Annotated in this window: 49 protein-coding genes and 7 tRNA genes (2 of these 56 running past the window's edge); 26 read left to right on the top strand and 30 right to left on the bottom strand. The window is 54.1% G+C overall.

The features are described 5' to 3' along the window. Positions 1 to 594, bottom strand: the 5' portion of a protein-coding gene (locus YERSI8AC_RS07385) for a hypothetical protein (RefSeq protein ID WP_009288062.1). Its footprint begins 273 nt before the window's first position; 594 of the gene's 867 nt are visible here — the first part of the coding sequence; it begins with the start codon at positions 592 to 594; its stop codon lies off the left edge, out of view. A 304-nt stretch (positions 595 to 898) separates the two neighbouring features. Here YERSI8AC_RS07385 and YERSI8AC_RS07380 point away from each other — a divergent pair. Continuing rightward, on the top strand, positions 899 to 1,774 hold an 876-nt coding region (locus tag YERSI8AC_RS07380; protein WP_236579232.1), incomplete at its 5' end, for an ISL3 family transposase. Positions 1,775 to 2,289: 515 nt separating this feature from the next. On the opposite strand, the gene YERSI8AC_RS07375 is transcribed toward YERSI8AC_RS07380, so the two are convergent. From YERSI8AC_RS07375 to YERSI8AC_RS07310, 14 genes are all read right to left on the bottom strand, one after another. Next, positions 2,290 to 4,020 (bottom strand): hypothetical protein, encoded by a 1,731-nt coding sequence (locus tag YERSI8AC_RS07375; protein WP_009288061.1) that lies wholly within the window; start codon positions 4,018 to 4,020, stop codon positions 2,290 to 2,292. Positions 4,021 to 4,023: 3 nt separating this feature from the next. After that, positions 4,024 to 5,145: a hypothetical protein gene (locus tag YERSI8AC_RS07370; RefSeq protein ID WP_138799992.1), complete on the bottom strand. Its 1,122-nt coding sequence runs from the start codon at positions 5,143 to 5,145 to the stop codon at positions 4,024 to 4,026. Between the two features lie 1,044 nt (positions 5,146 to 6,189). Beyond that, positions 6,190 to 6,277 (bottom strand) — tRNA-Ser (locus tag YERSI8AC_RS07365). 123 nt (positions 6,278 to 6,400) lie between these two features. Then, positions 6,401 to 6,910 (bottom strand): YiiD C-terminal domain-containing protein, encoded by a 510-nt coding sequence (locus YERSI8AC_RS07360; RefSeq protein WP_041157889.1) that lies wholly within the window; start codon positions 6,908 to 6,910, stop codon positions 6,401 to 6,403. Positions 6,911 to 6,912: 2 nt separating this feature from the next. Next, positions 6,913 to 7,473: a nitroreductase family protein gene (locus YERSI8AC_RS07355; RefSeq protein WP_022520401.1), complete on the bottom strand. Its 561-nt coding sequence runs from the start codon at positions 7,471 to 7,473 to the stop codon at positions 6,913 to 6,915. 76 nt (positions 7,474 to 7,549) lie between these two features. After that, a complete protein-coding gene (queF, locus tag YERSI8AC_RS07350; RefSeq protein WP_159176444.1) occupies positions 7,550 to 8,383 on the bottom strand; it encodes an NADPH-dependent 7-cyano-7-deazaguanine reductase QueF in 834 nt (277 codons plus the stop codon). Positions 8,384 to 8,420: 37 nt separating this feature from the next. Then, positions 8,421 to 9,194 carry an ABC transporter permease gene (locus tag YERSI8AC_RS07345; RefSeq protein WP_133733386.1) on the bottom strand — a complete coding sequence of 258 codons (774 nt, stop codon included), beginning with the start codon at positions 9,192 to 9,194 and terminating at the stop codon, positions 8,421 to 8,423. After that, entirely contained in the window at positions 9,191 to 10,159 is a 969-nt protein-coding gene (locus YERSI8AC_RS07340) for an ABC transporter ATP-binding protein (RefSeq protein WP_022520404.1), read from the bottom strand. Before YERSI8AC_RS07340 ends, YERSI8AC_RS07345 begins: the two co-directional genes overlap by 4 nt. A 196-nt stretch (positions 10,160 to 10,355) precedes the next feature. Continuing rightward, positions 10,356 to 10,430 (bottom strand) — tRNA-Gly (locus YERSI8AC_RS07335). 25 nt (positions 10,431 to 10,455) lie between these two features. After that, positions 10,456 to 10,531, bottom strand: a tRNA-Glu gene (locus YERSI8AC_RS07330). 35 nt (positions 10,532 to 10,566) lie between these two features. Continuing rightward, positions 10,567 to 10,641, bottom strand: a tRNA-Gly gene (locus YERSI8AC_RS07325). Positions 10,642 to 10,683: 42 nt separating this feature from the next. Continuing rightward, positions 10,684 to 10,759, bottom strand: a tRNA-Glu gene (locus YERSI8AC_RS07320). 20 nt (positions 10,760 to 10,779) lie between these two features. Continuing rightward, positions 10,780 to 10,854: transfer RNA gene (locus YERSI8AC_RS07315), tRNA-Gly, on the bottom strand. A gap of 54 nt (positions 10,855 to 10,908) precedes the next feature. After that, positions 10,909 to 10,984 (bottom strand) — tRNA-Glu (locus YERSI8AC_RS07310). A 334-nt stretch (positions 10,985 to 11,318) separates the two neighbouring features. Here YERSI8AC_RS07310 and YERSI8AC_RS07305 point away from each other — a divergent pair. The 8 genes from YERSI8AC_RS07305 to htpX all read left to right on the top strand — a co-directional run bounded on the left by YERSI8AC_RS07305 (position 11,319) and on the right by htpX (position 19,869). Next, positions 11,319 to 12,422, top strand: a complete 1,104-nt coding sequence (locus YERSI8AC_RS07305) for a TRAP transporter substrate-binding protein (protein ID WP_022520405.1) — start codon at positions 11,319 to 11,321, stop codon at positions 12,420 to 12,422. 1 nt (position 12,423) lies between these two features. Further along, positions 12,424 to 12,933 carry a TRAP transporter small permease subunit gene (locus YERSI8AC_RS07300; protein WP_141439634.1) on the top strand — a complete coding sequence of 170 codons (510 nt, stop codon included), beginning with the start codon at positions 12,424 to 12,426 and terminating at the stop codon, positions 12,931 to 12,933. Positions 12,934 to 12,936: 3 nt separating this feature from the next. Next, a complete protein-coding gene (locus YERSI8AC_RS07295; RefSeq protein WP_159176443.1) occupies positions 12,937 to 14,262 on the top strand; it encodes a TRAP transporter large permease in 1,326 nt (441 codons plus the stop codon). A gap of 70 nt (positions 14,263 to 14,332) precedes the next feature. After that, the gene (locus YERSI8AC_RS07290; RefSeq protein WP_159176442.1) at positions 14,333 to 15,919 is read left to right on the top strand and encodes a gamma-glutamyltransferase family protein; all 1,587 of its coding nucleotides are present in this window, start codon (positions 14,333 to 14,335) and stop codon (positions 15,917 to 15,919) included. Positions 15,920 to 16,056: 137 nt separating this feature from the next. Continuing rightward, complete coding sequence (msrB, locus tag YERSI8AC_RS07285; RefSeq protein WP_022520408.1) at positions 16,057 to 16,455, top strand: peptide-methionine (R)-S-oxide reductase MsrB; 399 nt, start codon at positions 16,057 to 16,059, stop codon at positions 16,453 to 16,455. Positions 16,456 to 16,558: 103 nt separating this feature from the next. Continuing rightward, complete coding sequence (gene ylqF / locus YERSI8AC_RS07280) at positions 16,559 to 17,515, top strand: ribosome biogenesis GTPase YlqF (protein ID WP_022520409.1); 957 nt, start codon at positions 16,559 to 16,561, stop codon at positions 17,513 to 17,515. 105 nt (positions 17,516 to 17,620) lie between these two features. After that, positions 17,621 to 18,868 (top strand): pyridoxal phosphate-dependent aminotransferase, encoded by a 1,248-nt coding sequence (locus YERSI8AC_RS07275; protein ID WP_022520410.1) that lies wholly within the window; start codon positions 17,621 to 17,623, stop codon positions 18,866 to 18,868. Between the two features lie 95 nt (positions 18,869 to 18,963). Beyond that, the gene (gene htpX / locus YERSI8AC_RS07270; RefSeq protein ID WP_159176441.1) at positions 18,964 to 19,869 is read left to right on the top strand and encodes a protease HtpX; all 906 of its coding nucleotides are present in this window, start codon (positions 18,964 to 18,966) and stop codon (positions 19,867 to 19,869) included. Positions 19,870 to 19,938: 69 nt separating this feature from the next. Here the strand turns inward: htpX and pdxB are convergent, their stop codons facing one another. Further along, positions 19,939 to 21,102 (bottom strand): 4-phosphoerythronate dehydrogenase PdxB, encoded by a 1,164-nt coding sequence (gene pdxB / locus YERSI8AC_RS07265; protein WP_159176440.1) that lies wholly within the window; start codon positions 21,100 to 21,102, stop codon positions 19,939 to 19,941. A gap of 98 nt (positions 21,103 to 21,200) precedes the next feature. Here pdxB and YERSI8AC_RS07260 point away from each other — a divergent pair, with 98 nt between their 5' ends. Beyond that, positions 21,201 to 21,482, top strand: a complete 282-nt coding sequence (locus YERSI8AC_RS07260; RefSeq protein ID WP_035577715.1) for a hypothetical protein — start codon at positions 21,201 to 21,203, stop codon at positions 21,480 to 21,482. A gap of 22 nt (positions 21,483 to 21,504) precedes the next feature. On the opposite strand, the gene YERSI8AC_RS07255 is transcribed toward YERSI8AC_RS07260, so the two are convergent. Together YERSI8AC_RS07255 and rlmKL are read right to left on the bottom strand one after the other, a co-directional pair. Further along, positions 21,505 to 21,840 (bottom strand): glutaredoxin family protein, encoded by a 336-nt coding sequence (locus YERSI8AC_RS07255; protein WP_159176439.1) that lies wholly within the window; start codon positions 21,838 to 21,840, stop codon positions 21,505 to 21,507. Positions 21,841 to 21,852: 12 nt separating this feature from the next. Further along, positions 21,853 to 24,090, bottom strand: coding sequence for a bifunctional 23S rRNA (guanine(2069)-N(7))-methyltransferase RlmK/23S rRNA (guanine(2445)-N(2))-methyltransferase RlmL (gene rlmKL / locus YERSI8AC_RS07250; RefSeq protein ID WP_159176438.1), 2,238 nt, complete (start codon positions 24,088 to 24,090; stop codon positions 21,853 to 21,855). A 351-nt stretch (positions 24,091 to 24,441) separates the two neighbouring features. On the opposite strand from rlmKL, the gene rmf reads away from it, so the two are divergent. Then, positions 24,442 to 24,651, top strand: a complete 210-nt coding sequence (rmf, locus tag YERSI8AC_RS07245; protein WP_007111057.1) for a ribosome modulation factor — start codon at positions 24,442 to 24,444, stop codon at positions 24,649 to 24,651. A gap of 124 nt (positions 24,652 to 24,775) precedes the next feature. Here the strand turns inward: rmf and YERSI8AC_RS07240 are convergent, their stop codons facing one another. The 5 genes from YERSI8AC_RS07240 to YERSI8AC_RS07220 form a co-directional block, all read right to left on the bottom strand. Further along, complete coding sequence (locus tag YERSI8AC_RS07240; RefSeq protein ID WP_022520416.1) at positions 24,776 to 25,792, bottom strand: quinone-dependent dihydroorotate dehydrogenase; 1,017 nt, start codon at positions 25,790 to 25,792, stop codon at positions 24,776 to 24,778. Positions 25,793 to 25,898: 106 nt separating this feature from the next. Beyond that, a complete protein-coding gene (locus YERSI8AC_RS07235) occupies positions 25,899 to 30,722 on the bottom strand; it encodes an NAD-glutamate dehydrogenase (RefSeq protein ID WP_159176437.1) in 4,824 nt (1,607 codons plus the stop codon). Positions 30,723 to 30,880: 158 nt separating this feature from the next. After that, complete coding sequence (gene trmA, locus YERSI8AC_RS07230) at positions 30,881 to 32,005, bottom strand: tRNA (uridine(54)-C5)-methyltransferase TrmA (protein ID WP_041158130.1); 1,125 nt, start codon at positions 32,003 to 32,005, stop codon at positions 30,881 to 30,883. 46 nt (positions 32,006 to 32,051) lie between these two features. Then, positions 32,052 to 32,888, bottom strand: a complete 837-nt coding sequence (locus YERSI8AC_RS07225; protein WP_159176436.1) for a glutamate racemase — start codon at positions 32,886 to 32,888, stop codon at positions 32,052 to 32,054. A gap of 102 nt (positions 32,889 to 32,990) precedes the next feature. Then, positions 32,991 to 33,536 carry a hemerythrin domain-containing protein gene (locus YERSI8AC_RS07220; protein ID WP_159176435.1) on the bottom strand — a complete coding sequence of 182 codons (546 nt, stop codon included), beginning with the start codon at positions 33,534 to 33,536 and terminating at the stop codon, positions 32,991 to 32,993. 226 nt (positions 33,537 to 33,762) lie between these two features. Between YERSI8AC_RS07220 and YERSI8AC_RS07215 the strand changes: the two genes are divergently transcribed. Beyond that, positions 33,763 to 35,097 (top strand): replication-associated recombination protein A, encoded by a 1,335-nt coding sequence (locus YERSI8AC_RS07215; protein WP_159176434.1) that lies wholly within the window; start codon positions 33,763 to 33,765, stop codon positions 35,095 to 35,097. 96 nt (positions 35,098 to 35,193) lie between these two features. Here YERSI8AC_RS07215 and lolA read toward each other — a convergent pair whose 3' ends face one another. Beyond that, on the bottom strand, positions 35,194 to 35,859 hold the full coding sequence (lolA, locus tag YERSI8AC_RS07210; protein ID WP_159176433.1) for an outer membrane lipoprotein chaperone LolA: 666 nt from the start codon (positions 35,857 to 35,859) through the stop codon (positions 35,194 to 35,196). Between the two features lie 191 nt (positions 35,860 to 36,050). Next, complete coding sequence (locus YERSI8AC_RS07205; protein ID WP_159176432.1) at positions 36,051 to 39,311, bottom strand: DNA translocase FtsK; 3,261 nt, start codon at positions 39,309 to 39,311, stop codon at positions 36,051 to 36,053. Positions 39,312 to 39,442: 131 nt separating this feature from the next. Between YERSI8AC_RS07205 and aat the strand changes: the two genes are divergently transcribed. The 3 genes from aat to infA all read left to right on the top strand — a co-directional run bounded on the left by aat (position 39,443) and on the right by infA (position 41,337). After that, positions 39,443 to 40,189: a leucyl/phenylalanyl-tRNA--protein transferase gene (gene aat, locus YERSI8AC_RS07200; RefSeq protein ID WP_009288042.1), complete on the top strand. Its 747-nt coding sequence runs from the start codon at positions 39,443 to 39,445 to the stop codon at positions 40,187 to 40,189. A 63-nt stretch (positions 40,190 to 40,252) separates the two neighbouring features. Then, positions 40,253 to 40,987 (top strand): arginyltransferase, encoded by a 735-nt coding sequence (locus YERSI8AC_RS07195; protein ID WP_171051131.1) that lies wholly within the window; start codon positions 40,253 to 40,255, stop codon positions 40,985 to 40,987. A 131-nt stretch (positions 40,988 to 41,118) separates the two neighbouring features. Next, a complete protein-coding gene (gene infA, locus YERSI8AC_RS07190; RefSeq protein ID WP_007111068.1) occupies positions 41,119 to 41,337 on the top strand; it encodes a translation initiation factor IF-1 in 219 nt (72 codons plus the stop codon). Positions 41,338 to 41,528: 191 nt separating this feature from the next. Here the strand turns inward: infA and clpA are convergent, their stop codons facing one another. The 3 genes from clpA to YERSI8AC_RS07175 all read right to left on the bottom strand — a co-directional run bounded on the left by clpA (position 41,529) and on the right by YERSI8AC_RS07175 (position 46,826). Beyond that, on the bottom strand, positions 41,529 to 43,805 hold the full coding sequence (gene clpA, locus YERSI8AC_RS07185; protein ID WP_022520422.1) for an ATP-dependent Clp protease ATP-binding subunit ClpA: 2,277 nt from the start codon (positions 43,803 to 43,805) through the stop codon (positions 41,529 to 41,531). A 139-nt stretch (positions 43,806 to 43,944) separates the two neighbouring features. Beyond that, positions 43,945 to 44,253: an ATP-dependent Clp protease adapter ClpS gene (gene clpS, locus YERSI8AC_RS07180; RefSeq protein WP_035538640.1), complete on the bottom strand. Its 309-nt coding sequence runs from the start codon at positions 44,251 to 44,253 to the stop codon at positions 43,945 to 43,947. Between the two features lie 338 nt (positions 44,254 to 44,591). Beyond that, entirely contained in the window at positions 44,592 to 46,826 is a 2,235-nt protein-coding gene (locus YERSI8AC_RS07175) for an NADP-dependent isocitrate dehydrogenase (RefSeq protein WP_159176431.1), read from the bottom strand. A 175-nt stretch (positions 46,827 to 47,001) separates the two neighbouring features. Here YERSI8AC_RS07175 and YERSI8AC_RS07170 point away from each other — a divergent pair, with 175 nt between their 5' ends. The 9 genes from YERSI8AC_RS07170 (at position 47,002) to YERSI8AC_RS07130 (ending at position 56,060) form a co-directional block, all read left to right on the top strand. Continuing rightward, positions 47,002 to 47,637 carry a pseudouridine synthase gene (locus tag YERSI8AC_RS07170; protein WP_159176430.1) on the top strand — a complete coding sequence of 212 codons (636 nt, stop codon included), beginning with the start codon at positions 47,002 to 47,004 and terminating at the stop codon, positions 47,635 to 47,637. Then, positions 47,637 to 48,077 carry an NUDIX hydrolase gene (locus tag YERSI8AC_RS07165; protein ID WP_159176429.1) on the top strand — a complete coding sequence of 147 codons (441 nt, stop codon included), beginning with the start codon at positions 47,637 to 47,639 and terminating at the stop codon, positions 48,075 to 48,077. The genes YERSI8AC_RS07170 and YERSI8AC_RS07165 overlap by 1 nt, the downstream gene beginning before the upstream one ends. Before the next feature lie 82 nt (positions 48,078 to 48,159). Beyond that, positions 48,160 to 49,347: a tRNA 2-thiouridine(34) synthase MnmA gene (gene mnmA / locus YERSI8AC_RS07160; protein WP_141439641.1), complete on the top strand. Its 1,188-nt coding sequence runs from the start codon at positions 48,160 to 48,162 to the stop codon at positions 49,345 to 49,347. Further along, positions 49,344 to 49,982 (top strand): high frequency lysogenization protein HflD, encoded by a 639-nt coding sequence (gene hflD / locus YERSI8AC_RS07155; RefSeq protein ID WP_027959684.1) that lies wholly within the window; start codon positions 49,344 to 49,346, stop codon positions 49,980 to 49,982. Before mnmA ends, hflD begins: the two co-directional genes overlap by 4 nt. Before the next feature lie 83 nt (positions 49,983 to 50,065). Continuing rightward, complete coding sequence (gene purB / locus YERSI8AC_RS07150) at positions 50,066 to 51,451, top strand: adenylosuccinate lyase (protein WP_009288038.1); 1,386 nt, start codon at positions 50,066 to 50,068, stop codon at positions 51,449 to 51,451. Between the two features lie 63 nt (positions 51,452 to 51,514). After that, positions 51,515 to 52,705, top strand: a complete 1,191-nt coding sequence (locus YERSI8AC_RS07145) for a cupin domain-containing protein (RefSeq protein ID WP_022520430.1) — start codon at positions 51,515 to 51,517, stop codon at positions 52,703 to 52,705. Between the two features lie 143 nt (positions 52,706 to 52,848). Further along, the gene (locus tag YERSI8AC_RS07140; RefSeq protein ID WP_138799971.1) at positions 52,849 to 53,274 is read left to right on the top strand and encodes a GNAT family N-acetyltransferase; all 426 of its coding nucleotides are present in this window, start codon (positions 52,849 to 52,851) and stop codon (positions 53,272 to 53,274) included. Between the two features lie 400 nt (positions 53,275 to 53,674). Further along, positions 53,675 to 55,273 carry an isocitrate lyase gene (locus YERSI8AC_RS07135; protein WP_022520433.1) on the top strand — a complete coding sequence of 533 codons (1,599 nt, stop codon included), beginning with the start codon at positions 53,675 to 53,677 and terminating at the stop codon, positions 55,271 to 55,273. 316 nt (positions 55,274 to 55,589) lie between these two features. Next, positions 55,590 to 56,060 (top strand): glycine zipper 2TM domain-containing protein, encoded by a 471-nt coding sequence (locus YERSI8AC_RS07130; protein ID WP_159176428.1) that lies wholly within the window; start codon positions 55,590 to 55,592, stop codon positions 56,058 to 56,060. 86 nt (positions 56,061 to 56,146) lie between these two features. Here the strand turns inward: YERSI8AC_RS07130 and YERSI8AC_RS07125 are convergent, their stop codons facing one another. Continuing rightward, positions 56,147 to 56,428, bottom strand: a complete 282-nt coding sequence (locus YERSI8AC_RS07125; RefSeq protein ID WP_027959688.1) for a hypothetical protein — start codon at positions 56,426 to 56,428, stop codon at positions 56,147 to 56,149. 176 nt (positions 56,429 to 56,604) lie between these two features. Between YERSI8AC_RS07125 and YERSI8AC_RS07120 the strand changes: the two genes are divergently transcribed. Then, entirely contained in the window at positions 56,605 to 57,087 is a 483-nt protein-coding gene (locus YERSI8AC_RS07120; protein ID WP_022520436.1) for an FKBP-type peptidyl-prolyl cis-trans isomerase, read from the top strand. Positions 57,088 to 57,140: 53 nt separating this feature from the next. Here YERSI8AC_RS07120 and nikR read toward each other — a convergent pair whose 3' ends face one another. After that, positions 57,141 to 57,542 (bottom strand): nickel-responsive transcriptional regulator NikR, encoded by a 402-nt coding sequence (gene nikR, locus YERSI8AC_RS07115; protein ID WP_027959689.1) that lies wholly within the window; start codon positions 57,540 to 57,542, stop codon positions 57,141 to 57,143. 107 nt (positions 57,543 to 57,649) lie between these two features. On the opposite strand from nikR, the gene YERSI8AC_RS07110 reads away from it, so the two are divergent. Continuing rightward, positions 57,650 to 57,671, top strand: the beginning of a protein-coding gene (locus YERSI8AC_RS07110) for an ABC transporter substrate-binding protein (protein ID WP_022520438.1). 1,568 nt of this gene lie beyond the right edge of the window; the window shows 22 of its 1,590 coding nt (coding positions 1–22); its start codon is at positions 57,650 to 57,652; the stop codon falls past the right edge of the window.

Raw genomic sequence — 57,671 nt, 5'->3', positions numbered from 1 at the left:
AAAAAGTAGTCTTGAGCCAGAATTTGATGATGACGAAGCTTCAGCACTTACATTACTTTCAGCTTCCCCTAGTGGGACTGAAATACGGCTAGAGAAATCTCTTGACCAACCGTTAACGTGCTCAACGCGAATTGAAGTTGCTCCTAAGCTCATAAGCAAATTAATTGCTTCACAAAACTTATGTTCAAAAGTTACGCGGTGAAAATCAGCCAAAGTGTAATAAACATTAGGCAATGCGGGATGCCCTATGTACAGGACACCATCACGAGGATGGCCCGGTGGAAATGATAGTAATTTTGCCGTCGTACTTCCAACCGGTAACACTAAAAGACCATTATCTCGTGCACGCCCCCATGCCTTTATAGCCTCGCGAGTTACTTCTGCTATAGTTCTACCTAATGGAAGAGGAATAACATCAAAAACGATCGCTTCAGTAATTTTTTTCCAATCAAGACCATCTTGACGAACTTGAACAGCTTTTCGTTCCTCCTGCTTCGCTGCTTCCACAATCACATCGTCAGTAACAACAATCAATTGTCTGCTCGAATAAGGCAGCTCCAAGAAGCAAGAAGAACTGTACTCAATGTGACTCATTTTTATGAGCTCCTATTATGTTTAATGCTCAACTTAGCGGCACCCTTGCAATGGAGGCGAAGCTGCAATGTAAAGGGCGTCTACGGGCCATCGGCCGCGTACTACAGCGACTTGTTACACATTGCTAAGAATAATGAATTTATCTTTTCCAGTAAAAATAGAGCGCCTCATAAATATGGGTATCCGGATTATCTGGTTGGTATGCGAGAGAGAAAGGTGGCCGACAAACTCAACCCACAACGGATTAGCTGGTTGATGGCTCGCTCAGTACGCTCACTTGCTAGAGAGCAGATACTTCACCAANTGGCATCGTTTCGAGACACCCCGCTGCCTGGGGATCGACGAGCTGTACCTGAACCGCCGCTACCGCTGCATCCTGACCAACCTGGAGGAGCGTACCCTACTGGACCTGCTGCCCGGTCGCCAGCAGGACGCGGTGACGAGGCGCCTCATGAGCATGACCGAGCGCCACCAGGTCGAGATCGTCAGCATGGATATGTGGAAACCCTACCGCCGTGCTGTCCAGGCGGTGCTGCCGCAGGCTCGCATTGTGGTCGATAAGTTCCACGTCGTGCGAATGGCCAACGAGGCCTTGGAAAAGGTCCGCAAGGGGCTCAGGAAAAAGCTGACGTCCAACCAGCGCCGAACCCTCAAGGGTGACCGGAAGATCCTGCTGAAGCGCGCTCACGATGTCTCAGATCGCGAACGGCTCATCATGGAGACCTGGACAGGGGCATTCCCCCAGCTCTTGGCGGCCTACGAGCACAAGGAGCGGTTCTTCCACATCTGGGACGCCACAACCCGGCGTGACGCCGAGAAGGCGCTGACTGCCTGGATTGACGACATCCCACAGGGGCAAAAGGAGGTCTGGAAAGATCTCGTCAGTGCTATCAGTGGCTGGCATGAGGAGATGCTGACCTACTTCGAGACCGACATCCCGATCACCAACGCCTTCACGGAGTCAATCAACCGGCTGGCCAAGGATAAGAACCGCGATGGCCGTGGCTACTCATTCGAGGTGATGCGGGCCCGGATGCTCTACACCACCAAGCACAAGAAGAAGGTGCCGCAGACCAAGGAATCCCCCTTCCTGGGCAAGGCCACCATGACCTACAGCATGGGTCTTCCCGAGCCTGAGAAAAACTACGGCGTCGATCTATCAACCTTCTGGAAGAGTTAAGGGTTCGAAGGAGCAAGGGGCTCCATCTACCACTTAATCCGGATACCCATAAATATCTCGTTGACCATCCATAGTTCTACTACGCCTTGAGATATAGCTCGATGTCTTCGAGTTGATCTTTGAATACGAAACACATGAGACCACAATTTTCGAGGCCGATATCTCGCTGATCTTGTTTTCCTTATTCAGATCAATCCCATCTTCTACCACGAAGCATGCCTTATCTGACGTAAGCATCTCCATTTCGGCTGAAATCCAAAGCCAAATGTCACAAGACATGCTGGGCAGGTTGTTGATCCCCACCTTAATGGCTACGATCCAAGCTCCATTCCTGAACAACCTAACTGGTAGAGCGCTTTAAATTTTATTTGCCTAATAGTATATTTTTGCTATAACAAACCACTCATTTACCAATGAGTGGTATTTGACTAATTTTTTATATCAGTAAAGCGTTTAGAGTGTGAAGTTCTTACCTCTGTGAACAAGCAAAATGTTCACACACTAGGTCTAGTGTATTAACCCAAAATTTCCATAGTTTCATCAATGTAATCTTCGAATTCACCGTTGTATTTTTCAAGAAATGATCTTTTTTTAGTATTATTTCCAATGCAAATTAGTTTTGCATTTTTATTGAAGTGCTTTTCGTTATATGTCGCAGCTGAGTTAGCATTGCTTTTAGAATCCGCTATAGAAACTATTAGCTGCTGATCCACTGAAGCATTATTCTTAATAAAACTAAGTATCTCATTCTTACTTTCATCTTCAAAGTCACCTTCGAATATAGCGTCAAGAACAAAAGGAAATACGTGTATGTATTCAGTTTTCTTTATCATCTCAACAAATGAAAAATTGTAAGCAAGGAGAGTTTTAAGAAGCTCCACACCTTGCCTAGGAAAAGCAGGAATGTCATACAACAAATAGAAACATTCATCTTCAAATGGTTTTATTTTTAACTCTGAAACATGCTTTTCAAATATAGACTTAAAGGTGTAACTAGCACTACGCCTTTCTCTTTTAACGATCTCGTCAGTCTTGAATTTGCTGAGCTTACCTTCAACTTCATATATTTTTGATGTGATTTCGCCTAGCCTTCTCTCCAATTGTACAGATAGTTTGACGCTTACTTTGTTATTTAACCATGATTCCAGCGTGACATTATCCACTTTGTATTCTAAAAGCTCATAGTATTCTTTTTCAACGACTTTTTTCTTCTCATTAATTTCATTGATTACAGAGTTTAGCATTCCCTGTGAATCTTTAAGATTTCTAATGTTTCTGCTTAACTCTTCAAGTTGTTGATCTGTGTCATTTAAGTCCTGAAGATAACTATACGTATCTTCTACGGAATGAGATAAATGTTGAGAACATGTTGGGCACTTTGTATCAGCTAAAATATCATTGCTTAAGCTTCGCTTGACTCTACGTAGAACCTTTCTGCTTTCTTCTAACAGTGTTATTTTGTTGCATAAAGAAAGATATTCTTTTTCTAACTCTATTAACTTTGACTTGTTTTCTTTGTAAGGCTTTATATATTCGTTAGTTTTTTCTGCAAACACTTCGTCCTTCATCTTAGCAAGTTTCAGCTTCTTATCATTTTGCTCTATCTTATGAAGAAGTCTAGATTCTGCTTCTAGATCCTTCTTTTCTTTTTCGAGTTGACTTTTCTCTAGGCGATCATAATTATTCCTTATGCCAAGGAAGTAATCAAAGAAATCGTTCTTGAAATTTTTAACGAAATCCAAACCTCTAAATGATTTATGCCGATAAACCCAGCCAACATCTTGCGCTATGTAGTAAGGTAAAAACATTGCTTCAAGTGAAGCTGGTTTGTACTCGTTGTCATATTCTAAATGCAGTGTAAAACCAAACAATTCAGACAAGAACGCTTTTAACTTTATGTGCTCTCTAGATCTGTTGCCGCCGATACCTATAAACTTAATAGGTGGCCTTTTCGCCACTTTTATAGAAACAATTTCATCATCTCTCACAATGGAAACTTTTTTTGAGCTAGAATTGTAGATGGTGAAGTCGAGTCTAAAAATCACACCTTCATTAAGAATCTCTGCAAGCTTTCTCTTTTCATCATTTATGCCAAATGTATAGAGAATCGCCTGTATAAAAGTACTTTTACCAGATGTATTCTTTCCATGAACTATATTGATACCTTCGGCGAATATAGTGTTGAAATATTTCTTTCCCTTGCTGCTATAAGCAAAGAAATTGTTATATTTTACTGAAACGGTCAATTTTTAATCATCCATTTTATTAATTGCTTCAAAGTAAGCAGCATACATCGTTGCTTTTAATGTTTGATCGTCCAAGCTTGATCTAATTTCATTATTAAATTTTTCAACTAGCTCTTCTATGCAGCCGTCTTCGCTAAAACCGTTACATTGAAGATAGTTTAACTTTACAAAATTTAGGATTTTCTGATGTTCAGCTTCATCCTTGCTTTTAAATAGATCAAAAGCCAAAATAAATTTCATTTCAAATGTTTCACGTTCGAATGGTTTAATCCCTAGCTTTTGACCAACTTCTCTTTTATGATCACGCCAGAATTGAAAGGCTTTAGATTTTGTTGTAATTATCTTTATGGCATTATTTATATCTTTGCTTTGTATCTGTTTTGTTTTATCAGAAAGTCTAGCAATGCTTTTTTGATTGTAAGTCAGTTCGATATCCTTAAAAAGCCTGAATATGGATTCTAATGCCGCCTTGGAATCACTAACTTTCCGATCAAAAATATCTTCAATTTTGCTTCTTAATTGATTCTCTTGTTCTTTATTTGTTCTATTAAAGTCTATGTACAAGAACTTCAAATTCTCTAGCTGTTCAAACAATTTGTCGTTATTATACGACTCATGTAATTCAAGCTTGGTAGTTATAGCGTTTTGTATAACTGGGTCTAACTCACCATAAATGACTTCAGAGTTCTCCTCGTTTACAGCATGAGCATAAGTTCTAGTTTGTTTTTTATTGTCAACGAAGCTATTTACTTTCTTTTCGAGTTGTATGTTTGTATTTGATGAGAAGTACAGGTCATGGCTATAGCTGCAACATTTTGGATATTCATCTATAATGAGCGATTTACCGACTTGGAGTATCTTGACTATTATCTCGGCAAGTTCGACACCGATTTTCCAACTACCATTGGATTTCTTTTTTGATTGATAGGTTTCTACTTTGACTGCTTTCCCATGGTCATCAAGATAGCAAAACAGTATGTCCTCCAAATGCTCAAGAGATAGGAAGTACTTCGCTCCATCAAATTTGCTTTGGTAGTTATCAAGTATAATGAAAAGAGCCATGTTTCTCTGCAAAGCAAAGCCTTGTTGTGCTCTAACTCCTGCATTTACGCTTTGATCAACCAACACCATTTCCTTGTTTTTTGCTTTAATTAATTACAATTAGTAGTTTATTCATAACACATATGATAAAAAATTTCAATAATTTCTTCTAGTATATGATGCTTAGTGGATGAGTGCCATTACTTACCGGAGTTAAGCAGTTAACATGCCAAAATTCCCTGCGCTGGTTAAGGCAACAGGGGTGAAGGCTGCTGCTTTTGGATCCTCACCACGCTGCTGTGCCACCACCGCGTATTTAATTTAAAAGCCACACTCTCAGGCTGCCTTTAAGACGAGCACCGAGTCCGCAGGATACTGCAAAAAGCACCTAGCCCCACAGATCGAGAAAGCTAAGCGCCCAGTGTGACGGTTGTTTGTGATGCCTATGGAATCGGCTGAAGCCAACGATTCTGTTAACCTCAGTCAGACTGACTTCAGAGGCTGAAAGTAGATGCACTTTTGCGTTAACAGTTTATTAGTGCGCATGCGTGTTTTTCTGGCAACCAAAACCCTAACAATTTACCTATAATGCTATGAAATTTATAAAAAAAATATCGACTTTGCGATACCCTTGCCGAAAAGGCGCACGCACATTAACATTGTCACTACCCTTTCAAAGTTGCGTATAAGCACAAAATACTTCCCTGTAAATCATTGTTTTAATTAAATTAACAAGATCATTTTTCAGAAATATGAACACTCAACTTACAAACCCAAGTAGAAAATCGCGCATTGTGTGCTTGAGGCTGCCGTAAAAACGTGGCTAATTCTTAAGTCTATTTTGGCTAAAAATCAGATGTATAGAAAACTCACAATTCTTAAGATGACATTAGCGTAGTCGGCAGCCCCTGTCACCCAGCATTTGTAGGTTTAAAGCTTACGTGGAACATATAGTCTTAGGTCTGGACTGGGTAATGAGGTTGCAGAAGCTTAGATAGATGGATGAACTGTCCAAAGGCATCCCGTGCGTTACGAAGGGAGCCGATACACAAGTATGGGCTGAAGTATGGGCTGCTTAAAATAAAGACACAAAAAAGCCGCTGAAATCAGCGGCTTAATCTATATTCTTGGCGGAGGGGGAGGGATTCGAACCCTCGAAGCCTTGCGGCTTACACACTTTCCAGGCGTGCTCCTTCGACCACTCGGACACCCCTCCGCGTTTTGGCGCTGTTGAAAGGCTGAACCTTTCGCGACAGAACGGCACATATACTATTGGCTAAGCCTCGAAATAGCAAGCCTTTTCCGGCTGACGAACCTTTAGGTTAGTGGCATACCCCGGTTATCGTTCAGACAATACAGCGTAGCTGCCGTTGGCTTCCAGGCAGAGCGTCTCGCCACAATAGAGCTGCTGGGTTAGCGCTATGCGGCCTTTTCCTCGCTCAGCGAGCTTGTTGGCAAGCTGAGTAGGGCCTTCTGACACGGCTGGCGTACATACCAAGCGGTAGTCACTTGTTACCGGCGCCAGAAAACGCTGACGGGCCTCAGCAACGACGACATCGCGCGCAATGCCCCGCTCACGTAGCCATAGCGTTACCCAGCACCAGCCTTGTAGCGTCGTCTGCGCCGTCAGTGCACCACCAAAGCCCGTGCCCTTATCGTTAAGGTTGGGCTCCAGCGCTAACTGCCAGGCTAGTGAATCACCCTGACGCGTCATTTCGCTAATACCTAACGCGCCCACCATGGGTATGGCATCGCTCAGCCACTGCTGAAAAACGGCCAGATTTTCCGGCTGGCCTTTTGGCAATGGCAATCGTGGATGAGGGATGCCTGGCTGACGAGGGAGACTCATCGCTAGTCCCAACGCTCCACGAAGTCAGCAACATCATGCTGTGGTACCGGTTTATGGCGCCCCCCCAGGGTGCCCAGGTAGATAAACGCGACGACTTCGTCATCTTCATCCAGATTCAGCCCTTTGCGAACTACGGGGTCGAAAGCGTACTTGCCGCTGCGCCACATTGCCCCCAACCCCAAGGCGTGGGCGGCTAGCAGTATGCCGTGGGCGGCGCACCCGGCGGAGATCACCTGCTCCATTTTGGGTACTTTTTCAAGTTTGGGCGTGACCTTGGCGATCACGGCGATAATCATCGGCGCCCGCAGCGGCTTTTTGCGCGCAGAGTTGAGCGTTTCGTCATCGGCGCTAGGATCCTCCTGAAACTCCGCCTCGGCGAATAGCTCGCCCAAGCGCTCTCGCCCTTCCCCGCTAAACTCGATAAAGCGCCAGGGGCGCAGCTCTTTATGATCCGGGGCACGTAGCGCGGCCTGATAAATGGCACTGAGCTGTTCGCCGCTGGGCGCTGGCTCCATCAGCTTGCCCATTGAGCTACGCTCGTGAAGCAGCGTGAGTGCGTCCATTGATGACTCCAAGTCCAATTGTGTGAGGCTACTTTAGCACCGTCATTTATAGCATTGTTATTTATAACATTGCCGCTTACTGCCTTGCTAGGCGCAGTGGCGTGGGGGGCGTTAACCCTGGGGTTGCGCGCCAGGGACTGATATCCAATCCGCCGCGCCGCACATAGCGCGCCAGTACCAGCAGCTGCGTAGGCTTTGCCTGGGCCATTAAATCGCAGAAGATATGCTCAACGCAGTGCTCGTGAAAATCCTGGTGCTGGCGAAATCCAATCAGGTAACGCAGCAGCCCTTCGCGGTCTATTTTCGGGCCTTTATAACGAATCAGCACGCTGCCCCAGTCTGGCTGACCGGTAACGGGGCAGTTGGATTTCAGCAGATGGGAGTAGAGTGTCTCCTCGACAATCTCCTCCCCTACCGACAGGTGATCACTGCTAGGCGTATAGTCGCTTACTGCGATATCTAAATCGTCCAAGCATTCGCCCGGTAAGTGCTGTGGCGAAAGCTCTGGCGCATCCACATCAAACAGCTCGACACTCACTTCAGCCCCCGCCGCTAAGGAGAGGTCATTGGCCAGCGTTTCCATCACTTCCTGACGACTATAGAAACGGGTTTGGTTGAAGCTATTGAGGTAGAGCTTCCAGGATTTGGACTCAATCAGATTAGGTGAGGCTGCTGGCAAGCGAAAGCGCGCCACGGCCACAATAGGCTTACCGCGGCTGTTCAGCCAGGAGACTTCAAAGGCGTGCCACTCATCTTCCCCCACAAACGGCAGAGCCCCCTCTTCGATCCCCAGCGGCACTCGATTAGCCGCACGGGGAATAGGATATAACAGGCCCGCGTCATACTGCTCAGGGTAAGCGGAATCGCGCCCTAACGGCGCGTGCGCTAAAGTGTCTGGGCGATGTGCCATTGTATAAAGCTCTCTCTTCTCAATCGGATTGATGCGTCTAGCTGCGAATACCTTTGCCGCGTTCCAGCATCGCCAGTGCAATGCCAAACAGCACAATGATAAAGGCAAAAATGGCAGCGAGCGCCCAGCCAACGGGAATATCCGAAACACCTAAGAAGCCATAACGGAAAACGTTGACCATGTACAAAATTGGATTGAGCATGGAAACGCCCTGCCAGAAGTCAGGCAACATTGAGATAGAGTAAAACACTCCGCCCAAATAGGTCAGCGGCGTCAGGATAAACGTCGGCACGATAGAAATATCGTCGAACTTATTGGCCAGTAACGCATTAATAAAGCCGCCAATAGAGAACAGCGCAGACGTCAGCACTACGACCAATACCGTGAGCAGCGGATGCTCCATGGTTAGACGGGTAAAGAACAGCGAAACGATTGTGACAATTAACCCCACGCCCAGGCCTCGCGCCATTCCGCCTAAAATAAAGCCGGCCAGTATCACCCAATTGGGCATGGGCGATACCATCATCTCTTCGATCGAACGCTGAAACTTATTGGAGAAGAAACTCGACGCCACGTTGGAGTAGCTGTTGGTAATCACCGACATCATGATCAGCCCAGGGACAATAAAGTCCATGTAGCTGAAGCCGTCCATGTCACCAATCCGCGAACCAATTAGGTTGCCGAAGATAATAAAGTACATCGCCATGGTGATAGAGGGAGGCAACAGCGTTTGTGGCCAAATGCGGGTGAAACGTTTGATCTCTTTTAGCACCAGCGTCCACAGGGCAATCAATGTTTGCGTAGCATTCATACGCGTTCCTCCGTCTTCTCAACGCGCTGGTCTATCGCCCCTAGCCCACTGCCTTCCACCATCGACACAAACATCTCCTCTAAGCGGTTAGCACGATTACGCATGGAAACCACCTGGATGCCCTGCTCACTCAACGCCTTGAAGACATCGTTTAAACGTTGCCCGCGATGCACCACGAGTGATAGCTGAGTAGACTCCAGCTGTTTTATCTCAAACCCGTCTATCTTGGGTATGTCTGTAATGGCTTCGGAGGTATCAATTAGGAAGGTCTCGGTATTCAGCTCAGCCAGCAGGCCTCGCACGCTAGTGTTCCGCACAATATCGCCATTATTGATAATCGCCACATTACGGCAAAGGCTCTCAGCCTCTTCCAGGTAGTGCGTCGTCAGGATGATGGTGGTGCCTTCGTCTTGGTTAATCCGCCGCATGTACTCCCACATACTGCGCCGCAGTTCGATATCCACCCCGGCGGTTGGCTCATCCAGAATCAGCAGCTTGGGACGATGCATCAGCGCTCGAGCGATCATCAGGCGGCGCTTCATGCCACCTGACAGCATGCGCGCGCTGCCGTTGCGCTTCTCCCATAGGCCCAGATCGGTCAGCAGCTGTTTAGCGCGGGGCAAAGCTTCGCGACTGGTCATGCCGTAGTAGCCTGCCTGAGCCAGCACGATATCGAGCACTTTCTCAAATTGATTGAAGTTGAACTCTTGGGGTACCACGCCCAGTTGATACTTGGCTTTAGCGAAGTCCTTATCCACATCGATACCGAATATGGAGACCTTGCCCGCCGTCTTTTGCACCAGCGAGCAAACCACCCCCAAGGTGGTGGACTTGCCGGCGCCATTGGGGCCCAACAAAGCAAAAAAATCGCCCTGCTGGACGTCTAAATCAATACCCTTGAGCGCCTGAAAGCCATTACCATACACTTTGGTAAGGCCACGGATCGACAATGCCGGTTCGGCCATGAATATGTCCTGTCAGCAAAAAAGAAGCAAAGATAAAACATTAGGGCGCAAACGACTTTTTTCAAGGTGGGCAAGACCACCAATCGTCAGACACGCAAATAGTGATGCCCAGCAATTAGCCGATACATCATGGAAACAAAGGGAAGACTAAACTTTTGAAGCTGGGAAATTGCAGAACTATCTGATCTTGTTTACATGGAGCGGGAAAGGAGATTCGAACTCCCGACCCTCGCCTTGGCAAGGCGATGCTCTACCACTGAGCTATTCCCGCAACGCAAACAACATACAAAGCTAGATGGCGTCCCATAGGGGGTTCGAACCCCTGTTACCGCCGTGAAAGGGCGGTGTCCTAGGCCACTAGACGAATGGGACTAATTGGAGCAGGAAAGTAATCCAGCACCTAAAACTGGAGCGGGAAAGGAGATTCGAACTCCCGACCCTCGCCTTGGCAAGGCGATGCTCTACCACTGAGCTATTCCCGCTTATAGAACACTTGCTTAGCTTTTTACCTAATCTATCGGAAGTGGCGTCCCATAGGGGGTTCGAACCCCTGTTACCGCCGTGAAAGGGCGGTGTCCTAGACCACTAGACGAATGGGACACTGTAAGCACTTTAATGCTTGGAGCGGGAAAGGAGATTCGAACTCCCGACCCTCGCCTTGGCAAGGCGATGCTCTACCACTGAGCTATTCCCGCATTCCGATAACCCTGACGACCGCTTACTCTAGCTCTAGAAAGAAAAAGAATAAGTGGCGTCCCATAGGGGGTTCGAACCCCTGTTACCGCCGTGAAAGGGCGGTGTCCTAGACCACTAGACGAATGGGACGTTGCATTGCCTCGTCGAGGTGGCGCGTATGTTACTCAGACCTTATTGAGCTGTCAAGCACCCTGCCTTCACCAAACTAACTGACCCGCTTTCAATCACCTACCCTCTACGTCCAACTTTTGCGAAGTCAGTATGCACACCGAGGGTGCCCTGGGCACTCATTAGGCGCCATAACGGTGCAAATGTTTATTTTTCTTATACTTAACCTTTTCATTAGAGACCGACAAACCCCTTAAAAATCTTTTATTTAAAATAAAATCGATTTTTATGGCACACCCCTTGCTACCTCATTGTGTTCCCAGGCTGACCAATTCCACCATTAATGAGGTGTGCTATGTCCTTATCCCGTCGCAAGTTTCTCACCACAGCTGCCGTCTCCTCCACGGCAGGCCTTGTATTGGGCGCCCCGTCTATCGCCCGTGCGCAGTCCGCTGAGAGCTTCAACTGGCGTATGACCAATGCTTACCCGCCCGGCTCGCCCTTTTACGTGGAAGGCCCTGGCAGCCCCACTGACGTGATCGCCAAAATCAACGCCATGTCCGGCGGACGACTCAATATTCAGCATTTTTCATCCGGCGAGCTGATCCCAGCCTTTGAAGGCTTTGAAGCCGTTCAAAGCGGCACCATCGAGATGAATGCCGCCAATAGTTACTTCTGGTCAGGCACCACCTTTGCCGCACAGTACTTCACTACTGTTCCATTTGGTATGAGCTTTATGGGCCACATGGCGTGGCTTTACCACGGCGGCGGCTTGGAGCTTTGGCACGAGGTGTATGAGCCCTACGGCATGGTCGCCTTCCCGCTGAACAATACCGGCGTGCAAATGACCGGCTGGTTCCGCGAACCGATCGAGGATATTAGCCAGCTCAACGGGCTGCGCATGCGCGTTCCTGGCTTGGCGGGCCAGGTTTACTCTTCGCTTGGCGTGGATGCCCGGGTACTGCCCGGTGGCGAAATTTTCCCCGCGCTGGAGCGTGGCGTGATTGATGCAGCCGAGTTTGTGGGGCCTTTCCAAGACCGTCGCATGGGCCTGCATAACGCCGCCAAGTTCTACCACACTACAGGCTGGCACGAACCCTCGACCACGGGCGAACTGCTTATCTCGAAAACCCACTGGGATAGTCTGCCAGAAGATCTGCAGATGATTGTCAAAACCGCCTGTATGGCCGCCTGCTTAGAGAGTGTGACTTGGTCTGAAGCGGTCAATGGCGAAGCCATGACAGATCTAGTGGAGAACGAAGGCGTCACTGCCAGCATGCTTCCCGCACCCGTTATCGATGCGCTGCACGAAGCCACTCAAGATACCCTGGCAACAGAGGCCAACGCCGACCCTCTGGTACGCAAAGTGCACGATAGCTACATGGCGTTTAAAGCCAATCATGACCGCTGGGCGGGCGCCAGTGAGCGTGCCTGGTTAAACGACATTATCGGAGTCTGATATGCGCGCCGTGGCATTTTTTGTCCACGGAGTTGAGGCGGTGGTTCGGCTATTTGGCTGGATCGCCGCCTGGACCTGCGTGGTTTTAGTCGGGCTCGTCGCTGGCGACGTATTGATGCGCTATGTGTTCAGCATTGGCGCGATATGGCTGCAGGAACTGCAGTGGCACTTGATCTCACCTATTGCACTGTTTGGCATGTCGTATTTGCTATTGATGGGCGAGCAGGTGCGCGTAGATGTTTTCTACGAGCGCTTCCCTGTAGGCCTGCAACGGGTGATTGAAGTGATCGGCGGACTCTTGCTGCTGGTGATGGGGCTGTATATCGCCTGGCTGACGCTGCCCTGGATCGCCCAGTCGTTCGCCCGCGGTGAGGCGTCGCCCAACCCCGGTGGCCTGCCTCTACGCTGGCTGCTCAAGTCGCTCATTCCATTCGGCTTTGTCCTTCTCGCGCTGCAAGGGCTGGCCCACGCGTTGCGTCAGGCTTTCGCCCTACCCACACGAGGTGAATAACGCATGTCTCCCAATGAATGGCTCGCGATCGGCATGATCGTGGCTTTTTTCGTGTTTCTGCTGATAGGTATTCCGGTAGGCATCAGTATCGCGGCGACGGCCTTTTTCTTTGGCTACGTTGGCTTTGGGCCAATGCTGTTTAATCTGCTGCCATCACGTATTTACGGCGTAGTGACCAATTACACCTTTATGGCCATACCGCTATTTGTGTTTATGGGGGTGATGCTGGAGAAGTCGAAGCTGGCAGAGGAGTTGATCGATGTCATCGGCCACCTGTTCGGCGGCCTTTCGGGGGGCATGGGTGTGGCGATCATCATCGTGGGCGTGCTGTTAGGTGCCGCCACGGGCATTGTGGGCGCCACTATCGTTACCCTTGGCCTGCTCACGCTACCGACGCTGCTACGCCGCGGCTACCCTAAAACCCTGGCCACCGGAATGATCTGCGCATCCGGCACCTTGGGGCAGATTATTCCGCCCAGCCTGGTGCTGATTCTGCTGGCGGAAATTCTGGGCGAATCGGTCGGTACGATGTTCGCCGCCGCCATGGTGCCGGGACTAACCCTGGCGGCGGTCTATATTATTGCCATTCTGGTGATCGCCAAGCTCTACCCCGACTTAATGCCGCCTATTCCTGCCGAGGAGCGAGCAGAAATGGGCCGGGGTCAGCTGATACGCAAGGTGATTACCGTGGTGGGCCCGCCAGTGGGGTTGGTGTTTGCGGTATTAGGGTCGATTATTGGCGGCATTGCCGCGCCTACTGAAGCAGCCTCAATGGGTGCGCTAGGAGCATTGCTAATTGTAGCCTGCTCGGGGCGGTTAACCTTTGCGCTACTCAAAGAAGTTGCCAAGGCCACGCTGGTGATCTCGGCCATGGTGTTCTTTATTTTGATCAGCGCCCAGGTATTTGGCCTGGCATTTCGCGGATTGGGCGGCGAGCATTTGGTTGCCCGTATGTTCGACTGGGTGCCCGGCGGCGAATTAGGCGCGATGCTATTCATGCTGCTGCTGATGTTTGTGCTGGGTTTCTTCCTGGAGTGGATTGAGATCAGCTATATTGCCCTACCGTTATTTTTACCCTTCTTTGTGCAAATGGGCGTCGATATGGTGTGGCTGGGCATTCTGGTGGGGCTGGTGCTACAAACGTCGTTTCTTACCCCACCCTTTGGCTGGTCGCTGTTTTTCCTCAAGGGTGTAGCGCCGAAAGAAGTCTCGACGCTGGATATTTATAAAGGCGCCCTACCGTTTATCGGTTTACAGTTCGTCGCCGTCGCGCTGGTATTTATCTTTCCCAGCATTGCCACCTGGTTGCCCGCAGCCATTGGCTGGTAACGAACTGCTTTAGTATTTATTTAACAACTATTTATTTAATAAATATTTACTTAATAACAAGGATTCTAAGATGCTCCACACCCAACGTAGTTACGGCGGTAGCTGTGTCGCCCCTCACCACCTCGCCGCAAGCGCCGGGCGCGATGTGCTTAAACAGGGTGGGAATGCGGTGGAAGCCATGGTCGCTGCCGCTGCGGCCATTGCGGTGGTCTACCCGCATATGAACGCCCTGGGTGGCGATGGCTTCTGGCTCATTCATGAGCCGGGCAAAGCGCCCATCGCCATTGACGCCTGTGGCCCTGCGGCGGGGCTTGCCAGCGCAGACTTCTACGCCGGTGAAACGCAGATTCCCGAGCGCGGCCCCAAAGCCGCCCTCACCATGGCCGGTACCATTGGCGGCTGGCATGAAGCGCTAAGCGTCGCTTCACAGTGGGGCAAGCCACTTCCCCTCACCACGCTACTGGCCGACGCCATTCATCATGCCGAGACGGGTATTGCGGTCTCCCAGAGCCAGGAAGCGCTTACCGCTAAACACCTTGAGCGTTTAACCCAAAGCCCGGGCTTTAGTGACGCCCTGCTGCTTAACGGCCAGGTACCCCGTGAAGGCGAACGGCTGCGCCAGCCACGTTTGGCCGCCACACTCAAGCGTTTGGCAGAAGCAGGATTAGATGACTTCTACCGCGGCGAGCTGGCCGCCAGTATGGCGCGGGATTTAGAGGCCGTCGGCAGTCCGCTGCGCCTGGCAGACTTTCATGCTTATCGCGCCCAACGGGTCACACCGCTGGAAGTAACGCTTCAGGATGCCACGCTCTATAACCTGCCTGCGCCGACCCAAGGCATGGCCTCGTTAATGATTTTAGGTATCTACGAGCGCCTAAAAGCCGCCGAGCCCAATGGTTTTGGCCACCTGCATGGCCTGATTGAAGCCACCAAACGCGCCTTTATCCTGCGCGACCAAAACATCACTGACCCCGGCCGTGCGCCAACACCGCTGCAAGATTTGCTCAGTGAAGAGAACATTGGCTTAGAAGCGGCTCAGATCGACCCGCAGCACGCCCTACCCTGGCCCCACGAACCAGCGCCAGGCGATACCATTTGGATGGGCACCGTGGATAGCGAAGGACGTTCGGTGAGCTTTATTCAGAGCATCTACTGGGAGTTTGGTAGTGGCGTGGTGCTGCCAGAAAGCGGCGTGCTATGGCAAAACCGCGGCATCAGCTTCTCGCTTAATCCCGACGACCTGCGCGGCTTATCCCCTGGACGTAAACCTTTCCACACTCTTAACCCGGCGCTTGCCAAGTTTAACGATGGCCGTACCATGGTTTACGGCACCATGGGCGGTGAAGGCCAGCCGCAAACCCAGGCAGCGGTATTTTCGCGCTATGCGCTGCACGGCATGCCGCTACAGCAGGCGATCACGGCTCCCCGCTGGCTGCTGGGGCGCACCTGGGGCGAAACCAGCACTAACTTGAAACTCGAAGCGCGTTTTGACGACACCCTAGTCACCGCTCTGGCAACGGCAGGCCACGATGTGGAAGTGCTGCCCGAGGCGTTCAGTGACACCATGGGCCATGCAGGCGGTATTGTGTACCACCCGGATGGGTTGATAGAGAGCGCCCACGACCCGCGCAGTAACGGCGGCGCGGCTAGCGTATAGCGCTTACACTGGCACAGCGATGTATAATCGCCCATGCTGAAACTCATGATGATCAAGTGGTGTCACTAGGCTAGTGAGTCCAAACAACACTTGGCCTCAGCGATGTAAGCGCAATGCATAAGTGAGAGGAACAGAGCATGGCGAAAATAGAAAAATCCCCTGACGAGTGGCAACAGCAGCTAACCCCAGAGCAGTACCGCGTAGCACGTGAGAAAGGCACAGAACGCCCATTCACTGGCGATTATCAGGTGCGTGATGCGCAGGGTATTTACCACTGCGTCTGCTGTCATGCGCCGCTGTTTGAGAATGAGCACAAATTCGATGCTGGCTGCGGTTGGCCAAGCTTTGATCGGCCACTGGGTAGCCGCTGCGTTGAGGAGCATACGGATACCACTCACGGCATGCAGCGCACGGAGGTAGTTTGTTCCCACTGCGATGCTCATCTGGGCCATGTGTTCCCCGACGGCCCACCGGAGACTACTGGGTTGCGCTACTGCATTAACTCAGTGTCGTTGGAATTTCACCCCGACGAGTAATCGCTGATAAATCCTCTCAAGGAAACCCAGCAAGGCGGGCGCCATCTGCTAGAATGGCAGCCCGCTTTTTTGTGCCGCTATTTTGTACTTGCAGGAGAAACCCATGCTCGGCTGGTTCCCCGGACATATGAACAAGGCCCGCCGCCAGATTAAGGAGGTGCTGCCTGAAATTGACGTAGTCATCGAGGTACTCGATGCGCGTCTGCCCTACTCCAGCGCCAACCCAATGCTGGCCGAGCTAACCCGCCATAAGCCGGTGCTGAAAATTCTCTCCCGGGCAGATCTCGCTGACCCGGAGCGAACGGCCGAATGGGTGGCTTATTTCGATGCCCAAGAGAATATGCGTGCCTTGGCAGTCACGACGACCAACACCCGCGAGCTAAAGAAAATTCCCAAGCTGTGCCATGAGCTGGCCGGTGCCGTTCGTGCTGACCGAGATGTGCGCGTGATGGTGATGGGTATTCCCAACGTGGGAAAATCCACGCTGATTAACGGCCTGGCCGGGCGAAAAATCGCTAAAACCGGCAACGAGCCAGCAGTCACCAAGCGCCAGCAAAAGGTGCGTATCGATGGGCGTGTGGCACTCACCGACACCCCGGGAGTGCTGTGGCCGAAGATTGAGGACCAGGCCAGCGCCTATCGGCTTGCCGCCACCGGCGCCATTCGCGATACCGCTATCGAGTACGCCGATGTAGCCATTGTTACCAGCGCAGAGCTGGCCAAACGCTACCCCGAAGCGCTCACCGAGCGTTATAAGCTCAAAGAGCTGCCCTCTTACACCGCGCCGGATATACCCCATGACATTGATGCGGATGGCCCGAAAAAGCCCGACTTTCTCGCTATTGCTGGCTTCGACGGTAACGCCATCTTAAAAGATATCGCTGCCCGCCGAGGCGGCCTGCGTCCCGGCGGCGCCGTTGATCTGCACCGCGGCGCGGAAGTGCTGCTTCACGAACTGCGTGATGGCAAGCTGGGCAGGCTAACGCTTGAAACCCCGGCAGACATTCCTCCGCCGCCCGTGCAAAACGACGAAGACAATCAAGCACTTTCCGACGCATAATGGCCTAATAGCTCTATAGCCGACGATGGCTTGTGGACGCTGTTTTTAGTCACTCATGCTTTTTGGACACTTTTGGGCCTCTAGCTACTTTTGGACAGACACCTCATGGATACCCCGCAGTCGCACGAATCACAACCGTTAAAGAAATCTCATAAGCTGCACAATGTCTGCTACGACATTCGCGGCCCGGTACTCGACCACGCCAAGCGCTTGGAAGAGGAAGGTCAACGAATTCTCAAGCTAAACATTGGCAACCCTGCGCCCTTTGGTTTTGAGGCGCCGGAAGAGATTCTCCAGGATGTGATGCGCAACCTGCCCACGGCCCAGGGCTACTGCGACTCCAAAGGCCTCTACTCTGCCCGTAAAGCGATTATGCAGGAGTGCCAGCGCAAACAGATTCCCGGCGTAGGTATCGAAGATATCTTCATCGGCAACGGCGTCTCTGAGCTGATCGTGATGACCATGCAGGCGCTGCTCAACGACGGCGATGAAGTACTCATTCCCGCGCCGGACTACCCGCTCTGGACCGCCGCCGCCCACCTTTCCGGTGGTCACGCGGTGCACTACCTATGCGACGAGCAGGCGGACTGGACGCCTGACACAGCGGATATTCGCGCCAAGATCACCAGCCACACACGTGCCATTGTGCTGATCAACCCCAACAACCCCACCGGCGCGGTGTATCCACCCGCCGTGGTGAAAGAGGTATTGGCGATCGCCAAACAGCACAACCTGGTGGTGTTCTCAGACGAAATCTACGACAAGATCCTTTATGACGGCGTCGAACATACTGCCACGGGCGCACTAGCGGACGATGACCAACTGGTCATCACCATGAACGGTCTCTCCAAAAGCTATCGCTGTGCAGGCTTTCGCTCGGGCTGGATGACTATCTCCGGCACCTTGGCCAAGCTAAACGCTCAGGACTATATCCAGGGGCTGAATATGCTGGCCTCTATGCGACTGTGTGCCAACGTACCCGCCCAGCACGCGATTCAAACCGCGCTGGGGGGCTACCAGTCGATCAATGATTTAATCCTGCCCGGCGGGCGGCTGTTGGCCCAGCGAGACATCACGGTGGAGAAACTGAACGCAATCCCCGGCGTCTCCTGCGTAAAACCTAAAGGCGCGCTGTACGCCTTTCCACGGCTCGACCCCAAGGTCTTCAATATCAAAGACGACCAGCAGATGGTGCTGGATCTGCTGCTACAGGAAAAAATCTTACTGGTACAAGGCACGGCCTTTAACTGGCCAGAGCCGGATCATGTGCGCATCGTAACGCTGCCCTGGGCCGACCAATTAGGCGATGCACTCGACCGTTTTGCCAACTTCTTGTCACGCTATCGGCAGTAGCTTTTGTAGCCATGACTTGAAACTGCCATGAACAGCACGTATCTAAGCCATTAATCTAGTAATGCTTCGATGAACTTTAGGGGAGAACCTGCACCATGATGCGAATTCTGCTGTTTTTAGGCACCAATATAGCGGTCTTGCTGGTCGCCAGCATTACCCTGCGCCTGCTAGGCGTAGAGGGTTACCTGCGCGGCCAGGGCATCAACTTCACCAGCCTGCTGATTTTCTGCTTTATTTTCGGTATGGCGGGCTCCATTATCTCGCTGTTTATCTCCAAATGGATGGCTAAACGCAGCACCGGCACGGTGATTATCGAAACGCCCTCCAACTCTACCGAACAGTGGCTGTTGGACACAGTGGCTGAGCTCTCCCGCGAGGCGGGTATCAAAACCCCGGAAGTGGGTATTTTCCCGGCTCAGCAGTCAAACGCCTTTGCCACGGGTTGGAACAAAGACGATGCGCTGGTAGCCGTCTCGGCAGGCTTAATGAATCGCATGCGTCCAGAAGAGGTGCGTGCAGTACTGGCTCACGAAATTGGTCACGTCGCTAACGGTGATATGGTAACGCTGGCGCTGATTCAGGGCGTGGTGAACACCTTTGTGATGTTCTTTGCCCGGGTCGTGGCGCATCTAGTCGATAACTTCCTGCGCAGCCGCAGCGATGGCGGTGGTGGTCTGGGCTTTATGGGCTACTTCGCGGTAGTCATGGTCGCGGAGATTGTGTTTGGGCTTTTGGCCTCGGCAATCGTTGCCTGGTTCTCCCGCTACCGCGAATACCGTGCAGACGAAGCAGGTGCGCGCTTAGCGGGCACCAACGCCATGGTGAGTGCCCTGGCGCGCCTGAAAACCGAAACTGAAATGCCCGATCAAATGCCCGATACGCTGCGCGCCATGGCCATCACCAAAGGCCAAACGCGCTCGCTGGTGGAGAAAATGTTTGCCAGCCATCCGCCGTTGGATGAGCGTATTCGCGCACTGAAAGAAGCCGCTTATCGTCAGTAAGTTTTTCAGTAGCTCCATACCTTTAAGGCCCGCATATGCGGGCCTTACTGTTTTTCACTACTTTTTTCACTACTTAGCTAGTGTTACTACAAACCCTGCCCCACGCAGCATGCCCTCTAGCGCTACCGCCTCCCCTGATAGCTGCACATTGAGCGTGGCGAATTCACGCCGCAGCGGGTAGTTGGTGCGGCAGTCATCAAAGCCTTTACGCATTCCATGATTCAGGGTTTGGCGCTGGAGAGCATCGTGGTCACGACGCACGTCATATACCGCTCTCATACAGAGCCTTAGAGCGTCTTCAGGAGGCAGTGCGTGCTGTAACTGCAGAGACGCCAGCGCGGGCGGCGGGCAAATATCAGCAAACGTGAGACCGCTTGGCTGCCCGCAGGAGCGGGCTAGCGCCTGCTCAATCATCCAGGTGCCGCGCAGCTTGCCATCCAGGCTATGCCCGGCAATATGCGGCGTTGCCAGAGAGACCAAATCACGCAAGCCAGCGTCAATATCGGGCTCTTCCTCCCACACATCCAGTATGGCACTGATATCGCCCTTGCCCGCAAGACGACTCCGCAGCGTTAAACCATCCACACAGTCCCCACGCCCCGCATTCAGCACTACGCTACCTGGCGCCAGCTCATCGATACGCTGGGCGTTGAGTAGCTGATAAGTCGCGTGCGGGCCTTCACGGGTTAGTGGTGTATGCAGGCAGAGCACGTCACAGCGCTCGATCAGGGCGTCCAAGGAGTGAAAGCCTTGCTCAGGCTCCTCTGCTGCCCTCTCTACAGCTGCCTTGGGCGGATCACAGGCCAGCGTTGCCACACCCATGGAGGTTAGCCGCGCCTGCAGCCGGCTGCCGACATTGCCCGCCCCCACAATACCCACGGTACGCTCGCTAAGTACCCAGCCATCACGTTCCGCCAGCGTTAGCAGGCTGCTCAGCACATAATCAACCACCGCTTCGGCATTGCAGCCTGGCGCACTGGCGAAGGCGATATCGCGCTGGGCAAGCGCTGCCTGATCGATATGATCCGTGCCGATGGTGCAAGTACCAATAAAGCGCACGGGGCTATCGGCAAGCAACTGATCGTTGACCTGGGTAATGGAGCGGACGATGAGCGCATCGGCGTCCTGAAGGTGGGCGGCGTTTATCTCCCGCCCTGGCACGCGGATGAGCTTACCGAAATGGCCGAAACAGCGTTCGGCAGCGGGGATATTGGCGTCGACGACAAGTTTCATAGGCGTTTGGGTATCCGGGCTTTACAATACGCCCGCGACGGCTTGATGGGCAGGCGTGTTTAAAGGCTATCTTTTAAAGGCTAAGTAAGGAGAGTGTTGTGATCGTACGCTGGGAAACCAACCATGACTATGTGTTGGTTCATATTCACCAGGATATGTTTGGTGACTGGATTTTCAGCCGCGCCTGGGGCCAAATCGGCACCCAGTTTGGGGGCCTGAAACATCAGCTAGCCGATACGCTGGACCAAGCCCATATGTGGCTGGAGGACGAGGCCACTATCCAGTCCTCACGGGGTTTTCGCAAGGTACTGGAAGTGGCCGACCATACGCCAGAAGGCCAGGAAGCCATGCGCCAGCTCTCACTGCTGGATGTGCTTTAGCCTGCCTCACTCTCCCCGGTTTTTAACCCAGAAAACGTCGCCCATCGCGCTTATGGGCGCCTTTAGGCGGCGTGGTGTCGGGTAGCGCAGTCAACCCTGCCAGCGCCGCTTCATCCAGCCAGCCGCGCTCGCGCAACCATGCACTTAATCGCTCCAGCTCAAAGCCACGATCCAGCTCATTGCCGTCACCATCCACCAGCACCGGTATCCGCACGCCGTAGCGCTCAACCAGGGCGTCGTCGTCGCTAATCTCGATGTGGTGCAGCCACACCTTTTGATTCGCTAGTGCCGCCACCAAAGCCTCTAACTGGCTGCATAGGTGGCAGCCCATCGTTGTGTAAAGCGATAGCTGAATCATGCAAAAGCTCTCTTATGACGCCTTATGACGAAGTAAAAACACGTGGTGCAGGTTGGTGCGCCGCTGGAAATCGGGGTCGAAGCTACGCCCGGTGATATCCTCAACAGCGTAATGCTCGCTAAGCGCTTCATCGAGTTTAAAGCGCCGCTGGTTATTAGAAAACACCAAGGTTCCACCGGGTGCCAAGCGCGCCATGGCGAGCTCCACAAGCCGCGGATGATCACGCTGCACGTCGAGGGTATCACGCATTTTCTTCGAGTTAGAGAACGTCGGCGGATCCATAAAGATCAGGTCAAACTCAGCATTGGCGGTTTCCAGCCAGCGGAAACAGTCGTCGCGCACCACTCGGTGCAGTCGTGTATCGAGCTTATTCAGCGCAAAGTTGTCCTTGGCCCACTCCAGGTAGGTGTTGGACATATCCACGCTCACACTGTCGCTGGCGCCGCCTAAGGCGGCCTGCACCGTTGCTGTGGCGGTGTAACAGAACAGGTTTAAAAAGCGCTTGCCGCTGGCCATTTCGCCCAGCATCCGACGTACCGGGCGGTGGTCAAGGAATAACCCGGTATCCAGGTAGTCGCGCAGATTGATCCAGAGCCGTGCCTTGCCCTCTTGCACCTCAAAACGCTCGCCACTAGCGGCACGCTTCTGATACTGGGCGCTGCCGGTTTGGCGCTCGCGGCGCTTGATATAGATTTTACTGGCGTCAACGTTAAGCGCCTCGGGCATGACTTCCAAGGCATCGTACAAACGCTTCTGCGCTTGAGCCGGATTGATCGAACTGGGCGCCGCGTACTCTTGCACGTGCACGCGGTCACCGTAGCGATCTACCGCTAGTGCATACTCGGGCATATCGGCATCATACACACGATAGCTGGTCTCACCACTCTGCTTCAGCCATTTCTTCAAGCGCTTCTGATTTTTGATCAGCCGATTGGCAAACATCTGGGCATTGTCTTGGTTTTTGTGAACAGCTTGCTCTTCGCTAGCCTCTTCACTAGGCGTCGCTACTGCACTGTTCTCGTTCTGAACGGGCTTTGTATCACTCGCGGCAGGCGGATGCTCGGTGCCACCAATCTCCATAAGCAGCAGCCTGGCCTCCAGGGGCCCGTTTTTGAGTGCGTACTGTTTGTGCGCACGCATACCCAGCCGGTGGCCTAAATCCGGGTTGCCGGTAAACACCGCCAGGGTCCAGCCGGGAAACAGCGCTTTGGCTTTATCACCTAGCTGGGCATAGAGACGCACCAGTTCGGGCAGCTCGCCCAGCCGCTCGCCGTAAGGGGGATTGGTGATCAGCAGGCCGCTCTCAGCAGTCAGTGTTTCGGGACGCGTCAACTGGGCAAGGCTCTGCCCATGCAGGGTAATCAAGGCTGGGATGCCTGCCCGCATAGCATTGGACTTCGCCGCCGTAAGCGCCGCGGGACTCTGGTCGAAACCTAATAGCTGGGCTTTGCAGCGCTTGCGACCAATCGACGCGCGCGCTTCGGCTTCACGCTTCTGTTCCCGCCACGCTTCGTCATCGTGCCCTGCCCAGCCGTGAAAGCCGAACCGCTCGCGGTTCAGGTTAGGTGCTTGATCAGCGGCCATCATGGCGGCTTCGATCAGTAGCGTGCCTGCACCACAAAGCGGATCAATCAGCGGTTCACCGACTTTGAGGCGCTCAGGCCAGCCTGCGCGCACCAGCAGCGCGGCGGCCAGATTCTCTTTTAGCGGCGCATGGCCCACATCCCGGCGATAACCGCGACGGTGCAGGCTTTCACCAGAGAGATCCAACCCAATAGTCAGGTTCATCCGGTGGAGGTGGGCGTATATGCGCAAATGTGGGGTTTTAGTATCAACGTTGGGACGTTCCTGCCCTGCCAGTTGAAGGGCATCAACTACGCCGTCCTTAACGGTCTGGGCACCAAAACGGGTGTGGCGAATATGTTCGCTGCGGCCGTGAAAATCGACTGCCAAGGTGTTACCCGGCGCTAGGTGCTGCGTCCAGGCAATACGGGCAACCACATCGCGCACTTGCTCAGCGGTATCGATCATCGATTCGCGTACCAGGGTCAAAATGACCCGGTTAGCTAACCGAGACCACAGGCAGACACGATAAGCGATCGCTTGGCTGGCAGTGAAATAGACGCCCGCCACAGTGGTTTTACCCGGCGTGGCGCCCAATGCCACTAGTTCATCGTGAAGCAAGCCTTCAATGCCTTTCGGGCAAGTGGCTAGCAGACTCAAGGGGGCGTTTTGATTCAACTCGGTCATGATAATAACGGCGCGTAAAGGCGCAATATTCCTGTATATAGCAAATGAGTTTACGTTTTATGACAATTTAGTAGTCGACAGATGACCCCATCATGGTCTAACAATAAGAGAGTAGCTACTGAAAAACGCATGCGTTTCTTGTCAGGGTCGGTTCAAGACCAGACCTATGGCGTATAAGTGTTCTTTGTAAGAGATTGCCGCTCGGCTCGTTCCGCCCGTGAGTGCCAAACAACAGGGCTGAAGCGGCGTCTCGCTCTTGAAGCAAGCTCTCGGAATAGTGGTTGTTGTTGATAACATAAGTCGATAACACCCTATTTCTTATCAAAGGCTTTCGTGAAAAGAGGTTAGCCAATGAAACGGCAAAAACGTGATCGCTTCCAGCGGGCTTATGTCCACGGCTACAAAGCGGGTGTATCGGGTCGTTCTCGTGACGACTGTCCCAGTCAAGATATCAATTTACGCGAATACTGGATGAGCGGTTGGCGTGAAGGTCGCGGCGACCAGTGGGATGGGATGACCGGCATCTCGGGCATCCACAAAAATCCCTTAGTCATGGCCTAACGTTTTATTTTTCAAGGTTTTAATAGAAAGATTTTAAGCGAGAGGTTTTCAATGAGCCCACTTTTTCAAGTGGGCTTTTTAGTGCGCCTTTATGCCCACACTGCTTCGCTAATCATCTTCGCGCTCAACCTTTAGCTTTCAGTGCCCTCGCGCATTCACCGACCAGTTTAGGACCTTGATAGATCAACCCCGAGTAGAGTTGCACTAAATCAGCTCCCGCCGCGATTTTGGCCTGAGCAGCAGCAGCACTATCGATCCCACCGACACCTATGATAGGTAACGATGGTAGATGCTCACGCAGTTGGCGAATGACGCGATTGGATGCCTCGAAGACCGGTTTCCCAGAGAGCCCTCCAGCCTCCTCCGCTTGTGAGTCACCCTCTACCCCCGCGCGGGAAACCGTTGTATTGGTGGCAATCACGCCATCAAGTGCATTGCGCTGAATACTTTCTGCCATCAAGGCTACTTCTTCAGCGCTCATATCCGGGGCTATCTTAATCAGCAATGGTACGTTGCGGCCCGTTTGGTCATTGAGCTCTGAGGCTCGTGCTCGAATCGGCCCCAACAGCGCATCCAGCTGTTCGCCGAACTGTAGGCTGCGCAGCCCAGGGGTATTCGGTGAAGAGACGTTAACGGCAATGTAATCCGCATAAGAGTGCACCGCGTCTAAGCATACCAAGTAGTCATCCAGCGCGTGTTCTACTGACGTCGTCAGGTTTTTACCAATATTAATGCCCACAATGCCGCCGTAGTGGCGCTGTTTGACCTGCTGGATCAGGTGCTCAACCCCTTTGTTGTTAAAGCCAAAGCGGTTGATGATCGCCTCATGCTGCGCTAAGCGAAATAGCCGAGGCTTAGGATTGCCTGGCTGCGGCTTAGGCGTGACGGTACCCACTTCGACAAACCCAAACCCCAACGCGCCAAGGGCATCCAGGTGGTCGGCGTTCTTGTCCAACCCAGCGGCAAGACCCACCCGATTGGCAAATCGCAGCCCCATCAGCTCGATAGGATCATTCACCTGCTGACCAAACAGGCGTGCTACCCCACCCACCCGATGCAGTGCATCCAGAGCGCTCAAGGCCATCCCGTGAGAGGTCTCTGGGTCAACGCGAAAAAACAGCGAGCGAGCGAGGTTGTACATAGCGGATCTCTTGAAGCGGAGGCTGAAAACGGGCATCAGTATAACGCAATAAAGCGCGCCCTGGTGGAGAACCAGGGCGCGCTTTTTTAAGTGGATTAGGGTACGTCTACGCTTCGCTATCGCTCTCGGCAAGATCTACCAGCTCGCGTACCGCCACGGCGAAGAGCGCAAAGCCTCCTTCACTGCCACCGCGCACCTCTTCAATAAGGCGGCACCAGCGGCGATGCAGATCGGCGTGCTGATCCAACCACTGCGCAACCCGCTCTTGGGTATCGCGGCTGCCGGCGTCGAGCTTCAACACGCTGGTGGTCAGTGCCAGCTGCTGACGCTCAATGTCGTCGCGGAAAGTCTCACGAGCCTGAGCCTGCCAGGCGTCGCGCACTTCCAGCTGGGTTACCTGCTGAATCATCCACGGTAGCTCCAGGCGGCTGCCAATTTCGTACAGCACTTCCGCCACCCGCTGGGGTTTTTCATTGGTCAGGCGCGCCGCCTGGATAATACCCAGCCCCGCATAAAGGCTTGATGACGCCGCCACGCTGGATGCCAGTGCATCTGGCACACCCGCCTCCAACAACTCGTCACGACGCGAGTTCCAGCCGCCAAGCTCTTCACCACTGAGTAGCTCACCAATACCTTCCTGCAACTGCGCCAAGCGAGGAGCGAAGTACTCAATGGTATCTTGTGTCGAAAGCCCTAAGTGCTGACGCACAAACCAGCGCGTGGCACGGCGGATCAAGCGCATCAGGTCAAGCATCATCGAGTACTGAATGCGGTTGGGCACCTGATTATCGAGGGCTTCAATTTGCGCCCATAGACTGGGCAAGTTAAAGCTATCACGGGCCACGATGTAGGCTCGCGCAATATCGGCACGTCCCGCTCCAGTGGAGTCCATCAGGCGGCGTACAAAGACGACCCCCATATGATCGACCAAGTCGTTGGCGACCTGTGTCGCAACGATTTCACGCTTCAGACGGTGCTCGTACATTTCGTCTTTAAAGCGCTCGACCAGCACTGATGGGAACAGCCGCTCCAGGTGGCGGTGAATATATTGATCGTCCGGTACGTCAGAGGTGATCAAGTCGCCTTTCAGGGTGCTCTTGGCGTAGGAGATCAGTACCGACAGCTCCGGCAGGCGCATCCCTTGATTGTTGCTGGCCCGCTCTTTGAGCACATCATCGGTAGGCAGGAATTCCAGCTCGCGGTCAATCTGTCCGGCAGCCTCCAGCTCGCTGATAAAACGGCGGTAAGGGCCCATTGACTGGTCGGAAAGGGTAGCCGATAGATCCAGCGCCTGACTTTGGCGGTAATTATCCAGGATCACCAGATCCGCCACCTCATTGGTCATTTCCGCCAACAGCTGATTGCGCTGTTTCTCGGTCATGTCGCCGCGCTTGACCACTTCATCGATCAAAATCTTGATATTGACCTCGTGGTCGGAGCAGTTCACCCCACCGGCGTTGTCAATAAAGTCAGTGTAAACGCGCACGCCTTTGGCGGCGGCTTCCATTCGTCCGCGCTGGGTCAAGCCGAGATTACCGCCCTCGCCGACCACACGGCAATTCAGGTCATTGCCGTTGATGCGCAGGGTGTCGTTGGCTTTATCGCCCACATCGGCATCGGTTTCGTCGGAACCCTTCACGTAGGTACCGATACCGCCGTTCCAGATCAAGTCCACCTTGGATTTGAGCATGGCGCGGATCAGTTCATTAGGCGACAGGCGCTCTTCCTTGATACCAAATACCTGCTGCATCTCCGGCGTGATGCTAATCGACTTGGCGCTACGGCTAAAGATGCCGCCCCCAGCAGAGATCAGTTCCTGGCTGTAGTCTTCCCAGCTGGAGCGTGGCAGTGCAAACAACCGCTTGCGCTCGGCAAAGGACGCCTCGGCGTCCGGGTTGGGGTCTACAAAGATATGCAGGTGGTTGAAGGCACCCACCAGTTGGATCTTGTCGGAAAGCAGCATGCCGTTGCCGAAGACATCTCCGGCCATATCGCCGATTCCCACCACGCTAAACAGGTCGCGCTGGGTGTCGAGATCCAGATTTTTGAAGTGGCGCTTAACTGATTCCCAGGCACCGCGAGCGGTGATGCCCATTTTCTTGTGGTCGTAGCCGTTAGCACCGCCAGAGGCAAAGGCATCACCCAGCCAGTGGCCATACTCAATGGAAATTTCGTTGGCGATATCTGAGAAGGTAGCGGTGCCTTTGTCGGCAGCTACCACGAGATAAGCGTCGTTCTCATCGTGGCGGACAACATTTTCCGGCGGCACAACATCGCCGCCCACCAGGTTATCAGTGACATCCAGCAGCGCACGGATAAAGATTTGGTAACAGGCAATGCCCTCTTTCTGGGCGACATCGCGACTGGCATTTTCCGGCATGCGTTTACAGACAAAACCGCCTTTAGCACCAACCGGTACGATAACGGCGTTCTTAACCTGCTGCGCTTTCACCAGCCCCAACACTTCGGTACGGTAATCTTCAAAGCGATCCGACCAGCGCAGGCCACCGCGGGCCACTTTGCCGCCACGCAGGTGAACACCTTCCACCCGCGGCGAGCAGACAAAAATTTCAAACATTGGTCGCGGCTTGGGCATGCCGGTAACCTTGGAAGGCTCCAACTTATAGGCGATGTAATCTTTAAAGCGCCCACCCTCAGCCAGTTGGTAGTAGTTGGTGCGTAGGGTGGCGAGGATCAGCTCCATAAAGCGGCGCAGTAGCTGGTCATCGTTAAGGCTGGCAACTCCTTCCAAGCGCTCATTTAAGCTCGCGATGCACTCGTCGGTGGCGTGGCTCTGCTGCTCAGGATCAAAACGCAGGCGGAATAATTCAACTAACTCACGGGTAATGGCAGGATAGTTGGCCAGCGTAGCAGCGATGTAATCCTGGGACATGCCGAAGCGGATCTGTTTGAGGTAGCGGGCGTAGCCGCGCAGCATGGCCACTTCGCGCCAATCCAGCCCAGCGCCGATAATCAGGCGGTTAAACGCATCGTTATCGGCCTCGCCGGTCCAGATGCGCTTGAAGGCTTCCGTGAATACATCACGCATATCGCCCAGGCTGACATCCGCACCGCTGTGCTCAAGCTCAAAATCGTGAATCCAGTAGCGCTGTTCAGGGGCGTTAATATCGTAGGGGCGTTCACCAATTACGCGCAGGCCAAGGTTTTCCATCATCGGCAGCACGTCAGAGAGCGGAATCTGCGATTCACGGTGGAACAGTTTCAGGTTAACGCCACCACCCTGTTCTTCTAGTGGCCGATAGAGCGACAGCGAGAGGTCGTTCTCGCTATCCAGTGTCAGCAGGTGCTGAACATCAAACACCGCGGTGCGCGCAGAGAAGTCTTCACGGTAGCTGGCCGAGAACGCCTCGCGGAACCGATCCATCAGGTTGTTGGCGCGCTCTTCACCGAAGCCTTCGATCATGGCGTTCTGCAGCTCGTCACGCCAGCTGCGCGCCAGCCGTGACACTTTGCTTTCCAAACGCTTGAGGTCATAGTCGCTGGGCGCGTCGCCATTAAAGCGTAAAATCAATTGAATACGCGCCAGCACCGACTCAGATAAATAGGTATTGAAGTCGCCAAAGTGGGCGTCTAACTCGTCGCACAACACGTTTTGAATCCGTTGACGCAGATCCGTGGAGAACACGTCCCGGGGGACAAACACCAGGCAAGAGTAGAACTTGCCGCTGATATCGGCGCGGATAAACAGCCGCACCTGGCGGCGCTCGCGAATATTGAGGATGCCCAGCGCAGTGCTGGCCAGTGACTCGGTATCGATCTGAAAAAGATCATCCCGGGGGTAAACTTCCAGCACCTGGAGCAATTGCTTGCCGTTGTGACCCTGGGGATTGAATCCGGCAATATCCATCACCGCTTTTAGCTTACGGCGCAGCAGCGGGATATTGCGTGGCGATTCGTTATACACCGTAGAGGTAAACAAACCAAAGAAGCGCCGCTCACCAATTACATTGCCGTCGTCGTCGTAGCGATCAACGGTAATGTAGTCAGGGTAGGTAGGACGGTGCACCCGAGAGTGATGGGCGCTTTTGGCAAACGATAGTAGCTGCGGCACCAGCACATAATCATTGTGCTCATCCACCCCCTCTTCGGTGCGAATACGCTCGCAGTAGCGCGGCTGATCCAGGCGGAAGACGCCCAGCACGCTATCTGCGTCGCGCTTTAACTCGCTGCCTTCCAGCAGGTACTCGTCGTAGCCCAGGAAAGTAAAGTTATCTTTGAGCATCCACTCTAAAAAGGCAATCGCCTCTTCGTGGTCGTCAGGATCGATCTGCGGCGGGCAGTTTTTCTCGAGTTCTTGAATCGAGGCGGTGATTTGCGAACACATGGCGTCGAAATCGCCCACAGCGGTACGTACATCGCGAAGCACGTCATTTAGGTTGCTTTCGATTTTCTCAAGCAACGCTACGTCGGTATGCCGGTCTACTTCGATGACAATTAGCGACTCGCGCGCTTCTGGCGCGTTTTCTGCCCTGGGCGAGGCCAGCGCCTGCAATTGATGGCGCTCATCACGGGCGACCGCCAGCACGGCGTTTTGAATGGCGTGCACCGTCAAGCCGCGGCGGTTGAGCTCGATACGCACCGAGTCGACCAAAAACGGCATATCTTCATGGAGAACGGCGACAAAAGTATGCGTCGACTGCCAGCCGTGCTCTTCAAAATCAGGGTTAAATACTCTTACCTTGGGACTTTGCGGGTCGTGATGCTGCAAAAACTGCCAGACCGACAGCGTTGCGCCATACAGATCGTCCAGGCGACGATCCACTAGGTCTTCCACCGGCACGGTGGCATAAAAGTGCCGAGCAAAAGCGTCCACAGTGGCGGCGCGAGCGGGGTCTAACCGCGCGTATAGCCGCTCCTGGAGCTGCTTCAAAAGATCTTGCCGACTCTCTTCAATCGCAACGTAGTGCATCCATCACCTCGACTGCCTAGGCCATTAAACGGCCAAAAAACGAAGGACAATAGGCCTTTAGGCCAACATAACGGCTAGCTTACGCTACCTATCGTCGCGTCCCTAATCACTTGACGTGTTGTTCATGGCACATACCGTTTACGCATTAGGTCGTATGCTTACTCGCCTGTCCGCCGCTTCAACAGCACTCCACACTCACAGTGGTCGGTAAACGGAAACTGGTCAAATAGCGCAAAGCGCTCTATCTCATGGGTGTTGGTCAGTATGGTCAAGTTTTCAGCTAACGTGGCTGGGTTGCATGAAATATAGACGATCTGAGCGTACTCGCTGAGTTGCTCACAGCTCTGCTCGTCTAAACCAGCACGGGGCGGGTCGACCAGCACGGTGGAAAAATCGTACTCTTCCAACGCCATTTCCGCCACGCGACGCCCGGCTTTTTCGCCCTTCAGCGCCAGCGAAAACTCCTCCGCTGACATACGACCAATCTGCGCGTTCGTTACCCTATTGGCTTCCAGGTTTACGTTGGCGCTAGCCACTGACGTGCGGGAAATTTCTGTGGCCAGCACGCGGCGGAAGTTATCCGCCAGGGCAATGGTAAAATTGCCATTACCGCAATAGAGTTCGACCAGATCTTTCTTCGCATTACTCTCCTGCTGGCCAGCGGTGACTTCTCGCGCCCAGCTAAGCATTTTCTGGCAGATATGCGCATTGGGTTGGGTAAAGCTGTTTTCGACCTGCTGGTAGTGCAGCGTGCGGCCATCCACCTCTAGCCGCTCCCATACGTGGTCTCGGGTAAGTACGATACGCTGCTTGCGGGAGCGGCCAATAATCATAATACCCAGCTCAGCCTCCAGAGCGCGGGCTTCGCGCTCCCACTCATCGCCTAACGGGCGGTGGTAAATCAGCGTTATCAGCGCCTCACCTGACAGCGTGGTTAGAAACTCTACCTGGAACAGCCGCCGACGCAGCTCATCACAGCGAAGGCAAGCTTCGCGTAGCTGCGGCATTAGCTGATTGATTCGCTCACTGGCGACTGCGTACTGATCTAACCGAATCACCCGCTTGTTCTTCGGATTCTCAGGGTCTACCTCGAACATGGCGTAGAAGAGGTCGTCCTCTTCGTGCCATATGCGAAACTCGCAGCGCTGACGGTAATAGCCTGGCGGCGATTCAAACACTTCTAATGCCGGTGGTTGAAAAGCGGCAAAGGTACTTTCCAGATAGTCGCGTTTGGCGGCTAGCTGCTCAGCGTAGCGTTCAGGTTCTACAACGGGGATAGCCAAGGCTGCTCCTTTGAATAATTCGATCAGCAATAGTAGTAAATAGTGCTCAGTCGCCCACATTAAGCAATTGGGACGCCTTAAACCCATAGCGGGCTAGACCAGCGGTCAGATTGGCAGCAGGGGCAGTGGTAAAGCAGCGGCCATCCTGCTGGTCGCTATATAGTTCATCGACGACTTGCGCCACCCGACGAGCAATCGCATCGCCGGAATCGATCCAGTGCACACTCTTCGGGGCAAGCTGAGAGAGCCAAGGCTTTAACAGTGGAAAATGGGTACAGCCCAGCACGACGGTATCTAGCTCTGGGGTGTCCAGCGGCTGATGATGAGAAGATAAAGAATGGACAGGCGAGAGAGGGGTAATAGCGTGCCACAAAGGCGCCAGGGCAGCCTGCATTCGTTCGGTGTTGGGCGTGATGCCTGCCAGGTACGCTTCCGCTTCCACGACCAAAGCATCTGCGGCGACACGAGTAATCACACAGTCGCTGGCAAAGCTATCAATCAAGCGCTGGGTGTAGGGCCGCCCTACCGTGGCTTTGGTGGCTAGCAGCCCAATATGGCGTGTCCGGCTAATCGCTGCGGCAGGCTTGATAGCAGGCACGGTGCCGACGACAGGAATCGCCAACTGCTCGCGCAAATTTTCCAACGCCAGGGTACTGGCGGTATTGCAGGCGACGACCAACACACTGGGATTACAGGCTGCCACCGCGGCGCGACACACCGCTACAATACGCTCGGTCAGGGCAGCGTCTTCGCGCAGCCCATAGGGTAACCAAGCATTATCACAGGCATAGCAGAGCGCAGCATCAGGGTAGTGTTGGCGCAGCGACTGCGCCACCGACAGGCCGCCGACACCGGAATCAAAAATTAGCATGGGGCCTTTCATGACTCTGCCTTTCATGGCTCTGCCTGAAAAAACGGAGCCGCTAGTTTAGCATGCTCCGTAATTTTATCGATTGCCGTTATGGGTGGCGGTTAGCCGTTAGCGCTATACCGCGGGCACGTCGGCCCCACGCAGCTCAGCGTAGAGTTCAGGGTAGGCTTGCTGCAGGCGCTCTAACTCCTGCTCCGCACCTTCAGGGAGCGCCTGACGAAGCTCTTCCATGTCGTCAGGGCTGAAGTGCTCATCAATCAGCGGGAAGAGCCCCTCCCGTTCGTGACGCAGGTAGGCACGGTGCGCTTCCAAATAGTCTTTCAAGTCATCGGCAAAACGATCCATCGGTAGGATGTTATCCATTAGGATCATATCGATATCATTGGAAAGACGCTGAAGGCGTGGCTTTAACTCACGATAGTCATTCGCCATCTGCTCGGTAAGCGCTAAGTGTTCCGGCGCCTGGGTTTGCAAACGTTCCACACAAACACGCTCCAGCGGCGCTGCAAAACCATCCATGTAGGACAAAATATAGTCGACAACCTCACGCATCAGCTGAAAGTTAGGACGCTCGCCCTGGACAAGGGTTTTCTGCTTGAGCTGCAGTACATGGAGTAGTCTCGCCATGTTGGCATGATCTAGACGCAGTTGGTTTAACATCGAACTGTCTCCTTTATTATGTCATGCCTACCGTCGAAGCCTTAATAATTGACGGCATGCGATCATAAGCGCGTGGGGTTATCATAAACAATGCCCCTCTAGCGTTATCCTAGCAAGTGTATCTTTCTGATAGGTTACGCCAAAGGTAGTTCGCCAAGACGCGATTTACCACCCACACTTGTTGGTAATTTGTTGCTCAACGTACTGATTTATAACGGAAGCTTACATGGATCTTTTTGATAGCGCTCAGGCGACACCGGCTGACGATGCTCCGTTAGCCTTTCGTATGCGGCCACGCCAACTGGACGATTACGTGGGCCAGCAAGCGCTGGTGGGGCCAGATAAACCCCTACGTCGCATGGCGGAGTCAGGCATTGTGCGCTCAATGATTTTATGGGGGCCGCCAGGGGTTGGCAAAACCACGCTGGCAGAGCTGTTGGCCCGAGCCTCCCAGGCCCATCTGGAGCACCTCAGCGCGGTGATGGCCGGAGTAAAAGAGATTCGCGCTGTGGTGGAGCGGGCCCAACAGATGTCCTCCACGGTTATCCTCTTTTTAGATGAGATTCATCGCCTCAACAAGAGCCAGCAGGACGCATTATTGCCCCACGTGGAGTCGGGCCTGTTAACGTTGATTGGTGCCACCACCGAAAACCCCTCCTTCGAAGTCAACTCGGCGTTGCTATCCCGTGCGCGGGTATATGTGCTGAAATCGCTTACCCATGAGGAACTGATCACGGTGATGCGCCAGGCACTCAGCGACGTAGAGCGAGGGCTGGGCAAGCGTGACATTCAGGTTGATGACGAAGTATTAACTGCTCTGGCCCACGCTAGCGCTGGCGACGCACGACGGGCGCTGGGATTACTGGAAACCGCTTGCGATTTCGCTACTCAGGAAGCAAACGGCGAAGTACTGCATAAAGAGGTACTCGCCGATGTGATCGGCCATCAGGCCAGCGCCTTCGATAAGCAGGGGGACGCTTATTATGATCTACTTTCGGCCATTCATAAGTCGATACGCTCTTCACGCCCTAACGCAGCATTGCTGTATATGGCCCGCTTTATGCAGGGCGGCGGTGACCCGTTGGACGTAGTGCGCAGACTGACCGCGATTGCCTCAGAAGACGTCGGCAATGCTGACCCTCGCGCGCTACCGCTGGTGATTGCCGCCTGGGATGCTTATTTACGCCTGGGCGATTACGAAGGCCAGCGGGCAATTGCCCACGCGGCAATTCATTTAGCAGTGGCGCCCAAGAGTAACCGCATTGACCGCGCCTGGAGTGAAGCCAAGCAGTACGTACGCCAGCAGCCCCAGGTTGAGGTACCGACGTACCTGCGCAACGCGCCCACTAAGCTGATGGAGCAGTTGGGTCATGGCGAAGGCTATCGCTATGCGCATAACGAACCAGACGGCTACCCGGCGGGCAGCGCCCACGACTGCTGGCCTGAAGAGCTACCTAAAGCCGACTTTTTCAAGCCGAGCGCCATCGGTCAGGAGAAGCGCTTTGGGGAAATAATGGCGTGGCGAGAAAATCTCGACCAGGAAGCAGATCAGGCGCCCTAAGGCGCCTGATGGTTAACACAGTGGCAGTCTACTAAACTAGGGGCACTCCAACCCTTCACCCCTCACTCCTCACGATTAACCCCTCACAATGCCCCCCTAAAGCTCTTCGCGAATGACATCGGTACCTTCAGGGATCTCAAAATCAAACATGTCCCGGGCGATATCGCCATTGAGGGTAATATTGCTAAAGGTAATCGCGGTGCGCTGGCCGGTACTGTCCATCATCCACAGCTCGGTTAGCGTATCGGCATCGAACACCATGCTTAGCTCTTCGAACAGCGTATCGGCCGAGATAGGTACTAGGGTAAAGACATCTTCTCCCCCGTCCTGCTCGTAGAAAACCTCATAGCTTTCGGTTAAATCGTCCACGCTTCCCGACAGCAGTAACGCAGGGGTATGGGTTACTCGATCGTCCATCTCTTGAACGGTGACTTGTTCAAGGTCGGGATCGTACATATACACATCATCGCCGTCAGAGACCACGGTTTGAGAGTAAGGCGCTTCCACTTCCCAACGCAGCATACCGGGGCGAGACAGCCACATCTCACCACGCGCGCTTTGGAGGCGCTCCCCGCTGCCATCAAGAATTTGCTGCTCAAAATCCGCTTGATAACGCTCAAGTGGATCCAGCCGTTCAGTCAAACGCTCGGCAGCATCATCTGCCCAAGCGGGAGCACCAAAGGTTAAACCCAAGGCACTTGCCGCAAATGCCAGTGGCGAAGCGCCCATTGCTGAAGTGCGTTTTGTTTGCGTATCGCGCATATGATCTCCCTAGGCAACCGTTGCCCGGTAACTGTTGCTCAAAACTGTTGCTTAAAAATCAAGCAGTGAGGTCGGCTTAACCGGCCATGGCTAACTCAAAAACGTAACAATCAGACGAGAAAAACGCCGCAGGGTTTCACCCGCGGCGCTACTTTCACGCTTATTGCATAATTGTGGCTTTCATCAAGCGGTTAGTGGCCCACCGGAGGCGGGGCAAGCACTTCCCGGGCACCGTTAGAGCCCATAGAGGTCACCACACCGGCGCCCTCCATGGCCTCAACTAAGCGAGCGGCCCGGTTATAGCCAATTTTAAAGCGACGCTGCACGGCGGAAATCGAGGCTTTGCGCGTTTCAGTGACAAACTGCACGGCTTCATCGTAGAGCGCATCCTGCTCCGCATCGTCGCCATCCCCCCCCTCAGCCTCAAGACCCGTTAAGGCATCGGCGGATACGCCACCAGAAAGGATCTCTTCGATATACTCGGGTGCTCCACGGCGCTTCCAGTCATCGACCACTCGGTGTACTTCGTCATCGTCCACAAAGGCACCGTGGATGCGGTTAGGTGGTCCGGAACCTGCAGGCAGATAGAGCATGTCACCATGCCCTAACAGACTTTCAGCGCCGCCCTGATCCAGAATGGTGCGCGAATCGATTCTGGATGAGACCTGAAACGCCATCCGCGAAGGGATGTTGGCTTTGATCAAGCCAGTCACAACATCCACCGAGGGGCGCTGGGTAGCCAGAATCAAATGGATACCTGCGGCGCGTGCCTTTTGCGCCAAGCGCGCAATCAGCTCTTCGACTTTTTTGCCGACGATCATAAACATATCGGCAAACTCGTCGATCACCACGACGATGTAGGGCAGTTTCTCCAGCACTGGATGCGGCTGATGCACTTCCCAGGGCTGCGGTTCCCAGAGCGGGTCTGCCACTTGGGCACCGGCGCGCTCCGCTTCATCCAAACGGCCATTGAAGCCCGCGATGTTGCGCACCCCCATGGCCGCCATGAGCTTGTAGCGGCGCTCCATCTCGGCCACGCACCAGCGCAGGCTGTTGGCCGCCTCTTTCATATCGGTGACCACGGGCGCCAGCAGATGGGGAATGCCGTCATATACCGACAGCTCCAACATTTTCGGGTCGACCATGATCAGCTTTAGCTCACTAGGCTTCGCTTTAAGCAGCATTGAGATCAGCATGGCGTTAACGCCCACCGACTTACCCGACCCGGTGGTACCGGCTACTAGCAAGTGGGGCATCTTGCCCAGGTTGGCGACCACTGGGCTGCCACCAATATCTTGGCCTAACGCCATGGTGAGTGGTGACGTCTCCTGCTGGTAACGGTCGGAGTCGATAACTTCGCGCAGGCGGATCATGGCCCGGTTGGGATTAGGTATTTCAATACCCACCGTGGGACGCCCTGGAATAACCTCGACCACTCGCACACTTTTCACCATCAGGGAGCGCGCCAGGTCTTTGGCAAGGTTACTGATTTTAGACACTTTGACGCCCGCGGCGGGCTTGATCTCAAAGCGGGTAATCACCGGCCCGGGCCAGGTATCCACCACTTCCGCTTTCACACCGTATTCGCGCAGCCGCACTTCAAGCAGCTCAGCCATATCAGCCAACTGCTCGTCACTATAATTGGGTTGATACGGCTCTGCAGGTGTCAACAGCTGCAAGCTCGGCACGTCGCCCTCAGGTTCGTCCAGAGTTTCAAAAGCAGGCCGCTGGCTCTGCAAATGCTCCACGGTCCACAGGGCGGGGCCTTCATCCGCCTCTGGCGTGCTCTCTTCGGGCGCGAAGCTGGGTTCTTGGCGAGCTGCTGGGGTGGGCGTGGACGGAGGAGTAGTCGTTGAGTGCGCTCCTCCATCGCGGCCTTGGGCATACAGCTCATCATCCATCTCTTCATCGTCCCACACCGGCTCAGGCACTACTTCCGCTACACGTTCAGGTTTACGTGCAGGCTCAGGCGCGGTGACGCGCTCAGGGCTCCAGGCAGCATCAGTGTCACCAATATGTGGCTCACCAACACGTGGTTCAGCTTGGCTGCTGCTGGGATCAGCGGTGAGTGATGGCTCACTGCGACGCTCAACGGGCGCGGCATGAACAGTCTCTTTCTCGGCGGGCGCCTCATCGCTGGCAAAGAAGTTACTCCTGGCAGGCGCCGGAGGCTCTTCTTGACGAGTAGCACGCAGCGGGAAGGAAGTCTCGGCTTCTTTGGGTTCATCACCGGGCGCAGGTGCTTGAGTCTCAGGCGCTGCTGACGTTACCTCAGCCTGGACAAAGGCATTTTCCCGCGGCGCTGAGGGTGCCGCTGCTCCCTCCTCTTCTGCCGTTTTAGTCGCTGGCGTCACTGACGGGGCTGCCCCAGGCGCTGAAACCGTCGGCTCCGCGGTAGGTGTCGAAGAGATAGGCGCGGGTGTTTTAGCAGGCACATGCTTATTACTTGAAAACGCTGCGGCCTCCCAGGGAATCGAAGTATCCGTGGTTTCGTTGCTATTTGAAGGACTCGCTTCTGACGCATTGCTCTCTGAAGAGCTGTTCGCCTCACGACTGGAAAGTGGTACAGAGAAGCCTGGCTCACGGCGTTCGCGGCCACTGGGGCTGTTGCCTATTGGCTCTGCCGCAGGCTTTATCTCAGCGGGTGCAGCTTCAGGTTTAGCTTCTTGAGACTGCGCTTCAGGCGCTGCTTGAGGCTTGGCCGCAGTTTTGGCAGTTTTAGCAGCCGCTCGCTGAGCAGCGCGCATACGACGCGCTTGGCGACGTGCCGATAACCAGCTACCCAGCCGACATATACGCTTGCCGAGCTCATCAGCCACTTGCAGCCACGACATACCACTAAACAGCGGAAAGCCGCTTAAAATTAACGCCGCAGCGATTAAACCAACGCCACCACTTCCCACTAAAGGCCTTAACGCACCGACCAAACCTTCGCCCAAAATACCGCCTGAGGCATAGGGCAGCATGCTATCAGGGTGATAAAAGTGCAGCGCCCCCAACATGGTAGTACCGAAAATAAGTAGCACTAAGCCACCCGCATGGACAGCAATTGCCACGGGGTCGAGTTCAAAACGTACCTGGCGTGAGCGAATCAGCCACCAAGCGGCAAAGCCGAACATACCCGGCCACCACAAAGCGCTGGCGCCAAGCAGTGAGTAGAGAACATCGGCCAGCCAAGCGCCAACCTGCCCCATCCAGTTACCCACATCTGTCTCAGGGCCCTGATAAGACCAGCCTGGGTCAGAGGGTTGGTAACTAAATAGCGCTAATAATAAGAAAACACACAGCGCCAGCAGGATCACCACTACGCCTTCGCGCACGGAGCCTTGTAAGCGCAGGCCAAAACGACGAGCCTTATCCTTTGCGGCGTTAACGCGCGCAGCTGAAGCCGATGATGGTGTTTGACGCGCGCTACGCTGCGTTCGCTTGTTTACTGCTTTATTCACTTTCAAGCGACTCTCCCTTTACACCTCAATGGCGTCTTTAATCCACTTGCGAGTTTGCATGATACCGAGCATCCTTCCGCCGTCACAGAGGCTATCGTAAAGCGCTCAGTACAAGAACGTCGTAACAGGAGCAAGTAATGCTACCTTGGCTTTCCTCGCCACATCCTAATTTTCCAACTACCTCCCAAGCGCTGGCCTCCCCCAATGGCCTACTGGCCGCCGGAGGGGAGCTCTCGCCCGCTTGGCTGGTAGAAGCCTATCGGCAGGGCATATTTCCCTGGTTCAGCGACGACGACCCCATTTTGTGGTGGAGTCCAGACCCGCGCATGATACTCCTACCTGAGCAATTTAAGCAGCGTCGTAGCCTCACCAAACGATTACGCCATGGTGGCTTTCATATCACCCTGGATCAACACTTCGATCAGGTGATTCAGGCCTGCGCCGCCCCGCGTGGTGAAGAGGCGGGCACCTGGATTACAGACGAAATGCGCGAGGCCTACGGGCTACTGCATGCTCTAGGCATTGCTCATAGCATCGAAGTCCATCAACACGGCCAATTGGTGGGCGGGCTGTATGGCATCGCCATGGGGCCGGTGTTTTTTGGCGAGTCGATGTTCTCCCACGCCCCGGATGCTTCGAAGGTAGCGCTGGCCCATCTCGCCAGGGCCATGCGCGAACATGGCGGAAAACTCATCGACTGCCAAATGCACACGCCTCATCTGGCAAGCCTGGGCGCTATTACAGTCGCTCGCGAGGCATTCATCAACTATCTTAAAAACTGGTTACCCGATAAGGCATTTACGTTTACCACGTCACCCACTGAAACACCCACTGTTCCTGCATCGCTCTGGCTTAAGGCGATTGCCACCGAGGGTAATGCGTAGTGATGAACCATCGTGACGAACTTATTCTGTTCCAACCATTTTTTTACAATGAGGAGGCAGGCCGTGAGTAGTAACACTCCGCGTCGGCCGGTGCGGGATTTGCGCTTTTTCCTTACCGTGCCGCATGCCTGTAGCTATTTACCCGGCAAGGAAGCGACAACGCTGTTTCTCGACCCGCAGGAGTCGCCCGTTCCAGGTGTCTATGACTCGCTGGCGCTGCTAGGGTTTCGTCGCAGTGGGCGCCATCTTTACCGCCCTCACTGTGAGGGCTGCAACGCCTGCCGCTCGGTGCGTATTCCGGTTGACCAGTTTGCGGCTAACCGCACGCAACGAAAAATTTGGCGCCGCAATGCCGATATAAGCATCCGTATTGTGCCTGCTCACTTTGCGTCTACCCACTACTCGCTTTACGCGAATTACATTCGTCAGCGCCATGCTGACGGCGATATGTTCCCGCCCAGCCGCGAGCAGTACCGCACCTTCCTTACCCTTGATGAGTCCTATGCCCATCTGATGGAGATGTACCTCGACGAAGAGCTGGTTGGTGTGGCTGCATTCGACCAGTTGGAGCATGGGCTCTCGGCAATCTACACCTTCTTTGCCGTTAGCGAGACTCTGGACAAGCGCTCACTAGGCACTTTTGCCATTCTTCAGCTCATCGAGCTCAGCCGCAAAAAAGCGCTGCCGCACCTTTATTTAGGGTATTGGATCGAAGAGTGCCGTAAGATGCGCTACAAGCAGGCTTTCGCGCCATTGGAAATACTCGATGGACGCCATTGGCGGCCGCTGATTCGCTAAAAATGCCAGCTTTTTTGCCTTGACGACGGGCTTACGGCACAATATAGCGCTGTTTCTTGAGTGCCCACCTAGCGGCACTCAAATTCTGACCGATAATGACATTACTAACTCATCAGTGAGGACATGCCTATATGGCACGCGAAGATCATATTGAAATGGAAGGCGTTATCGTCGATACCCTTCCGAATACCATGTTTCGGGTTGAGCTGGAAAACGGTCACGTTGTTACCGCTCATATCTCCGGCAAAATGCGCAAAAACTATATCCGCATTCTGACCGGTGACAAGGTAAAAGTTGAGCTGACACCTTACGACCTGTCTAAAGGCCGTATCGTTTACCGCTCGCGCTAAGTCGTTACACCATTAACGCGCTCGGCTGACTTTAACTGTGCCAGCTAGACTGTCCTTTAACGACAGCGCCGATTAGCGTCAATGGCGGTTCACTAAAAACGACAACGCCCCGTCGATGACAGGGCGCTGCGTTTTTATGCATATAGCATGAGTATTAGAAAGATAGCTTTTAGCACGGCTTAGCGCCCTTTTCAGGGCGCATCTGCCATCTCAGTCTCTGTGGAAAGGTGTAACTCGCCCTCCTCCAGGCTAACGTGGACAATACCGCCCTGATCAGCCAGCTCTCCGAACAGAATCATTTCGGCTAATGGCTTCTTCAGCTTCTCTTGTATGAGGCGCGCCATTGGACGTGCACCCATGTCAGGATCGTAGCCTTTATCGGCCAGCCAATCCCGCGCCATGTCGTCTACATCCAACTGAACACGCTTCTCATCCAACTGCGCCTGTAGTTCGATCAAGAACTTGTCGACCACATTGCGCACCACCGAGACCGGCAGCGAGTGGAACTGAATAATACCGTCCAGGCGGTTGCGGAACTCCGGTGAGAAGGTACGGCGGATCACTTCCATGGCATCGGTGGAGTGATCCTGGTGCTGGAAGCCAATGGAGCGACGCGACGCCTGCTCCGCACCAGCGTTAGAGGTCATAATCACGATAACGTGACGGAAGTCCGCTTCACGCCCGTTGTTGTCCGTTAAGCGGCCATGATCCATGACCTGCAGCAGTAGGTTAAAGACTTCCGGGTGCGCTTTCTCAATCTCATCCAACAACAACACGCAGTGCGGCTGTTTGGTCACTGCTTCAGTCAGTAGACCACCCTGGTCGTAACCGACATAGCCTGGAGGCGCACCAATCAGGCGCGATACGGTATGACGCTCCATATACTCGGACATATCAAAGCGCACCAGTTCAATGCCCATGATATGCGCCAGCTGTTTGGCCACTTCGGTTTTACCCACACCGGTGGGACCTGCAAACAGGAAGCTACCAACGGGCTTATCGGGAGATTTAAGCCCGGCCCGGGACAGCTTAATAGCCGCAGAGAGACTATCAATCGCCTCATCCTGACCGAACACCAGCATCTTCAGGTCACGATCCAGCTTCTCGAGCAGCTTGCGGTCGGAGCTTGAAACACTCTTCGGTGGGATACGTGCAATGGACGCTACCACGGCTTCCACTTGCTCGACATCGATCGTCTTGGCGCGCACTTCTGGCGGCAATAGACGCTGGTGAGCCCCTGCCTCGTCAATCACGTCAATCGCTTTGTCGGGCAGGAAGCGGTCATTGATGTAGCGATCCGCTAAGCGCGCTGCGCTTTCAAGCGCACCATCGGTGTACTTAAGTTCGTGGTGCTCTTCAAAACGTGAACGCAACCCTTTGAGGATTTTGATGGTGTCTTCCACCGACGGTGCCATCACATCCACCTTCTGGAAGCGCCGTGCCAGAGCACGATCTTTCTCAAAGATGCCGCGGAACTCCTGGAACGTAGTCGAACCAATGCAGCGCAATTCGCCCGAAGAGAGCAGCGGCTTGAGCAGATTGGACGCATCCATCACGCCACCAGAGGCGGCACCTGCACCAATCACCGTGTGAATCTCATCAATGAATAGCACAGCGTTAGGCTGCTTGCGTAGTTCGCTCAGCAGGCTTTTGAGGCGTTTTTCAAAATCACCACGGTACTTGGTACCGGCCAGTAGCGCGCCCATGTCCAGCGAGTAGACCACCGCATCGGCAATAACATCGGGAACGTCTTCTTCGACGATACGCTTGGCAAGGCCTTCGGCCACGGCGGTTTTACCTACACCCGCCTCACCGACTAACAACGGGTTGTTTTTGCGCCGACGGGCCAGAATTTGCACCACGCGCTCAAGCTCGTGGTCGCGGCCAATCAGCGGATCAATTTTACCCAGCCGTGCCTGTTCATTGAGATTGGTAGCGTAGCCAGTGAGCGGATGCGCAGCGCCCTCACTGCCACCCTCCTCCGCGTCTTCACTCTCAGGTGAAGAAGGCGAGGGAGACGGCCCGTGACCGGCCACTTTGGAGATACCATGGGCGATGTAGTTGACTGCATCGACCCGCGCAACGTTCTGCTGCTTAAGGAAGTATACCGCCTGACTCTCCTGCTCGGAAAAGATCGCCACCAACACATTGGCACCGGACACTTCGCTTTTGCCAGATGACTGAACGTGGAAGACCGCCCGTTGTAAAACACGCTGAAAACCAAGCGTGGGCTGGGTCTCACGATCACCCTGGCCTTCTGGAATCAGTGGCGTAGTCGAGTTAATAAAATCCTGCAGATCGGACCGCAGCTTGTCGAGGTTAGCCCCGCAGGCCTTCAGTACGTCTACCGCTGAGGCATTATCTAGCAACGCTAGCAGCAGGTGCTCAACGGTCATAAACTCATGGCGCTTTGAACGCGCCACGGTGAAGGCCGTGTTCAGGGTCATTTCAAGTTCTTTGCTCAGCATGGCAGTCCCCTTTTCGCTACTACCTAGGGCGTGTCGCCACCTAGGGCTTGCGTCGGATCAATTTAGTCGACCGGCACTCTCAACATCGGGTACAAATGGCACGGTTGCAAGCCTCACCACCAATTATTTCTCAACGCTTTTAATTGGCGGCCTCAATATCACTTATCAACGGGTGCTCACACTCACGGGCATATTCATTTACCTGATAGCTTTTTGTTTCGGCTATATCGCGCGTAAACACGCCACAAGTGCCCTTTCCTTGGGTATGTACGGCGAGCATGACCTGAACGGCCGTCTCGCTGTCCATGTTAAAAAAATCTTGCAGCACTTCAATGACAAATTCCATCGGCGTGTAATCGTCGTTGTGAAGCACTACCTTATAAAGCGGTGGTTGCGCCAGCGCCGGTTCTGCTGACTGTACCGCTATATCACCATCTTCATCGGGCATATCTGGCCGCGTCATCCCCGCTTTTACGGGTAACACGGTCAAGTATGAACTATCTTGGTTGGGCATAAGCTGCACGGTTGGTTGTCTCGACACTGACCGATGGAAGCGTTTATCAGACCTCACATCGCCAATTCACTAGTGTAGTTTCTTAACTGTAGCCTCTTAACTACTATAATTTCTTAACTACTATAGCTTATTAGCCTAAACGTAAGACGCTTTCGATCAGCAAGGGTTCATGGAAAACTTAAAATATTACAGAGCGCAATAGCGAGTGCAATGCAACCCCCCCGCCCGCCAAGCGGACGGGGGTCATTCAGCCTAATCACAGGCGGTCTCTATTAGCCTTTTGCGACCATGGCAAGCGTTTCGTTGAGAGTCTGGCTGGGGCGCATCACCTTAGCCGTCAGCTCGTGATCCGGGTGGAAGTAGCCACCAATATCCGCAGGCTGGCCCTGAACGCTGTTCAATTCATCGACAATGGTCGCTTCTTTGGCCGTTAGCGCGTCAGCCAGGCGTCCGAACAGCGTCTGCATTTCGCTATCTTCGCTCTGCTCTGCCAACGCTTCAGCCCAGTATAGCGCCAAATAAAAGTGGCTGCCGCGATTGTCCAGCTCACCCACTTTGCGCGACGGCGACTTGTTGCTATCCAGGAACTTGCCGTTCGCCTGATCGAGCGCTTTGGCCAGCATTTTTGCCCGAGCGTTATCGAAGGTGCTGCCCAGGTGTTCAAGGGATGCCGCCAGGGCCAAAAACTCGCCCAGCGAGTCCCAGCGCAGATGGTTCTCTTCCAGCAACTGCTGAACGTGCTTGGGAGCAGAGCCGCCAGCGCCGGTCTCAAACAAGCCACCGCCATTCATCAATGGTACGATTGAGAGCATCTTGGCGCTGGTGCCGAGCTCCATAATCGGGAACAGGTCAGTCAGATAGTCGCGCAGTACGTTACCAGTGACGGAGATAGTGTCTTCGCCCTTGCGGATACGCTCCAGAGAGAAGCGCATGGCCTCTTCTGGCGTCATGATACGAATATCCAGGCCAGTGGTATCGTGCTCTTTTAAGTAGCTCTCGACTTTCTTGATCAGTTGAGCATCGTGGGCGCGCTGGGCGTCCAGCCAGAAGATAGCCGGCGCTCCGCTTTCGCGGGCACGATTAACCGCCAACTTCACCCAATCGCGAACCGGGGCATCCTTGGTCTGGCACATCCGCCAAATGTCGCCCTGCTCAACGCTGTGCTCAAGCACTACATTGCCGCTGGTATCGGTGACACGTACGGTACCGTCGGTAGGAATCTGGAAGGTCTTATCGTGGGAGCCGTATTCTTCAGCTTTCTGGGCCATCAAACCTACGTTGGGTACGCTACCCATAGTCGTCGGATCAAAGGCACCGTGCTGTTTGCAATCATCGATGACCGTTTGATAGATACCGGCGTAGCAACGATCAGGAATGACGGCTTTGACGTCGTGCAGTTGGTCATCGGCGCCCCACATTTTACCGGAATCGCGGATCATCGCCGGCATGGAAGCATCGATAATCACATCGCTGGGCACGTGCAGGTTGGTGATCCCTTTATGGGAGTTCACCATCGCCAAACGCGGGCGCTCGGCATAAAGTGCTTGAATCTCATCCTCAATCTGGGTCTGGCGCTCTTCCGGCAGTGACTTAATGGCCGAATAGAGATCGCCGATACCGTTATTGGGGTCGAAGCCCGCCTGCTGGAGGTCATCTGCGTGCTTACTCAGCACGTCCTGATAAAACTCGCTGACCACCATACCGAACATGATCGGGTCAGAGACCTTCATCATGGTCGCTTTAAGGTGCAGCGAGAACAGCACGTCTTTGGCTTTTGCGTCAGCGACTTCGTCGGCCACAAAACGACGCAGCGCGTTACGGCTCATGACCGCAGCGTCGACGACTTCGCCTTCCAGTACCGAGGTTTTCTGCTTGAGCACCGTGGTGCTGCCGTCTTTAGCGACCAGCTCGATCTTGAGATCGGTGGCTTTTTCAATCAGCGCGGACTTCTCGCTGCCGTAGAAATCGCCTTCACTCATATGCGCCACATGGGACTTGGAGTCGCTGCTCCACTCACCCATGCGGTGGGGATATTTGCGGGCGTAATTCTTGACCGACAGCGGAGCGCGGCGATCCGAGTTACCTTCACGCAACACCGGGTTAACGGCGCTGCCTTTAGTTTTGTCGTAGCGCGCCTGAATGTCTTTCTCTTCATCGCTTTGGGGCGCTTCAGGGTAGTCAGGAAGTTTGTAACCCTGCTGCTGCAACTCTTTAATCACCGCCTTTAGCTGAGGCAGAGAGGCGCTAATGTTGGGCAATTTGATAATGTTAGCTTCTGGGGTCTTGGTCAGTTCGCCAAGCTCCGCCAGGTGATCGCCGATCCGTTGCTCTTCGCTCAGATAGTCAGGGAACTGAGCAATGATGCGAGCGGCCAGGGAAATATCGCGGGTCTCTACCTGAATGCCGGCAGAATCGGTAAAGGCATCGATAATCGGCAGTAGGGAGTGCGTCGCGAGCGCGGGCGCTTCGTCAGTGAGCGTATAGATGATCTTCGGCGTTTTGGTCATTTTTGCGTTAACCTCTCTCTTTTCGCTGCGATGGCAAGAAATCTTGAGCGGAGCGCGAGCTCAACGATGGGCGCCCCATCAGGTAGCCGGAGTATACCAGCGCTGCCCGCCGTGCGCATTGTCGACATACCCATTCCTGAGAGTGAATAGAAAGTAAAAAGGCCAACGAGAAGTCATGAGCAACCTTTATTTACTGCATAAGCCTTTCCAGGTACTGAGCCAATTCAGCGACCGTGAGGGGCGGCAAACCCTGGCGCATTATGTCGATGTGAAAGATATTTATCCCGCAGGACGGCTTGACTACGACTCTGAAGGCCTACTGCTGCTCAGCGATGATGGCGAGCTGATTCACCGCATTTCTCATCCGCGCCATAAGCAGCCCAAAACCTACTGGGCTCAGGTGGAAGGGCAAATCGATGACACGGCATTGAAGGCGTTGCGCCAAGGCATTGCGCTGAAAGATGGCCCAACGCAGCCGGCCAAAGCGCACAGAATAGATCCGCCTACGACCGCACCACGCCACCCTCCCATCGACCCCAAACGCCACCCCTCGACTAGCTGGCTGGAGCTAACCATAAGCGAAGGCCGTAACCGCCAGGTTCGCCGTATGACGGCCCATGTCGGTTACCCCACCCTGCGCTTGATTCGCGTAGCGATCGGCCCCTGGCGGCTGGATGGTTTGGCACCTGGCGAATGGTGCAAAGAAGCCCTACACGCGCCCAGACCGACGAATACGCCCCCAAGTCAGCGACGAATTGCTCCGCGAAAAGATCAGCGTAGGCGGCCCACCACAAAACGCAGGAACCCCTGATGAGCCTTATTCGCAGCACGGCGGCCTGCGTCATCCAGCAGGGCGAGCGCTTTTTGATGGTAGAAGAGCAGCGGGGCGGCCCGCAAAGTGTGTTTAACCAGCCCGCTGGGCATATTGAACCCGGCGAAGGCCCCATAGCAGCCATTCTGCGCGAGGTACTGGAAGAGACTGCTTGGCAGGTATCGCTCACCGGATATCTGGGTTTATACGTATTTCATACCAACGAAGGGCAAACGTTTCACAGCCACGGCTTTATTGCCGCACCGCTTCATCAACTCGACCTCCCCCTCGACCCGGATATCTTTGCCACCCATTGGCTTACCATTGAGCAAATACGGTCGCTAGATCAGCAGGCGCGCCTACGCAGCCCGCTGGTACTCAAACGTATCGAGGATGCACTCAGCGAGCCTGGCTATCCCCTGTCGGTGATTCGCGAGTGAAGCACTCGAAGCCATTACCCCCCATCGTGTATAATCCTCGCCCAACTGCACACTGCTTATTTGCACCCTACTTCAACTGAGGATGCCCATGTCATCCACTGAACCAACTACGCCAGGCTCATCCACCACTGAGTCATCCGCCACAGCCGCTAATGGCAAAGTGATTGTCGGTATGTCCGGCGGCGTCGACTCGTCCGTTTCGGCCCTTCTCCTCATGCAACAAGGCTATGAGGTCGAAGGCCTGTTTATGAAAAACTGGGATGAAGACGACGGAACCGAATATTGCACGGCCAAAGAGGATCTCGCCGACGCCGAGGCGGTCTGCGCCAAACTGGGCATTAAACTGCACACCGCTAACTTTGCCGCCGAGTATTGGGATAATGTATTCGAGCACTTTTTAGCCGAATACAAAGCGGGCCGCACGCCCAACCCGGATATTCTGTGTAACCGGGAGATCAAATTTAAGGTCTTCCTTGAGTACGCTGAAATGCTCGGAGCCGACAAAATCGCCACTGGTCACTATGTTCGTAAAGGGCATGTTAGCCAAGGCGATGGCGATGTTCGCCCGCGCCTGCTGAAAGGCCTGGATAGCAATAAAGATCAAAGCTACTTCCTGCATGCAGTGCCAGAAGCCGCCATTGCCCGTACCCTGTTCCCCGTAGGTGAGCTGGAAAAGCCCGCCGTACGCGCGCTTGCAGAACAGCACGATTTGATCACCGCTAAGAAAAAAGACTCCACCGGCATCTGCTTTATCGGCGAGCGCCGGTTTCGCGATTTCCTCCAGCAGTACCTGCCCGCCCAGCCCGGTACCATTGAAACGCCGGATGGCGATGTCATCGGCAAACATATGGGGCTGATGTACTACACCCTGGGCCAGCGCCAGGGTCTAGGCATTGGCGGGCTTGCCAACTACTCCGAAGACCCCTGGTACGTGGCGGCAAAAGATCTTGATCGCAATGTACTGATCGCGGTGCAGGGTAAGCATGACCAGTTGCTCTACTCCGATACCTTGGTCACAGAGGCCATGGATTGGGTGGCGGGTGAGCCGCCGGTTCAGCAGGGGCGCTTTACCGCCAAGACGCGCTATCGGCAAAGCGACTGCAGCTGTGAAATGCGCGCGCTGCCCGACGGTGGCGTTGAGGTCACGTTTGACGACCCGCAGTGGGCGGTCACCCCTGGCCAGTCGTTGGTGCTTTACGATGGCGACATATGCTTGGGCGGCGGCGTTATTCGCGCTACCTGGAAGAAAGCCGCGGAGGCTGCTGCATGAATCCTACCCCGATTCATCGCGCCCCCGATTCTCCGGCAGTCCGCCAAGCACTTGCCCTTGCTGGCGTCTTTCAAGCCGCCAGCCTGGTCGATGAGCTGGCTCGCACCGGGCAGGTCGACACCCGCGCCTGGGAAACGCTGATTGAGGCCACTGTGGATACTAACCCGGAAAGCTTCGAGGCGATTTATGGCGGGCACCCCAATAATCTGCGCCGCGGCCTGGATACCTTAGAAGCCCTGGTGGGGCGTAAGCAGGCGAACCCGGTGGTGTTGCGCTACGGTTTTTCGCTGCTGATGCTAATGAATAAGCTGCGTACCAATAACGACATGATGGATTCACTGGGCCAAAAATTAACCCGCATTCAGGGTCAAGCCGAGCACTTTGGCACTACCCATGAAAACGTGGTGGCCAGTCTTGGGGAAGCGTACCAAGAAACGATATCCACCTTTAAAACCCGCATTGTGGTGCAAGGGGATCCATCACTGCTGCAGAGCCGCATGATGCCTGAGCGTGTACGCGCTTGCTTAATGGCGGGGATTCGCTTTGGATTATTGTGGCACCAGCAAGGCGGTCGCCGCTGGAAACTGGTATTCCAGCGTAAAGCGCTACGCCGGGCACTGGATAGCCTCAACTAGACGGCTACTCTGTTCTCGATCGACGTCTTTTCAATTAACTTGCTCTCGACTAATTTTCTTTCGAACCTCCTGGAAACGATGCCATGCAACTCTCCGCTTTGACCGCCCTCTCCCCCGTCGACGGCCGCTACGCCTCCAAAGCCGCCGCCCTGCGCGAACACTTCAGTGAATTCGGCCTTATTCGCGCCCGTGTGATTGTGGAGGTTCGCTGGCTACAGCGCCTGGCTGAGCATGCTCAGATTACCGAGGTACCGCGCTTATCTGCTGAGGCTACCGCGTTCCTTGAGCAATTGATTCGTGAGTTTTCTATCGCGGATGCCGAACGCATCAAAGAGATCGAGCGCACCACCAATCACGACGTCAAAGCGGTTGAGTACTTCCTAAAAGAGAAGATTGCAGGCCAAACCGAGCTGCATGCGGTCACCGAATTTATTCACTTTGCCTGCACCAGCGAAGATATCAACAACCTCTCTTACGGCGTAATGCTCAGCGACGGCCTGAACGCCATGCTGCCCACCATGCACGAGGTTGCCGATGACATTGCCAAGCTAGCCATTGCCCACGCCGCCCAGCCGATGCTGTCGCGTACTCACGGTCAAACCGCCACCCCGACCACGCTGGGCAAAGAGATGGCCAACGTGGCGTACCGCCTTAAGCGCCAGCTGAAGCAGATCGAAGCGGTGGAAGTGCTCGGCAAAATCAATGGCGCTGTGGGCAACTATAACGCCCACCTGACCACCTACCCGGAGATCGATTGGGAGGCCAATGCGCGTACCTTTGTGGAAGGCTTAGGGCTGACTTTTAACCCTTACACTACCCAGATCGAGCCCCACGACTATATCGCCGAACTGTTTGACGCCATTTGCCGCTTCAATACGATCCTGATCGACTTCGATCGCGACGTTTGGGGCTATATCTCACTGGGCTACTTTAAGCAGCGCACGGTTGAGGGCGAAATTGGCTCCTCGACCATGCCACATAAAGTCAACCCGATTGATTTTGAAAACTCCGAGGGCAACCTGGGCCTGGCCAACGCTGTGCTTAGCCACCTTGCGCAAAAGCTGCCGATCTCCCGCTGGCAGCGCGACCTGACTGACTCCACCGTGCTGCGTAACCTTGGCGTAGGCTTGGCATATGGGTTGATTGCTTACCACGCCAGCCTCAAAGGCATCAGCAAGCTTGAAGCCAACCCTGAGCGTTTAGATGCTGATCTGGATAACAGCTGGGAAGTGCTCGCCGAGCCGATTCAAACGGTGATGCGCCGTTACGGTATTGAAAAGCCCTATGAAAAACTCAAGCAACTGACTCGTGGCAAACGTATTGACCAAGCAGGCTTTGCGGCGTTTATTGATACCCTTGAACTGCCCAGCGAGGTCAAAACCGAATTGAAGGCGCTCTCACCGGCCAACTATATTGGTAATGCCCAGGCGCAAGCCGAAGCACTGACACATCAGCTAAACTCTCTGTAACCCATTTGTTGTGACCAACTTGCTGTGACCAACGTTGCTGCGACCACTACACCAGGACACGCCATGAACCATCACGATAAGCCGCTAACACTGCTGGGCGATCTTACCGCTGCAGACTTTCTGGCCAATTATTGGCAGCAAAAGCCGCTGCTGATTCGTGGCGCCATGCCCGACTTCATCAGCCCGATTGAAGCCGATGAACTGGCTGGACTCGCCTGCGAGCCTGGCGTAGAAGCGCGTTTGGTTGAAGAGGAGGGCCCGGATGGCCCTTGGCAGGTCTCCCACGGCCCCTTCGATGAAGCCACTTTTGAACGGCTCCCAGAAAAAAACTGGAGCCTTCTGGTGCAAGCGGTTGACCACTATGTTCCATCGGTGGCAGCGCTAATGAATGAGTTTGACTTCCTGCCTCGTTGGCGGCTCGATGACGTGATGATCAGCTACGCGCCTCCTGGCGGAAATGTGGGTGCACATATCGATCAGTACGATGTCTTTTTACTCCAAGCCAGCGGCCACCGCCGCTGGCAGTTGGGCGGCAAGCTCACGGAAGATGCGCCGATCATCCAAGGTATCGATCTCCGCATCCTGAAAGAATTCACCGTAGAGCCCGACTCCGACTGGGTGCTTGACCCCGGCGATATGCTTTATCTCCCTCCCGGCTGGGCGCATCACGGCGTTAGCCAGAGCGATGACTGCATGACCATTTCAGTTGGCTTTCGCGCTCCTTCGGCCGATGAGGCGATCACCTCCTACGCCGACTATTTGGGTGAGCAGTTGCCTGCCTCTCAGCGTTACAGCGATGCGGGCATGGCGCCTGCTCAGCAGGTCGGTGAACTGGACGACGCAGCCGTTGAGCGTATGCGTCAGCTGATTATGTCGACGCTGGATAACCCTACTCAGATTGCCCAGTGGTTTGGCCGGGTGATGACTCAGCCAAAATATGTCGATCAAGTGGTACCGCTTGAAACACCGTTGGACGAAGAGGCGCTTGTTGCTCAACTACAAGAGGGGGAGCCGCTCTACCATATGCCTGGCTCACGCTTTGCCTGGCGTCGCGATGCCAGCGGTACCACGCTATTTGTGGATGGTGACGGCCACGCCTGTTCAACTGAATTAGCCAAACGCCTAGCCGACACCACCCCTCTCTACGCCGAAGACCTTGAGCTTGACGGCGCAACTGCGCTCATCACCCAGTTGGTCAATACCGGCAGCCTCGGCTTTATGAGTGATGAAGGTGATGATGACGAGGAGTACTAAGGAACCTCTGATTAACGTGATGAGCGCAGGCCAGACAAGGCAAAAATCAACGAAAAAACGGAGTTTACGGGGTGTAAATGAGTATTTTGAGGCGATTTTTAACGCAGTATGGCCAAGCGCAATAGTTAATCGGAGGTTTCCTAATGGCGATTACCCACATTAGCACTGGCAGTTGGGAAACGCTGGGCCCAACGGCCAGCGAGATCCGCTGCAAGGTATTTATTGAAGAGCAGAGCGTGCCCCAGGATGAGGAGTGGGATGGCCTGGATCCGGCGTGCCAGCACTTTCTCGCCATGCTTGATCAGCAGCCGGTAGGCACCGCACGACTGCTGCCCGATGGGCATATAGGCCGCGTCGCCGTACTCGCTAATGCCCGCGGCACCGGTATTGGTGTACTGCTGATGCAGGCCGCGATTGAAGCGGCACGCCATGCGGGCCACTCCCAAGTGGCCCTGAGTGCCCAGGTACACGCACTGGCGTTCTATGAGCGTCTAGGCTTTATCGCCCATGGCGATGAGTTTCTGGATGCAGGCATCCCTCATCGAGAAATGACGCTTTCGCTCGATTAACAAGCCCTCTTGATTGATCTCTAGCACTGCCTCGGCAGTGCTTTTTTATGCGCTCTTGCCGCCATCTTGACGAAAAACGACTACACAAACCCTCCCTTCCTCTACCTCCCTGTCGTCGGGTTACAACGGCCTCTGCCCCCAAGTGTCAATTGTTGAAGGCGCCATCCTCGTGGATAGTTATTGCATTGCAGCGTTAAGCGGATTGGGTCAATCCATCAAGCTCAACGCTGTAGCTGAGGTCTCTAGCGTTACTGCTTCCAGCTTTCAAGACGTTTGCATGAGAGACGATTGACCTAGAGACACAATCACGAAAATCAATAATGCTAAATACAACTTCGCAGGTGCAGCATAAGCAAAAGCTGATTTGCGAAACACTATCCAGCCCGAAGAGGATAAGCTCATGACAGGACTGCTCGACGATATCAAAGCCATGGCCCAACTACGCGAAGCTCAAGGCGGCAAGTGGGAAACCATCAAACCTGAGTATGCCGCTCGCATGCGTGCACAGAACCGCTTTCACACCGGCCTGGATATTGCGCGTTACACCGCCAAGATCATGCGCGAAGATATGGCCGCCTATGATGCCGATACCGCCCAGTACACCCAGTCGCTAGGCTGCTGGCACGGCTTCATTGGTCAACAGAAGCTAATCTCGATCAAGAAGCACTTTGGCACCACCAAACGTAGCTACCTCTACCTTTCCGGCTGGATGGTTGCCGCGCTGCGCTCCGAGTTCGGCCCGCTGCCCGACCAGTCGATGCACGAAAAAACCTCCGTCGCGAACCTGATCGAAGAGCTCTATACCTTTCTAAAACAAGCCGATGCCTGGGAGCTTAACCACTTGTTCCGCGCCCTCGATGAAGCCAAAGAGGCTGGCGACAAATCAAAAGAGCAGGAACTGATCGGTAAAATCGATAACTACGAAACTCATATCGTACCGATTATTGCTGATATCGACGCTGGCTTTGGTAATGCAGAAGCCACCTACCTGTTAGCCAAGAAGTTTATTCAAGCGGGCGCCTGCTGCATCCAGTTGGAAAACCAGGTCTCTGATGAGAAGCAGTGTGGTCACCAGGACGGTAAAGTTACTGTGCCCCACGAGGACTTCCTGGCCAAAATCAACGCCGTGCGTTACGCCTTTTTGGAACTCGGCATTGAAGATGGCGTTATCGTCGCGCGTACCGACTCACTCGGCGCGGGCTTGACGCAAAAAATTGCCGTTACCAACGAGCCAGGCGATCTCGGCGACCAGTACAACAGCTTTTTGGACGGCGATGTGATTGAAAACGCCGCCGATATCAACAACGGCGATGTGGTCATCAAGCAGAACGGCAAACTGGTTAAACCCAAGCGCCTCGCTTCGGGCCTCTACCAGTTTAAACCCGGCACCGGCGAAGACCGCGTTATACTGGACTGCATCACCAGCTTGCAAAACGGCGCCGACCTACTGTGGATCGAAACCGAGAAGCCCCACGTTGGCCAGATCGCCAGCATGGTCAACCGCATTCGCCAGGTCGTGCCGGATGCCAAACTGGTCTATAACAACTCTCCGTCGTTCAACTGGACGCTGAACTTCCGCCAGCAGGTGTTCGATGCATGGCAGGAAGAGGGTAAAGACGTTTCGGCTTACCAGCGTGACAAGCTGATGAGCGCAGAGTACGACGATACCGAGCTTGGCCAGCTGGCCGATGAGTGGACACGCAATTTCCAGCGCGACTCGTCTCGCGAAGCGGGCATCTTCCACCACCTGATCACGCTGCCAACTTACCACACGGCTGCCCTGTCCACCGACAACTTAGCGAAAGGCTACTTCGGCGATGAAGGGATGCTGGCTTACGTGAAAGGCGTACAGCGTCAGGAAATTCGCCAAGGGATTGCAACCGTTCGCCACCAGGATATGGCAGGCTCCAATATCGGTGATGACCATAAAGAGTTCTTCCACGGCGATGCCGCGCTCAAAGCCGGTGGCAAAGACAACACCATGAACCAGTTTGGCTAATTAGCAGGTTTCAACGCCATAGTTCACTATGTCCCCCTGCAACAGGAGGCCTTCGGGTCTCCTGTTTTTGCTTGGTTATACGTATTTGCACACTGTTTTCTTAATACGCTGTTAAACTCTCGGTTACACTTTTTTTGGCGACTGCTCTACCAACTTTGATCTTTTTTCATGAACGCTGGTCAAAGCCGTTAGCATCGGCTATCTTTAACGAACACTGTTCTATAACTACATCTACTCTGTGCCTGCCCAGTTATGAGCGCTATATGGATCAGGCCAATGGATGACAGTTATAAAAATAGACACTCTGGAGGTTTTAATGAAACGTCTTCTTCTACCTGTTGTCGCACTGAGCATTCTCACGCTGGCAGGCTGTGCCAATACGTCTGGTTACTCTGGTGATGTCTATCGCGGCAGCCAAGCCAAAACCGGTCAAAGTGTTACTTACGGCACTATCGTGGCGGTTCGCCCGGTGCAGATCCAAGCGGAAAGCCGTGCCGGCGGCCTTTTAGGTAGCGGCGGTGGCGCGGTTATCGGCGGTCTTCTGGGTAGCCAGGTCGGCGGTGGCTCTGGTCGTCAGTTGGCGACTGTGGCAGGCGCCCTGGGCGGCGCTGTGGCAGGTACGGCCGCTGAAGATGCGTCTAACCGCGTTAATGCGCTGGAGATGGAAATTCGTCGCGATGACGGTACCGACGTGGTTGTCGTTCAGCGTGCGGATCGCCAGTTCCAAGCCGGCCAGCGTGTGCGTTTGATTGGCAATGGCGCCAACATGAGCGTGGCACCCTATTAATCGAGAGCGTTAATCTAGCGCTTAAGTATCAAAAAAGCCCGGCCATCAAATGAGAGGGCCGGGCTTTTTATTTTATCGCGAACAGCTTAGTGATGGGTTTTATTCCCAGCCCATTTAGCCAGCGCCATGATTGCCCAGCCAATCAGGGCAAGCAGGATGACGACCAGCAGCATTTCAACCGGCTGCACCAGGGTGGTGGCCCCCAACACTGCCAGCGTAATCACCCATAGATAGCGATTGTCGCCATGGCTTTTCAAAAAACCGGGCAACACCTTATCTAACCCCTCGCTAACGCCGCTATTCCAGCGCTGATAGACAAAATAAGCAATCAGGCAAAAAGCGATAAGCCAAATAATCAAGATCGTCATTACATGCTCCAAAAGTGATAGGGCAAAGGAAAAAATGATGGTTGTAGGGTATCCCTGGTCACCCTGACGCGCAATACCGCCGAAAGTGGTGAGTAGGAAAAAGCGTCGCTACCCCCTGACAAGCCAGCGCACACGCGTTACCATATTGGGACATGCACTCACCGAAAGGTTATTCCATGCAAATTGCGCAAAACTCGGTTGTCGCGTTTCACTACACCCTGACCAACGATGCAGGTGAAGTGCTAGACAGTTCCGAAGGCCGTGAGCCGCTTACCTACCTCCACGGCGCTGGTAACATTATTCCGGGTCTTGAAAAAGAGCTGGAAGGTCGTGCAGCAGGCGAGAAGCTGAACGTTGCCGTATCCCCTGAAGAGGGTTATGGCGAGCTGCAAGAGCAGCTGATGCAAGAAGTACCCCGCGATGCGTTCCAGGGCGTTGAAAGCATTGAGCCGGGTATGCAGTTCCAAGCCCAGACTCAAGGCGGCCCTCTGATGGTGACCGTCAAGAAAGTCGAAGGCGATACGGTCGTTGTCGATGGCAACCACCCGCTGGCCGGCCAGCAGCTCAACTTTGATGTTGAGATCGCTGAAGTACGTGAAGCAAGTGCTGAAGAAGTTGAGCACGGCCACGTGCACGGCGAAGGCGGCGTTGAGCACTAAGACGCTCGCGCTACCGATCAGAAAAGGTGACCTCAGGGTCACCTTTTTTATGCCTACTCGTCAGGTATCAGCACTAACTGCCCATGACGCACGCTGCGCGACGAAGTGACTTCAGCAGCAAATTGTTTGAGCGCCCGCCCCTGGCCTTTGAGCAGCGCCACTTCCAGGCAACTGTCATGGTTGATATGTACATGCAGAGTCGAAAGCGTCAGGTCATGATGGTCATGGGAGTGACGCGTTAAACGCTTGGACAGCTCCCGAGCGGCATGATCATAGACATACACCAGCGCGCCCATGCAAGGCGAGTCAGGTGCAGCCTCTTCTCTCGCCTGTTTTAAGCCGCTGCGGGTCAAATCGCGAATCGCCTCTGAGCGGTTTTGATAGCCGCGCTCGCGCATCAACGCATCCACTTCTGCCACCAGCTCCTCATCAAGCGTTACCGTTACACGCTGCATTCACGCCCCCTGTACTGATTAACTTTGCATGCGCTGCCACCACCGGTAGTATGATGTTATTGTAAAAACATCATACTAGTGACGCTAACAGCATAAAGGATAAAGCGATGACTAAACCAACTCGGCCCA

This window comes from Halomonas sp. 113, from assembly GCF_904067645.1.
GTDB lineage: Bacteria > Pseudomonadota > Gammaproteobacteria > Pseudomonadales > Halomonadaceae > Vreelandella > Vreelandella titanicae.
Note: the sequence above shows the minus strand (reverse complement) of the source record. Positions and strands in the feature narration are given on the sequence as shown.

Excerpts from the sequence above, each read along its gene's own strand:
- lolA (WP_159176433.1), bottom strand. The coding sequence starts at position 35,859 with ATGCGCGATACGCAAACAAAACGCACTTCAGCAATGGGCGCTTCGCCA.
- infA (WP_007111068.1), top strand. The coding sequence starts at position 41,119 with ATGGCACGCGAAGATCATATTGAAATGGAAGGCGTTATCGTCGATACC.
- YERSI8AC_RS07300 (WP_141439634.1), top strand. The coding sequence starts at position 12,424 with ATGCGCGCCGTGGCATTTTTTGTCCACGGAGTTGAGGCGGTGGTTCGG.
- YERSI8AC_RS07120 (WP_022520436.1), top strand. The coding sequence starts at position 56,605 with ATGCAAATTGCGCAAAACTCGGTTGTCGCGTTTCACTACACCCTGACC.
- YERSI8AC_RS07220 (WP_159176435.1), bottom strand. The coding sequence starts at position 33,536 with ATGTTAAACCAACTGCGTCTAGATCATGCCAACATGGCGAGACTACTC.
- queF (WP_159176444.1), bottom strand. The coding sequence starts at position 8,383 with ATGGCACATCGCCCAGACACTTTAGCGCACGCGCCGTTAGGGCGCGAT.
- YERSI8AC_RS07130 (WP_159176428.1), top strand. The coding sequence starts at position 55,590 with ATGAAACGTCTTCTTCTACCTGTTGTCGCACTGAGCATTCTCACGCTG.
- ylqF (WP_022520409.1), top strand. The coding sequence starts at position 16,559 with ATGCTCGGCTGGTTCCCCGGACATATGAACAAGGCCCGCCGCCAGATT.
- nikR (WP_027959689.1), bottom strand. The coding sequence starts at position 57,542 with ATGCAGCGTGTAACGGTAACGCTTGATGAGGAGCTGGTGGCAGAAGTG.
- clpA (WP_022520422.1), bottom strand. The coding sequence starts at position 43,805 with ATGCTGAGCAAAGAACTTGAAATGACCCTGAACACGGCCTTCACCGTG.
- YERSI8AC_RS07295 (WP_159176443.1), top strand. The coding sequence starts at position 12,937 with ATGTCTCCCAATGAATGGCTCGCGATCGGCATGATCGTGGCTTTTTTC.
- rlmKL (WP_159176438.1), bottom strand. The coding sequence starts at position 24,090 with ATGACCGAGTTGAATCAAAACGCCCCCTTGAGTCTGCTAGCCACTTGC.
- YERSI8AC_RS07165 (WP_159176429.1), top strand. The coding sequence starts at position 47,637 with ATGAGCCTTATTCGCAGCACGGCGGCCTGCGTCATCCAGCAGGGCGAG.
- YERSI8AC_RS07290 (WP_159176442.1), top strand. The coding sequence starts at position 14,333 with ATGCTCCACACCCAACGTAGTTACGGCGGTAGCTGTGTCGCCCCTCAC.
- htpX (WP_159176441.1), top strand. The coding sequence starts at position 18,964 with ATGATGCGAATTCTGCTGTTTTTAGGCACCAATATAGCGGTCTTGCTG.
- purB (WP_009288038.1), top strand. The coding sequence starts at position 50,066 with ATGCAACTCTCCGCTTTGACCGCCCTCTCCCCCGTCGACGGCCGCTAC.
- YERSI8AC_RS07355 (WP_022520401.1), bottom strand. The coding sequence starts at position 7,473 with ATGGACGCACTCACGCTGCTTCACGAGCGTAGCTCAATGGGCAAGCTG.
- YERSI8AC_RS07345 (WP_133733386.1), bottom strand. The coding sequence starts at position 9,194 with ATGAATGCTACGCAAACATTGATTGCCCTGTGGACGCTGGTGCTAAAA.
- YERSI8AC_RS07240 (WP_022520416.1), bottom strand. The coding sequence starts at position 25,792 with ATGTACAACCTCGCTCGCTCGCTGTTTTTTCGCGTTGACCCAGAGACC.
- pdxB (WP_159176440.1), bottom strand. The coding sequence starts at position 21,102 with ATGAAACTTGTCGTCGACGCCAATATCCCCGCTGCCGAACGCTGTTTC.
- YERSI8AC_RS07145 (WP_022520430.1), top strand. The coding sequence starts at position 51,515 with ATGAACCATCACGATAAGCCGCTAACACTGCTGGGCGATCTTACCGCT.
- YERSI8AC_RS07170 (WP_159176430.1), top strand. The coding sequence starts at position 47,002 with ATGAGCAACCTTTATTTACTGCATAAGCCTTTCCAGGTACTGAGCCAA.
- mnmA (WP_141439641.1), top strand. The coding sequence starts at position 48,160 with ATGCCCATGTCATCCACTGAACCAACTACGCCAGGCTCATCCACCACT.
- hflD (WP_027959684.1), top strand. The coding sequence starts at position 49,344 with ATGAATCCTACCCCGATTCATCGCGCCCCCGATTCTCCGGCAGTCCGC.
- YERSI8AC_RS07125 (WP_027959688.1), bottom strand. The coding sequence starts at position 56,428 with ATGACGATCTTGATTATTTGGCTTATCGCTTTTTGCCTGATTGCTTAT.
- rmf (WP_007111057.1), top strand. The coding sequence starts at position 24,442 with ATGAAACGGCAAAAACGTGATCGCTTCCAGCGGGCTTATGTCCACGGC.
- aat (WP_009288042.1), top strand. The coding sequence starts at position 39,443 with ATGCTACCTTGGCTTTCCTCGCCACATCCTAATTTTCCAACTACCTCC.
- YERSI8AC_RS07215 (WP_159176434.1), top strand. The coding sequence starts at position 33,763 with ATGGATCTTTTTGATAGCGCTCAGGCGACACCGGCTGACGATGCTCCG.
- YERSI8AC_RS07135 (WP_022520433.1), top strand. The coding sequence starts at position 53,675 with ATGACAGGACTGCTCGACGATATCAAAGCCATGGCCCAACTACGCGAA.
- YERSI8AC_RS07340 (WP_022520404.1), bottom strand. The coding sequence starts at position 10,159 with ATGGCCGAACCGGCATTGTCGATCCGTGGCCTTACCAAAGTGTATGGT.
- YERSI8AC_RS07305 (WP_022520405.1), top strand. The coding sequence starts at position 11,319 with ATGTCCTTATCCCGTCGCAAGTTTCTCACCACAGCTGCCGTCTCCTCC.
- YERSI8AC_RS07275 (WP_022520410.1), top strand. The coding sequence starts at position 17,621 with ATGGATACCCCGCAGTCGCACGAATCACAACCGTTAAAGAAATCTCAT.
- msrB (WP_022520408.1), top strand. The coding sequence starts at position 16,057 with ATGGCGAAAATAGAAAAATCCCCTGACGAGTGGCAACAGCAGCTAACC.
- clpS (WP_035538640.1), bottom strand. The coding sequence starts at position 44,253 with ATGCCCGATGAAGATGGTGATATAGCGGTACAGTCAGCAGAACCGGCG.
- YERSI8AC_RS07255 (WP_159176439.1), bottom strand. The coding sequence starts at position 21,840 with ATGATTCAGCTATCGCTTTACACAACGATGGGCTGCCACCTATGCAGC.
- YERSI8AC_RS07235 (WP_159176437.1), bottom strand. The coding sequence starts at position 30,722 with ATGCACTACGTTGCGATTGAAGAGAGTCGGCAAGATCTTTTGAAGCAG.
- YERSI8AC_RS07225 (WP_159176436.1), bottom strand. The coding sequence starts at position 32,888 with ATGAAAGGCCCCATGCTAATTTTTGATTCCGGTGTCGGCGGCCTGTCG.
- YERSI8AC_RS07140 (WP_138799971.1), top strand. The coding sequence starts at position 52,849 with ATGGCGATTACCCACATTAGCACTGGCAGTTGGGAAACGCTGGGCCCA.
- YERSI8AC_RS07360 (WP_041157889.1), bottom strand. The coding sequence starts at position 6,910 with ATGAGTCTCCCTCGTCAGCCAGGCATCCCTCATCCACGATTGCCATTG.
- YERSI8AC_RS07175 (WP_159176431.1), bottom strand. The coding sequence starts at position 46,826 with ATGACCAAAACGCCGAAGATCATCTATACGCTCACTGACGAAGCGCCC.